Source organism: Sphingopyxis lindanitolerans, from assembly GCF_002993885.1.
In the GTDB taxonomy this organism is placed as follows: domain Bacteria; phylum Pseudomonadota; class Alphaproteobacteria; order Sphingomonadales; family Sphingomonadaceae; genus Sphingopyxis; species Sphingopyxis lindanitolerans.
The window spans coordinates 4,048,218-4,105,742 of the sequence record NZ_CM009578.1 but is presented as its reverse complement, the minus strand read 5'-3'; the positions used below and the strand labels follow the sequence as shown (position 1 = coordinate 4,105,742).

Below are 57,525 nucleotides of genomic sequence, written 5' to 3'. Positions count from 1 at the left end.
TCACGCTTGATCCCGCTCTAATTCTGAAAGCGGTGGATACTTTCGAGGTCGGCGCGGTCGAGCGGTTGGGTCAGCCACAGGCCGCCACGCGTCCCGCGCGACCAGCGCACGATCGCCTTGCGGCGGATTCCGCTCGCCAGCACGAGGTCGAGTTCCTTGCCGACCTCCAGATGGCCGTCGTGGACGAAACCCGCGCCGCTTTGCGACAGGTCGACGAGTTCGATCTCGCTCGTTCCTTCGTCGGTCACCGCCTGCGCGCTGGTGTGCACCGGCAAACGCGGCTGGCGATAGCCACTCGCGCGCTGCTCGGCCGCGAGCCGCTTGAGCACGTCGGCAACATCGACCTCCTCGTCGAACGCGACGCCGCAGCGACCGCCTTCGGACCACACGACCTTGCCGCGTACGGCCACCGCATCCGAAAGCGCGATTTCGAGCTTTTCGCCGACCGCGATCGGCACATCGGCGGCGAGCATCATGCCATTGTCCGACATGTTGCGCACGCGCCACAGGCCGACGTCGCCATCGCGCTTGACCTTCGCGATGCGCCACACGGTGCGATAGCGGTCGGCGCCGCGGCGGTCGGTTTCGCTCGCTGTTTGCGGTTGGGGCGTCGCGTTGGAGAGGAGCGATTTCTTCATGCCATCCTCGTTGAAAGCAGCACCGGTAGAGCGGGACAATGTCATAACATACTCAACATACATCGGTACTGGCGCCGAATATTAGCGAAATTTCGCAAAATATTCAATGGCGCTGCGAACCATAGTTAACACATATTCAACGAACTGGCCTTCGCATGGACAACCATGACAGGCGATTATGAATAAAATCCCCATTTTGCAGAATTTAACGGCACCATCGTGGCAGTATTAAGCACCCGCCGCCGGAACCGCCTCAGCCCCGATATATCTTCGGATCGATGCCGTGACGCGCGATCTTGTCGTAGAGCGTCTTGCGCGGGATACGCAGGAACGCCAGCGTCGCCGCGATATCGCCCCCCGCACTCGCCAGCGCGTCGCGGATCGCGTGCGCCTCGAATTGCGCCACCCGTTCGGGAAGCGCCGGAGGGATTTCGCCATCGCCCAGCGCCGGGGTGTCGAGCCCCAACACCTCGCTATAGGCGAAGTTGCGAAGCTCGCGGACATTGCCCGGCCAGTCATGTTCGATCAGATGCCGACGCGCGGCGTCGCCGAGGGTGAAGTCGGGTGCGCCCATCCGGCCGGTCGCTTCCTCGACGAAGGACGCAAAAAGTTGCGGGATGTCGGCCTTGCGCTCGCGAAGCGGCGGTATCCGCAGCCGCACGACGTTGAGGCGATAGAAAAGATCCTCGCGAAACTCGCCGGCGCGCACCGCTTGCTGGAGGTCGCGGCGCGATGATGCGACGATACGCAGGTCGACCGCACGCGGTTCGGCCGCGCCGATCGGCCGGATCTTGCGCTCCTCGACGACGCGAAGCAGCATCGACTGGATCGCGAGCGGCATATTGTCGATGCCGTCGAGGAACAGGGTGCCGCGATGGCTCTGCTCGATCCGCCCCTCGCGCGCGATCGGACCATAGCCGACGGCGCCGCGATCATGGCCGAACAGTTCGACCTCGGCGAGCCCTTCGGGAAGCGCGCCGCAATCGACCGCGATGAACGGGCGGCCCGACCGCGGCCCCTTGCGATGGAGGAGCAGCGCCGCAAGTTCCTTGCCCGTCCCCGTCTCGCCTTCGACGAGGACGTCGATGTCGGCGCGCGCGATCTGGACGATCGTCGCGCGCAGTTGCGCCATCACCGGGCTGTCGCCGATCAGCGGGCTGTCGACGCTGGTTTCGGCGGCGGCGCGCAGCATCCGGTTGTCGAGGATCAGGCGCCGCGATTCGAGCGCCTTGCGAACCGCCGCGATCAGGTGATCGGTTGCATAGGGCTTCGCCAGGAAATCGAATGCCCCGTCCTTCAGCGCGCCGATCGCCATCGGCACGTCGGCGTGCCCGGTGATCAGGATAACCGGGATTTCGGGGTCGATCGCCCGGATGCGCGCGAAGAATTCGAGCCCGTCGAGACGCGGCATGCGGATATCGGTGACCACCGCACCGCTGAAGGCGTCGTCGATGGCGGCAAGCGCCGTCTCGGCATCGGCGAAGGCGCGGACCTCGATATCGGCGAGTTCGAGCGACTGCACCGTCGCCGCGCGCAAGGCGTCGTCGTCATCGACGAAAATGACCTGCTGGCGAGTCACGAATTCACTCATGCGCGGCGGACCTCCAGCCGGAAAGCCGCGCCGCCGAGCGGCGACGCGACGCTGTCGAGCGCGCCGCCAAATTCGCGTGCGATGTCGCGCGCGATGCCAAGCCCCAGCCCGAGCCCATCAGCCTTGCCGGTGACGAAAGGGGTGAAAAGATTGTCGGCGACGTCGGGGGCGACCCCCGGTCCATTGTCGGCGACGGTGATGACGATCCCGTCTTCCGCCCGCGTTTCGATGCGGATGCACGGATCGGGATGGCCGGTCAGCGCGTCGAGCGCATTTTGGAGCAGATTGACCAGAATTTGTTCGAGCCGCACGCGGTCGGCGATGCAGCGCATCCCCGGCGCTTCGCCGACGCGTTCGACCATGACGCCATGTTCGCGGATGCGATCGCCGACGAGCAGCAGCGCGCCATCGATCACCCGCGCGATCTCGACCGGGCCGAGCGCGGGCGTGCTGCGCCGCGCGAAACTGCGCAGTTCGGCGATGATCGCGGCGATCCGCTCGGTCAGCGCGACGATCGTCCCGATATTGTCGCGCGCCCTGCCCGGCTCGCCGCGGTCGAGGAAAGTGCCGGCATTTTCGGCAAAACCGCGGATCGCCGCGACCGGCTGATTGATCTCGTGCGCGACGCCCGCCGTAATCTGCCCGATCGTCCCCAGGCGGCTCGCCTGCGACAATTCCTCGCGCGCCGCGCGGAATCGCCGGTTGGCCTCGACCAGGTCGGCGGTGCGCGCCGCCACCTCGACCTCCAGCATGTGCCGCGACTCCTCCTGCAATCGCTGTTTCTCGCGCGCGCGGAACACCCAGGTCAAAAGCGCGGCGAGCAGGATGAAGGCGATCAGGATCGCGGTGCGCGCTGTCGCGTTGGCGCTCGCCTCGGCAGGCGCCAACGGCTGAAAGGCATGCAGCCGTGCTCCGGCCATCGGCACCCGAACCGCCGCCTCGCGGTAACGGGCGTCGCCGTTCGCCCAGGTTGCGCCGTCCCTTGTCAGGGGGAGCGGAGTAAGCGGCAGATTGCCGAATTGCAGCACCGCGCGAATAGCGGCTCGCGTCTGCTCGTCGATCGGTGCGAGCGTGCGGAAACGCCAGTCGGGGCGGCTGGTGATGATGATCACGCCGTGGTCGTCGGTGACGAAAGTGGCGAGCGGCTGGCGCGCCCATTCGGCTTCGAGCCGGTCGAACTCGACCTTGACGACGATCACGCCCAGCGTCCGGCCGCCTTCCTCGACCCGGCGCGCGATGAACAGACCGGGCCGACCGCTGACGGTGCCGAGCGCGAACAATTCGGCGCCGCCCTTTGCCATGGCGTCGCGGAAATAGGGACGAAAGCCATAATTCTGGCCGACGAAGCTCTGCGGGCGGCGCCAGTTGCTCGCCGCGATCGTCCGGCCGTCGCGCGCGATCAGATAGATCACCGCGGCATCGGTTCGATCGGCGAGCAGTTCGAGCTTGTCGTTCATCCGCCGCGCCGCCGCGGCATCGCCGCTGCCCAGCACGGTCCGCACATCGGGATATTCGGTGAGCACCAGCGGGAGCAGGCGAAATTTCTGAAGCTCTCCGGCCAGCCGGCGCGACGCGCTTCGCGCCTGCTGTTCGGCGGCGGCATCGGACGCGACGCGCGCATGGCCCGCCGCCCAGCCGAAGGCGGCAGCCGCGATCATCGCCAGCAGCAGCAGCGCGAGCAACGCCGCCCAGACCAGGCGCCGACCAGCACCCGGCGCGCGCGAATCATCAAAGGAAGCGGAGGAGGCCATATGTGCGGATTATCGCACATATGAAGAGATGATAAGCGAAAAATCGCACAGACAAAATGAGAAACTATCACCTGCCCGCCCACAACGGCTTTATTTTCCGTCCTTTTTCGGATGATGCGAAGGTCGTGGACCGACGCTGGGGTCGGCCATAATTTTGAGGAAGCAGCGGCGAAAGGCCGCGCTCGGGAGGATGAACGCGTGGCAGCCATCATAATCGACGGGACCGGACAGGCGCGGGCGGGAGCGACACCGCTCTACCGTCACCTCTATGTCCAGGTTCTCGCCGCCATTTTCCTGGGCGCGATCATCGGCCATTTCTGGCCCGCGTGGGGCGAAGCGCTGAAACCGCTCGGCGATGGATTCATCAAGCTGGTGAAGATGATCATCAGCCCGGTGATCTTCCTCACCGTCGTGACCGGCATCGCGGGCATGAAGGAAATCGCCTCGGTCGGTCGCGTCGCAGGCAAGGCTTTTGCCTATTTCCTCGTCTTCTCGACGCTGGCGCTGATCGTCGGGCTGTGCATCGCGAATCTGATCCAGCCGGGCGCGGGGATGAACATCGATCCCGCGACCCTCAACGCCGGCGCGATCGCCGACTTCGACAAGAAAGCGCATGAAGCGAGCCTGACGGGCTTCCTGCTCGAGATTATTCCGACGACCTTTCTGTCCGCCTTCACCGAAGGCTCGATCCTCCAGACGCTGTTCGTCGCGATCCTGTTCGGCCTGTCGCTGTCGATGGTCGGCAAGCCCGGCGAGCCGGTACTCGACCTGCTCGAACGCATCGGCGTCGTCGTCTTCCGCCTCGTCGGCCTGTTGATGCGCGCCGCGCCCATCGGGGCGTTCGGCGCGATCGCGTTCACGATCGGCAAATATGGCGTCGGCTCGCTCGTCAACCTGGGGCAACTCGTCGCGACTTTCTACCTGACCTCGCTGATCTTCGTTCTCGGCGTGCTCGGCACGGTCGCGCGGCTCAACGGCTTTTCGATCCTGAAGCTCTGCCGCTATCTCAAGGCCGAACTGCTGCTCGTGCTCGGCACCTCCTCGTCCGAAGCCGCGCTGCCGAGCCTGATCGAAAAGATGGAGCGCGCGGGCTGTGAGAAATCGGTCGTCGGGCTCGTCATCCCGACCGGCTACAGCTTCAATCTCGACGGCACCAACATCTATATGACGCTCGCCGCGCTGTTCATCGCGCAGGCCTGCAACGTCGACCTGTCGCTCGGCGACCAGATCGCGCTGCTGCTCGTCGCGATGATCAGTTCGAAGGGCGCCGCGGGGGTCACCGGCGCGGGCTTCATCACGCTCGCCGCGACACTGTCGATCGTGCCGTCGGTTCCGGTGGCGGGCATGGCGCTGATCCTCGGCATCGACCGCTTCATGTCGGAATGCCGAAGCCTCACCAATTTCATCGGCAATGCGGTCGCGACGGTCGTCGTCGCCCGCTGGGACAATGCGCTCGACCGCGATCAGTTGCGGTTGGCGCTGGACGGCGGCGCGGCGTCTCCACTGGCCGCGCCGCCCGTCGAACAGGACATGGATTGAAGGCCCAAGGGTCATGCGAAAGCAAGAGGGAGAAGGACAATGAGGGGTTCGACATCGGCACTGTTGCTCGCGAGCACGGCGATCTGCCTGTTCGCCGGCTTACCCGCCCATGCGCAGGACAAGGCGCCCACGGCCCAGGGCGACGCGGCCGATAGCGACGGCCCGGACGGCGACATCCTGTCGTCCGACATCGTCGTCGTCGGCACGCGCATCGAAGGCGCGCGCGTCACCGAGGCACTGCCGGTCGTCGTCCTCGATCAGGACCGGATCGACGCCATTGGTGCGGTCAGCGGCGACGAACTGATCCGCAGCATCCCGCAGATGGGCGACGTCAGCTTCAATCCCGGCAACAACGCGCAGACGAGCAATGCGGCGCGCGGCGACGTCGGCTCGGTCAATTTGCGCTCGCTGGGCGTCGGCAACACGCTCGTGCTTCTAAACGGACGCCGCATCGTCACCCATCCGGCGAGCCAGGGGCTGTCCGACACCGGCACGGTGCCGGTGCTGAGCTATAATTCCAACGCGATCCCGACGACCGGGCTCCAGCGGTTCGAGGTGTTGCTCGACGGCGCGGCGGCGCTCTATGGTTCGGACGCGGTCGCGGGCGTCGTCAATACGGTGCTCAAGGACAATTATGACGGGCTGAGACTCCAGGCCCAATATGGCGGCGCCGAGGGCACCCATTTGCGCGAATTCCAGGGCAATATCCTGGCGGGCAAGAGTTTCGATCGCGGCAATTTCACCGTCTCGTTCGAATATACCAACCGCTCGGCGTTGCGCGCCGAGGATCAGGATTTCACCGCTTCGGCCGACCTGCGCCCGCTGTTCGCCGATTATCCCGATTTCGCGGACTCGACGACGCCCGACGGGCGCGCGACGCGCGGCACCTGGCCCGCGTTGCAGGTCGCCGTCACCGGCGGCCGACCGCGCCTCGGCTCGACCAACATGACGACCGCGGCAGGCGCCTTCACCGTCCGTCCGCCCAGCTTCGGCGGCTGCACCTATCAGCTTTCGCCCGACCTCTGCCTGGTGAACACCTCGCTCGCCACCAACAACAGTTTCCGCGACCTGCGCTACGACACCGCGGTCGGCACCACCGTCATGCCGCAGGTCAAGCGCTACAATGGCTTCGCCAACGGGCATTATGACCTGACCGACACACTGACGCTGTTCGGCGAGTTCGGCTATTATTATTCGGATACGCTGCGCGGCCAGCCGCCGGTCATCAACCTCAACCAGATCTGGATCCCGGCGAGCAACTATTACAATCCGTTCGGACCGGTCGGCAGCCCCAACCGCATCCCCGGGCTGACCAACGTGCCCGACGAGGGCCTGCCGGTGCGGATGACCAACTATCGCTTCGTCGATGCCGGGCCGCAGACCGTGCATGTCACCGGCGAACAGCTCCGCGCGCTGCTCGGCATTCGCGGCGAGGCCGCGGGCTTCAAATGGGACAGCGCCTTCACTTACTCGGAAGCGAGCGCGCACGACAGCAGCTTCGCGGTTCGCAGTTCGGCGCTCCAGCAGAGTCTCGCGCTATCGACGCCCGACGCCTATAATCCGTTCAACGGCGGCTGTGCGACGACGACGACCTATGGCGACTGCACGCCGAGTTCGCAGGTCGCGATCGATGCCATCGGCTTCCAGCTTCAGCGCCGGTCGAAGACGACACTGACGATGGGCGATTTCCGCGCCTCGCGCCCCGACCTCTTCAAGCTGCCCGGTGGCGATGTCGGCATGGCATTCGGCGTCGAGGTGCGCCGCGAGACGCAGCGCGACGACCGCGACGCCGCAGTCGACGGGTCGGACCCCTTTGTCGATATGGTATCGGGCGCGATCACGATCAGCGACGCCGCCGCGGTCAGCGACAATCCCGACACCTATGGCAAGCGCACCGTCGCCGCCGGCTATGCCGAACTGGCCGTGCCTTTGGTGTCAGAGGATATGAACGTGCCGCTGATGCGGCGCTTCGACCTCCAACTCGCCGGACGCTATGAACATTACAGCGATTTCGGCAGCGTCGCGCGGCCAAAGATCGCCGCGGCGTGGGACGTCTTCGACGGGCTGCGCTTCCGCGGCTCCTATTCGCAGGGCTTCCGCGCGCCGAACCTCGAGCAGGTCAATGCGGTCGAATATGCCCGCCTTGCGACAAGCCAGGACTTCCTGCGCTGCGAGGTCGATCTGCGCGCCGGCCGGATCGACAGCTTCACCGCCTGCGGCAACAATGTCGGCTATTCGCGCCGCGTGTCGGGCAACCCCGATCTCAAGCCCGAAAAGAGCACCAACTACAACCTCGGCGCGGTGTTCGAGCCGACCTTCCTTCCCGCCGACCTCGGACATCTGACCTTCACGGTCGATTACTGGTCGATCCGGCAAAAGGGCATCGTCGGCATCCTTGGCAACGACACCGCGATCGCGCTCGACTATCTGCTTCGTCTGCAGGGATCGTCGAACCCCAATGTCGTCCGCGACGCCGCCAACGCCGACGATATCGCGGCCTTCGCGGGAACGGGCATCGCGCCGGTCGGGAGCATCCTGACGGTGCGCGACCAGTTCATCAACCTGTTGCCCCAGACGGTGCGCGGGCTCGATTTCGCGGTCTATTGGCGGTCGCCGAAGACGAGCATCGGCAAGTTCGACCTTGCGGTGAACGCGACGCGGCTGCTCAAATTCTCGCGCGCTCCGGGTGATGCGGTCGACATGCTGGTCGCCGCGCGCGCGGCGGGCGACATCAACGCCGCGACGCCGCTGCCCGAAACGGAGGATCTGATCGAGGCCAACGGTCGCCCGAAATGGCGCGGCTCGGCGTCGCTGACCTGGTCGCTGGGGCAGTTCCAGATCGGCGCCTTTGCGCGCTACACCGGCGCGGTCGACGAAACGGGCTTTGTCGATGCCGACGGCAATCCGTGGCGGGTCAAGTCGCAGCTTACCGCCAACCTTTATGCCCAGGTCCGTATCCGCGACCAGGCCGGGATCGGCGGCGACATGCGCTGGCGCGTCGGCGTCCGCAACATCGTCAACAAGAAGCCGCCGCTCTCGTCCGAAGGCTATCTGGGGTCGCTCTACAGCCCCTATGGCCGCTATTGGTACACCTCGATCACTACGGAGTTCTGATGATGAAATACGGGTCCGGTATCTGGCTTTTGATCGGCTGCGCCGGGCTCGCCGTCGCGCCGGCGGCAACGGCAAAGGAGAGCGCGCCCGCGCCGACCGCCGCCGGCGCGACCTCCCTCGCCGCTGCCCCTGCTCTCGCGCCGAAAGCGGCGCCGCGAACGATCCTGTTCATCGGCAACAGCTTCACCCAGGGCGCCCATTCGGCAGCGCGCAACTGGCACGCCGGCACAGTCACCGACCTCAACGGCGCGGGCTATGGCGGGGTTCCGGCGCTGTTCAAGGCTTTTTGCGAACAGGCCGGACTCGATTATGCCGTCAGCCTCGAAACACAGGGCGGCAAGTCGCTCGGCTTTCATTATGACGAGCGGCGCGCGCTGTTCGACAAGCCGTGGGACGTGGTTGTCCTTCAGGAATATAGCGTTCTCGACCGCGCCAGCCCCGGCGATCCGGCTGCCTATATCCGCGATGTCGCGCGGATGACCGCGCTGTTCGAAAAGCGCAACCCGGCGGTCGATATCCGGCTCGTCGCCGCCTGGACGCGTGCCGACCAGACCTACACGCCCAAAGGCCATTGGTATGGCAAGCCGGTGGCCGCGATGGCCGACGACCTGCGCGCCGCCGCCGAACGCGCCCGCGCCGCGACCCCCGCCGTCAAGGGCATAGTACCCGTGGGCGAGGCGTGGACCCGGGCGATGGCAACCGGCGTCGCCGACCCCGATCCCTATGACGGCATCGCCTATGACCAGCTCGACCTTTGGACCTACGACCATTATCACGCAAGCGTCGCGGGCTATTATCTGTCGGCGCTGGTGACCTTTGGCGCGATCACCGGGGTCGATCCGACCAGCCTCGGCGCGCACGAAAAGAGCGCCGACGCGCTTGGTCTGTCGGATGCGCAGGCGGCCGCGTTGCAGACGGTCGCGCGCGACGAGCTGGCACGGCTGAAAGCCGGGCGCTGATCCTACCGCCGCCGCGCTGTTTCGAGCTCCACCGCCAGCACACCGACAAGCTCCGCCGCCGGCATCGACCGCGCCAGCGGAGCGCCCTGCCCCGCCCATTGCGCCCCATATCCATGCTCTCCCTGCGCCTTGGCGGCAGCATGGAGGGCTTTGCCGAGGTCATAGGCGATCGGATAAGCCGGGATGTCGGTCGGATTGGTCGTCGCGTCGAGCGCGGCGAAGCGGTTGGCCAAGATGCGCGCGGGCCGTCCTGACACCGCGCGCACCATGGCGGTATGTCGCGCGGCGTCGCTGGTCAGCGCGGCGCGGTAACCAGCGTCCGCCAGGCTCTCGTCGCAGGCGATGAAAGCGGTGCCGAGTTGCGCGGCCGATGCCCCCAGGTCCAGCGCCGCGGCAATCCCCGCGCCGTCCATGATCCCGCCCGCCGCGATCACCGGCCGGTCGAGCGAGCCAGCCAGCAGGCGGGTCAGCGCCATGGTCCCGAGCCGGTCGTCGCGCGCGTCGGGGTCGAACATCCCGCGATGGCCGCCCGCTTCCCACCCCTGCGCGACGATGGCGTCGATCCCGGCCGCTTCCGCAACTTGAGCTTCCGCGAGGCTGGTCGCGGTCGCGAGCAACACGATCCCGGCCGCGTGCAACGCCGCGATGGCCTCGGCCGTCGGCAGGCCAAAGTGGAAGCTGACGACCGCCGGGCGCTCAGCGATCAGCATATCGAGCATCGCGGCGTGGCCGACGAAGCTGCGATAGATTTCGCCGAGCGCATTCGGCGGTGCGGCATCGAATTCGGCGAACAACGGACGGAAGCGCTCGATCCACCGGCGCTCGCACTCGGCATCCGCCGTCGCGGGCTGGTGACAGAATAAATTGACCTGAAACGGCCGCGCGGTGCGCGCGCGCACCGCGGCGATCATTCGCCGCGCCCCCTCGACATCGGTCGCGCCAACACCGATCGAACCCAGCGCCCCCGCCTCGCTGACCGCCGCCGCCATGTCAGGCGAAGACACCCCCGCCATCGGCGCCTGGACGATCGGCAGATCGATGCCGAGAAGCGAGAGAAGGTCACGGTTGGCCATGATCGCAGCCTTATAGGCGTTCTGTTCAGGCTCCAACCACGATTCCCGTTGGGTAGAAGCTCGCAGCTTCGCCGGTCGAAACAGGGAAGATCGTTCAAAAACCGTGGGTCACATCATCGGCGAAGAGCAATGGAATGCCGAACCGAGTGTCCTCAACCCCGATCCGCTGGAGCCGCAGCGTTGTTTCGACGCCATAGGCGCTGAGGAACAATCCGGTCCCTATTGCCCGCCCGGACATCAGCCTCACTCCCGGCGGGCAATGGGGACCGGTGGCGCTTCGTTCCCCATCCGCCTGGGCAAGCTGGCCGAGTTTTTCGGCGAGCGTCATGCGCGCAAGCAATGCATCGATATCGACCGGCGCGCGGTGCAACCGCGGCTTTCCCGCCTGGGCTCGTAACCACCGCTCCGGCGAGCCCGCTCGTACGAACGAAATCGCGGCGGGCTAGGCGGATCCCCTCGGCGCATCCTCCTCGCCCACGCAACGCTAGCGAACCGCTTCGACCGCCGGCCGCTTTCCGGTTTCGACCCAGCCTCGCAGCGCCTCCCACGCCGCCGCCGATTGTTCGGGGCTGAAGCCGCAATGGGTATAGCCCTCCACCCCGCCCACCGGGAGCGGCGCTTTGGTTCCCGGCACAGTATATTGGACGAGCCGCTTTCCATTGCCTGCTGCCGCAACGATCCGCCCGAGCGCCTCCGATTGGGCATAGGGCACCAGCGAATCGATGCGATTGTGGATCGTCACCAGCGGGACGGTGAAGCGCCCGGTCGCCTGATGCCAGCGGCGGGCATTGGCGACCGCCTGCGGGTCTGCGGTGATGCGTTGGATCTTCGCATTGAAGGCCGCCGCTTCCTCTGCCGTCATTTCTGCGCTCGCGTATACCTTGCCGTCATTGCCGTAGATGCTGCCGCCGAGCGTGCGGTTCAAGTCATCCATTCCCAGCGTCGCTGTCACGAGCGGAAAGGCGATCGATGCGGGTTCGGGCTCGAAGCCGCCGATCGAGGCGACTTGCTTCAGAATGCGGGCCTCGCGTCCCGTCGGGTTGGCCTGCGCCGCCTGGGCGAGCGAAAGGATCGGCATCGCGATCTGGCCGATCCGGCCCCAGCGGAACGCCTCGCTCGTCGCGGCCTCGCCCGCGGGCGAGTCCATCGGCAAGGCCGAACGGGTCAGGTCGTGCTCGCCGGGGAGCGCGTAGGGCGTGCCTTCGGTGAGCAGATTATAGGCCGCGCGCATATCGATGAGCTGCCCAAACAGGCTTTCCCAGCCGTCGGTGACGCCGCACGACGACAGCGCGCCGGCGAAAGCCTTGGGATATTGCTCGATCAGCGACAGGGTGATGTTGCCCCCCATCGACGTGCCCGAAATCAGGAATCGCGTCGCTCCGAGTTTCGCGAGGAAATTGCGCAGGCGGAGCGTATTTTCGGTCGCGGTCTGAACCCCCATTCCGGCCTTGTCATAGGCGCTGTGGCCGGCGGCATAGCCGTCGCGATACGCCTCGAGCAGTACGCCGTTCGCGCCGGTTCCGTTGGAGAGCGGATCGTCGGGGACGGCGACCGGCGTTCCGGGGGTCGAATAGCCGTGGACATAAAGCAGCGCACTGTGGTTCCACTTCGCGGGAAAGGCGACCGAGAACTGGTCGCCTTCGAGCTTGCCAGCAAGGATAAAGCCTCCGTCTGGAGCGGCGAACGAACGAACGTCGGTGGCGCCGAGCTTTTGCGCGCTTGTCACGAGGGTCGATTGCGCCGCGGTCAGCGCGGCGGGCTGAATATCCTCGGCATATGACGCTACCGGTGCAGCCATGGCGAGAAGCGCCGAAACCATTGCCGCGACATACCGGCCATTCTTTCTGTTACCCATTGCTGCCTCCTGTTGATGTCACCCAAGGGTTCCCGCCTCGTCCTGTGTCGCGAGAAGCTCAAGCGTTACGCCATTGGTCCACCCAAAGCCTGTTTCCGTCACATATTCGCCGCCTGATCCGGCGGCGCAGGCGACGACATCATATTTCTCGAAAAGCTGGCCACTCGCCTCGTAATGCGCTTCGACCATCGCCAGCCAGCGACCGGCGATGCTATCTGCCAATCCTGTTTCGCCATAACGCCGCAGCCCGCTGATCGCGATCCATTGCAAGGGGGCCCAGCCATTGGGTGCGTCCCATTGCTGGCCGCTGTCGCACAATGTCGTCATCAGCCCACCCGGGCGCAGCAGCCGTTCGAGCGCCAAAGCCGCGCGGCGCGCCTGGTCCGCCGAGGCCACCCCCATGAAGAGAGGGAAGGCGGCAGCCGCGGTCAGCCTGCCCGACACCCGCGCGCTGTCGAGATCGAAGTCGGCGTAATGGCCGGTCTCACCATTCCAGAGATGGTCGGAGATCGCCCGCGCCCGACGTTCGGCGCGCGCGGCGAAATCGTCGGCCCGACTGGTCTCGCCAAGGCCACGCGCGGCCTCGGCGATCGCCTGTTCGAGGCCGAAGAGCAGCGCGTTGAGATCGACAGGAACCAGCCGGGTGGTGCGGATAGTGGCGAGATTTAGTGGGTCGGCGAGCCAGCGCGAACTGAAGTCCCATCCGCTCTCGGCCGCGGCGCGAATGTCGCGCCAGAGTTCCCGCGCATCGCGCGCCGGGGCCTCGGCCGCGAGCGCGATATCCTCGCGCCAACTCTCGTCGCGCGGGCAGTCGCTGTCGTCCCAATAGCGATTGAGCAACGCACCATCGGCCAGCCGGACCACGCGCCGCACCTCGCCGCCGGGCGCGAGGCCACCCTCGCCCGCCATCCAGAAGCCATGCTCCCTGATCATCCATGCCAGCCGGCGGCGGCGGCCCCCAACGCTGTCGTCGCGCGACAGCGCCGCCATCAGATAAAAGAAGGGCGGATGCGAGCGGCTGGCGTAATAGCTGCGGGTGCCGTTCGGGATATGACCGATCCGGTCGAGCAGGCTCCCGAAATTACCGATCATATTCTCGACCAGATCCTGTCGTCCCGAGCGCGCGAGCCCGAGCATGGTGAAATAGCTGTCCCAATAATAAAGCTCGCGAAAGCGACCGCCGGGGACGACATAGCTGTGCGGCAACCACAGTTCCGATGATCCGGGCGCGGGTTCGCCCGACACGCGCGTCAGGAGCGGCCACAGCGCCGATATATGGGCGGCGAGTTTGAGGCCGTCGGGCGACGGCGCCGGCTGGGCTCGCGGAACATCGAAATTGGCGAATATGAAACGCCGCAGCGTCTCGCCCGGCGCCGGGCGCTGGCTTTGCCAGTCGGCAAGGATCGCCGCCGGCTCGCGGCGCGGGCGCGCATCGGCAAAGGTCTTGGAATCGGGAAAGAGGCCGCTCTCCTGCACCGCGGCGAACAGTGGGCCAAACAGTCCGGCGGGCGTGTCGGCCACAATCATCGGGCCATGCTCGCGACCCGGCGGCGCACAAGCGGCAAGGCAAGCGCGACGAGCGCCATCGGCGCCAGCAGAAAATAGAAAGCGGTGGTGCCGGGCACCGACTGAAAAAGCAGCCCGACCAGAAACGAACCGATCGTGCCGCCGAGCGCGGAGAAGATCACGATCAATCCGATCATCGCGGCGTGGCGATGCTGCGGCAGCGCGCTCAGCGCGACCGAGCATATGGTCGGATAGACGGGAGCGAGGAACAGGCCGATCAACGGAAAGAGATAGGCCGCAAAGGGTGCGTTCGCCCATCCGGTGTCCGCACGCGGTCGCACGCCTTCGGCCAGCGGCAACGCCAGGACCACCAGCGCCGCCAGCGCGGCAAGGCAGGTCAGCAGCACCGGCAGCCATGCGATCCGGCGCAGCAGGAGTCCCGACAGCAGGCGTCCGAGCGCGAGCGAGGCGATGAAGATGCTCGACATCTGGACGCTCATCGCTGCCGGCAGATGGAGTATCTCGCGGTTGAACGTCGGAAGCCAGGTTCCGACGCCCTGTTCGATCAGGACGTAGAGGAACAGGGTCGCGAGCACCGCGACCGTCGCGGGCAAGGCGGCAAGCGCCAGCATCTCTTTCCAGCCGGCCGACGCCGAAGCGCCGTCGCCTCTGGTCGACGCCGCGCTTTCATCGAGCCGGATACCGATCCAGGCGAAAGACGCCAGCGCGCAGAATGCGGCGAGCAGCCAATAGACGCGCAACCAGTCGCCGCTGTCGATAAACCAGCCGAAGATCCAGGCGCCCGCCAATACGCCGACCATGAATACGCCCTCGACAAGACCGGTGATGCTTGCGTGATCCGCGGGATCGCGCGCGACCAGTCCGATCGCCGAATAGGTCGCGATCTTGGTGATGCCGAACGCGAGGCCGGTCATCACGAACAACGCCTGCATCGCCGGGAAACCCGTGGCGAAGGAGGCGAGCAGGCAGACGAACGCCATCACCGCAAGTATCGCGATCAGCGAGCGGCGATAGCCGAAAGCGGGCACCGCGCCGACCAGCAGGAACGAGGCGACGACGACCGACAGATCCTTGCACGCCTCAAGCGTCGATCCCATCAGCTTGCTTGCGCCGAAATGGACGATCGACTGCAGGATGACGATACCCACACTGTTCATAAGCAGGCCGAGCAGCGCATAGGTCAGGGCGAGGGTTATGATGGTGCGTGCCCGCATCAGCGCGCGCGACGCCCCAGATGCCGGTCGAAGAAGGAGGCGATGAGCCGATAGGCTTCGGTCGATTCGGGCATGTCGGGCCAGACGAAGAAGGCGTGCGGCAGACCGTCGAAGAGATACAGTTCGCTCTCCACCCCCGCCGCGGCGAGGCGGCGATGCGCGAGCGTCAGCGCGCTCGTGGCGAAATCCCGTCCCCCCGCGAGCAACAGTGTCGGCGGCATCGCCTTCACCGCCGTCTCGGAAACGAGCGGATAGGCAGTGGTGTCGCTCGCCTCGATCCCCTGCATATAGGGAAGCGGCAGCACATCGGGCAGCGCCGGGACGGGAAGCGCCGCGCCGCCGGTGATAAGCCCGGCCAGATACGGACTGTCGCCCGAATAAGGCGCGCCGGTGCCGCAGAAGGTGCCGATGGCGCCCGGGCGCGCGAGGCCTTCGCGGCGGATCCAGGCAGTCGCTTGCGCGGTGATGACGCCGCCCGCCGAACAACCGTAAATGCCGATGTTGGCGGCCGGATATTGCTTGAGCAGCGCCTTGTAGACTGCGGTCACGTCTGCCGAGGCGGCCGGATAGCGATGTTCGGGCGACAGCCGGTAATCGACGGTCACCACCTTGACCCCCATCGTCGCGGCGATCGGGATCGCCTCGACCAGCGCGCCGCTGCCCGAACCCCACATGAAGGCACCGCCGTGGACATTGATGACAACGCGCTCTTGGTTGCCCTTGGCGATGCCGTCGGCAGGCTCGACGATATCCACGGTGACGCCGTTCAGCGTCTCGCGCCGCTCGCTGGTGCGGAAATGGCGGCGCATCTCGGCCAGCCGGTCGTCATTGTAACGACCATAGAAGGCCCGCTGCTTCGCGACGTCGCCGGCGATCTCGGCGGGCGCCGTGGCCTCTTTCATCCGTTCGAGTATCTTCAGCGCCTCATCGCTGAGCTGGTTCGACGCCGGCAGGGTGAAGGCGGGAACCGAGATTTGCGCCACGGCCGGTGAGGCGGTCGCGAGCGCCGCCAGGATCAATATCGTCCTCATTTTCCGTCTCCCAGGCGCGCGGCGAAAAAGCGCGCCATCGCGGCGAAGGCCGCATCGGTTTCGGGCGCGTCGATATAGCTCCAGAAGGCGTGCGGCAGCCCGTCGAACAGCATGAGCTGTGCGGGCACTCCTGCCGCATCGAGCGCGCGGCAGAAATCGGCGGTCGCGCTCAGCAGGAAATCGCGGCCGCTGGTCAGGCACAATGTCGCGGGCCAGCCCGCGAGATCGCCGCGCTGCGGCGACAGCAACGGATCGTCGGCCGCTCGCGCGCCGGCATAAAGCTGCACCAGCATCGTCGCCGCGGAGGGATCGGCGAACAGCGTGACACTGTCTGCCTGTCGCGACAGGTCGGCGGTGCCCGAGAAGAAGCCGAGCGCGGCTGGCTGCGGCAGTTTGTCGGCGCGAAGCCGCGCGACGAGTTCGGCCGACAGGATCGCGCCCGCGGAAGTGCCGTAAAGCCCGATCCGTTTCGGCTCATGGTCGCTCAAAAGCGCGCGATAGACCGCAACGGCATCGTCGACGGCGGCGGGAAAGGGATTTTCCGGCGCGAGGCGATAGCGCACCGCAACAACCGGATAGCCAGTGAGCGCGGCCACCGCGGCGTTCTCGCTGATCGATCCTGCATCGACGAGGAAACCTCCGCCGTGCAGGTTGAGAAGAACGCGCCCCTTCGCGGCACCCTTTGCCGGCGTAAAAAGACGCACCGGAACGCCCGCGATCACATCGTCCTTCATCGTCACGCCGTACCGCGCGAGACGCGGCGCGCCGATTTCCCGCTGGATCGCCTCGGCGCGATCGCGGCGCCCCTCGATCGTCGCAGGCTCGGGCGGGCGGGCGTCGTTCGCCGCCAGCCCCTCGCGCGCCTCAGCCGAGAGCGAAGCGGGCCACGGCGCCTTGACGAGTTGGGCCGACGCGGCGGGGGCCAACACCAGCGCGGCAAAAAGAATCAGCCAGCTTCGCGTCATGATCTTCCCCTCACCAGATCAGCGTAGAGACGCGCGCTCGGTTTCGGCGTGCGACGAAAAGTCTTGCGGTCGACCGCGACGAGACCGAATTTGGGGCCATAGCCCGACAGCCACTCGAAATTGTCGAGCAGCGACCAGTGGATATAGCCCAGCACCGGCACGCCATCTTTTTGCGCCGCCTGGACCGAAGCGATCGCTTCGGGAATGAAGCGTTCGCGCTCCGCATCGTCTGCCGCGTCGATGCCGTTTTCAGTAACCATAACCGGCAGGCCGGTCGCCTGATGGGCATAACGCACGACATTGCCCACCGCCGCGGGATACCATTCACCACCGCCCGGCCGGCGCGCGACGCCGACGGGAATATCGACATCGCGCTCGGCGCCGACATAGGCACGGCCATAGGTCTGAACCCCGATGAAATCATCCTTGTCCATTACCGCGAAGAAGGGGCCGTAGACGTCGGCGCGCTTGCGTTCGATTGCGCTGTTCTCGACGACCGCGACATTGTCGGGGATGGCGAGGCTCATTCCGATCGGCAGGTCGCCGCGCACCGCACGGATCGCTTCGCGGGCCTTGACGTGGGCGGCGGTGACGCCGGGGATCATCGGTGCCGGATCGCCGGCGTTGAGTAGCGAGAAACGGTCGGACCCGCTGGCCTTCGCCGCCGCCGCGACGCAGGCGATGACGCGGTTCATGAAGGCGGGTGGCGGCGGACTGGCCGACCAGCCGCCGCCGAGCGCCAGATTCGGCTCGTTGAAGGTCAGCGCATGGCTCATCCCCGCCGCCATCGCGCGCGCGACCCTGTCGCAATAGCGCGCGAACAGGTCGGGCGCGTCCATGTTCTCCCAGCCCCCCGCCGCTGCGAACCAGCGCGGCGTGGTGAAATGGTTGAAGGTGACCACCGGCGCCAGTCCCTGCTCACGGCAATGGTCGACGATGCGCGCATAATGGTCGAGATAGGCTTGGCTGAATTGCCCCTGAGCGGGCTCGATGCGCGACCATTCAACCGAGAAGCGATAGGCGTTGAGTCCCAACGCCTTGACGATGGCAATATCCTCGCGCCAGCGGTTCAGGCTGTCGCATGCATCGCCCGACGGCTCGGCGAAGATCGTCGGCTTTACCTGTTCAAGCAGCCAGATGTCGGCATTGATATTGTTGCCCTCGACCTGATGCCCCGCGGTCGCGGCGCCCCAGAGGAAAGGCTGTGCCTCCTTCACTGCCGCGCGCAGCGGCCCGGATGCGGCCGCCGCAACCGCGGCGGCACCCAAGCCAAGCATCCGGCGGCGATCCAGCGGCGGCAGCGCGCCTGTCACTTGACCGCATCCGGTCCCGGACGCCGACCCGTCCGCACCCAGGTCCGCATCGCATCGAAGGCGTTGGCGTTCTGCTTCGGCGAAAAGCCGCAATGGGTATAGCCCTCGAGGCCATCGGGTAGCGGCATCTTCGTCGGCGGCACGGCGTATTGCGCGATCCGCGCGCCGTTGCCCGCCGCCGCGACGATCCGCCCCAGCCCTTCGGATTGAGAGAAAGGCACCAGCGAGTCGGTCGTCTGATGCACAGTGACAAGCGGCACCCGGAACTTGCCCGTCGGCTCGTGCCATTGCCGGGCAAAAGCGACGGCGCGGGGGTTGGCGTGATAGCGCGGCATACGGCGATTGAAATCGGCAGACTCTTCGGCGCTCATCTCTGGCGGCGCGTAAACCCGTTCGCTGTTGTCGATCGGCAGCCCGCCCATCGTCGCGACGATATCGTCCATGCCGAGCACCGCCGCATAGACCGGCGCACCGATCGCTGCGGGGTCGGGTGCGAAGCCTCCGACCGCCGCGACTTGGCGGATGATCCGCGCCTCGCGTCCGTCGAGGTTCGCTTTTGCCGCCTGGAACAGCGCGAAGATCGGCATCAGGACCCGCATCCTCTGCTGATCGCGAAAGGCATCGCCGGGGGTCGAATCTCCCGCGGACGGCTCGGTCGGCAGCCCCGAGCGCGTGAGATCGTGCGCGCCGGGCAATGCATAGGGCGTCCCTTCGGTCAGCAAGTCATAGGCGCCGCGCATGTCGGCGAGCTGCTGGATCAAAGGCCGCCAGCCCTCGGTCACGCCGCACATGGACACCGCGCCGGCAAAAGCCTTTGGGTAGAGTTCGATCAGCGCCAACACGACGCTACCGCCCATCGATCCGCCGACGGCATAATGCCGCTTGGCGCCCAGCCGGGTCGTCAACGCATGCAACCGCATCGCGTTCTTCGCGCCGCTCTCGGTCGCAACCCCCGATTTATCGAACGCCGCGACACCGACCGCGAGACCTTCGTCATAGATGTGCCGCAACGCACCCCCGCTTTCCGATGGCGCGGTCGGATCGGCGGGCACCGCGGGCGTCGAACCGGGTGCCGCATAGCCCTGCCCGATCAACACTGCTTCGCGGTTCCAGTTCGCCGGAATCGCAAGCACGAAGATATGGCCGTCGAGCTTGCCGTTTACGATCATCCCGCCGCCTGGCGCGGGACGGGTCGTCAGATCGGTCGCACCGGCCCGGCGCGCCTTGTCGAGAAGCGTTTCCTGCGCGCGGTCGGGGGTGAAGGCAGCGGCCGGAACGGCCGAGTCGGACGCCTGCCTCGCCGCCACCGGTCCCGAAAGGCCGATCGCTGCGGCGAGGACGAGCGAGAGAGTGGAACGCTTCATCGCGCTGCGCTCAGAAGCGGTAGCGAAGCTGCACGCCATATTGCCCCGGCTCCCCATAGATCGAGTTGATGAAACCCGAATTATTATAGCCGGGGTTGGCGGTAACCCGATATTCCTTGTCGAAGATATTGGTGCCGTAGATCGCCGCGTCGATGGGCGCCCCGAACATATTGTTCCACTCGAGCCGCAGATTGACGAGGCTGTAGCCCGCGATGGTGTCGAACGGCTGCGCCTCGGGCGTCACGCGCTGGCTCGACTGATAGGTCCAGTTCGCGTTAAACGCCATCTCGCCCACCCCTTCGACGGCCGGCAGGTCGATGCGCGCGTTGAGGCTGAACTTATGTTTCGGAACGAAAGAGAAAGGCGTGCCCGACAGGTCGCGGCTCGGCTGCGCCGCGGTCAGCGCCTGCGGGATCGCGGGAATCGCGATCGAGTCATATTTCAGATACTTCGCGGAATTGTACGAATAAACCGCGCTCAGCGTCAGCCCACGTACAGGGACGAGTTGCCCCTCGAACTCGAGCCCCATCACCCGCGCCTTTTCGGCGTTGGTCAAAATGTCGGAACCCGCGATCGACGCGCGTTGGATGACCTGAATATCATTGTACCAGGTATAGAAGGCTGAGATGTTCGTGCGCGCCTTGGCATCGCCGCCCAGATCCCAATCCTTCTTCACGCCAAGCTCGACGTCGGTGACCTGTTCGGGTCGGACCGCGAACAGCGGGTGCTCCTGGCCGAGAAATAGCGACACGATCGGGTTGGTCGCGCCCGATTTGTAGCCACGCCGCGACACCACATACAGTAGCGTATCAGGGTTAACCTGCCAGTCGAGCCCCACCTGCCAGGTCGGCCCGTTGCTCTTGCCGTTGAAGGTCGGCGTCGTGCAGTTGGGATAATAGAGTGTCGGGAAGCCCCCGGCGGCCACTGCCTGGAAAGCATCATAGGTGCAAAGATTGGCGTTGAGGCCAATCACCTGCGCCGCCTGTGCGGGCGTGATTACGCCGAGCGCGGCAAGCTGGTTGAAGACCTGATAGCTTTGCGGATCCTGATAGGCCTGGATGTCACCGCCAAAGCGGTCCCAGGTCCAGCGGAAGCCGGCGGTCGCGGTAAGGTCGGGGGTCAGCTCATATTGCACCTGCGCATAAACCGCCTTGCTGCGTCCGTCGACGTGCGCGGTCGGCTGGAGGCTGAGCGCGGGGAGCAGTGGCGTATCGGCACCGAGCGCGGCCTGCAGCGCCGGCGGCAGGATGATCGGTCCGCCGCCGAGGATGCCAAGCTGCTGCATCGGATTGACCGTCTGGAAGGTCAGCGGCGACGGGGTCGTCTGGTCGAGGAAGAAGCCCCCGGCCTGCACGCGCAGCGTCCCATCGTCATAGCGAAGCTGCAATTCCTCGGTGATCGTGCGGAGGTTATTATTATAGCTCCCGGGATAGGCGCCGAGCAGGTCGGCGATCGGCAGCGGTGTCGAATCGCGGTCGGTCGCGCTCGTCGAACGCGTGCGGGCGTAGCTGATGACATTCTTCAGCGTCAGCGTGTCCGAAAGGTCGAATTCGGTATTGTTGAGCGCAAGGAACGCCTTCGCTATTTCGCGGGTGGGAACGCTGAGCGCCGTCTCGCGAACGCCGCGCGCCTGCTGCTCGAGCAAATAGGGCTGGAGCAAGGCCGCGTAGGGACGCGCAGGATTGACTGCGAGCAGGATGCTGCCACCGCCATGTTCCTTCACATCGACATAGCTGACGGCGGTATAGCTGCGGATCGCCTCGGTCGGGTTGAACTGCAAGCCGAAGCGCAGGCTGTAATTGTTGCGGTTGAGATAATCGCGGCCGGTGACGACGTCGCGAACATAGCCGTCGCGCTTGTCGAACTGCCCCGCGACGCGGATCGCCAGCACGTCATCGACCAGCGGAACGTTCAGCGCGCCCTGCCCGCTGCGGCGGTCGTAATTGCCGAGCGTCAGATCGGCATAGCCTTCGACGACGCCCATTTTGGGCCGCATCGGCTCCAGCAGCACCGCGCCGCCAGTGGTGTTGCGGCCGAACAGTGTGCCCTGCGGCCCCTTCAGAACCTGCAACGAGGCGAGATCATAGAAGCTGCCCGGACCGCTCACGCTGGTCGGCACTTCGGCGAAATAGCCGACCACGCCGGGGCCGCTCCCCGTACCGGGGCCGCCGTTGCCGCCCATGCCGCGGATCGAATAGGTTTCCTGATTTCGCGCGACGTCGCCGACCACCGACAGCGACGGCGTATAATTCTGAAGATCGGTGCCGTTATTGACCCCCTTCTCGCGCAAATTGTCCTGGCTGAACGCCGTGATCGCGATCGGCACCTGCTGCGCGCGCTCGTCGACGCGACGCGCGGTGACGATGATTTCATCCAGCCCGCCGCCAGTCGAATCGGTCTGCGGCGCATCCTGCGCCAGAACCGGCGACGGCGCGGCCATGAGTGCGAGCGGCGCGACGCCCCAGCAAAGCGACATCAGAAATTTGCGCGTGATTGCCATCGATCATCCTCCCCTTGACGAGCCGTGTCGCCCGTTCGCGCAATTTGATAAGTTTTTATGAAATGCATTTCAATAGAAAGTTTCATTGGCGGCGCGATGGGCGATTGCGCGCGGGCTTTCGGTGTCATATGAACGCGGAATGGAGGGCCGAAACAGCGATATGACCACGAAGCCGCGCACAGCCCGGCCGACGATGGAAGACGTGGCGCGCATTGCAAAAGTTTCAAAGCCGACGGTGTCGCGGGTGCTGAGCGGTAGCCCGCTGGTCAGTGCCGAAACGCGCGAGCGGGTACTCGCGGTGGCCCGCGAACAGGGCTACGCGCTCAACCGCCATGCCCAGAAGTTGCGGCGCGAGCGCGCCAACGCGATCGCGGTGGTGCTCGATTTCGGATCGCACCGGCAAGGCGCGATCGGCGACCCCTTTATTTTCGAACTCCTCGCCGGCATTTCCGAAGCCCTGTCGGTCCGCGACCTCGATCTGCTGCTGTCGCCGTCGGGGCTCGACACGGTCGAGGGTTTCGTCGATCTTTATCAATCGCGCGGCGCGGACGGCTTCGTCGTGCTCGGCCAGGGCGCGCGCGATGCCCTGCTGCAGAAGGTCGCGCGCAAGAATATCCCGATGGTCGTTTGGGGCGCGGTCAGCGATGCGAGCAGCTATTGCGCGGTCGGGAGCGACAATTATCTTGGCGGCCGCCTCGCGGGCGACCGCTTCCTGTCGCTCGGCCGCCGCCGCTGGCTGTTTATCGGCAATCGCCAGCACGAGGAAATCCGCCTGCGCTTCGAAGGACTGCAAGCCGCCGCCCGAACCGACAAGGCGGTTGAGATCGAGGTCCTGTCGATTGAATCGATGGCCTTTTCGGCGATTCATGACCAGGCGAACGCCTATCTGAAGACATGCGTCCAAAGGCCCGATGCGGTCTTTGCCTTTTCGGACACTGCGGCGATGGCGGTGATCGGGGCGTTCAGCAGGGAAGGTCATCTGACCCCGCGCGATTATTCACTCATCGGCTATAACGACATCCCACCGGCAGCGCATTTCACCCCGTCGATCACCACCATCGCCCAGCAGACGGGCGTCGCAGGCGCGCTACTCGTCGAGAAACTGATGCAGACGCTGGACGGTAGCCGACCCCGATCCGCAATGCTGCCAACTCAACTTGTCGTTCGGCAAACCTAGCTACCTCGTCGCCGATACGGCAGTTTTGAAGCAATGGTCCAAATAGGATAAACGACCGAGTGCGGGCGTATTATCGCCGGGCCGCTCTTCGGTCCAAACTGGCCGGTTACGGTCGGCTTTCTGGCGTCGATCGGCAAAGGCGGACGCCTGCGCTCGAAGTTTCACCAAGGACGACTGCCGAAATTGGGAGCCGTCGCTAGCGATTGAGCTAAATTGCTCTTGTCCGGGTGGAACCATATGAGCGGACAATGAGGCCCCCTCCGGGGCTTGTGGTGCCGAATTCGCCCTGGGACTTCCTTTGTCGGATGCCTATAAAACCTGGTTGCGAATATTGGCTCTGGCCTGCGCCAGCCTGATGTCGAGCGCGGCTTTCGCCGACGCGCCCGTCTCGCCGGCCCCAGCCGGTTACGGCCCGCCGATCGGCGCGAACGACGCCCTTGCCCTGGCCCAGCGTGCAGGCGAGCGCTCGGCCTCAAAATGGCCACTGCCGCGGTGGAGCCGTCGGGTGAACTGGGTCGGCAACGATGTTATCGCGCGCCCGGATCAGCGCGGCCTCTGCGGGGGCGGCATGCTGTCATAGGCGAGCGCTTGCGGCAGGTGGTCATGCCTGTCGTTCTGCTTTCAGGCGGGCCGAAATCCATTGTCCGGCCTCGGCGATGGCGGCGTTGCCGGCCACTGGCAAAACATGGTGGAACAGCAGCCATGCATGGATCATCTCGGGCCAAATACGGAGCGTCATATCATTGCCGGCCAGGGCTGCGCGATGAGCCAGTCGGGTGGAATCGCCGAGCAGAACCTCGTCCGTTCCGACCTGGACCAGCATCGGCGGAAGATCCGTCATATCGCCGTTGAGCGGCGAAAGAAGCGGGTCTTCGGGCACCGCATGGGCGCAGTACATATCCGCCATTCCCTGCAAGATATCACGCGAAACCATGGGGTCATGCGGGCCGCGAATATCGTATGCATCGCCGCTTTGCGTCAGGTCCAGCCAGGGACTGAGCAGATAGGCACCGCCCGGCAAGGCGCGGCCCATTTCGCGTAATTTCAGGACGAGGGCGAGGGTCAGGTTGCCGCCAGCGGATTCGCCGCCCACGACGATGTCGCGAGGCTGGAACCCCTCATCGATGACGAATTGCCAGGCGTTGACGGCATCATCGAGCCCAGCTGGATAGGGCGCTTCCGGCGCCAGCGCATAATCCATATTATAGGCGACAACCCCCGCCGCGCTCGCCAGTCGCGAAACCAGATGGCGATGGCTTAGCGACGAACCAAAGACATGGCCGCCGCCATGGTGATAGAGCAGCGCCTTGTCGGTGTCGGCGCCGGTCGGGACGATGCGTTCGCCGCGCACGCCGTCCCGACCGATCGACGTTATCATGCAATTTTCGGCCGGGGGCACCGCGCCATGTTCGGCGTCAAAAGCTGCGCGCTGCTGTTCGATGGTCGGCGGCGGGCCGCCGGCCATCGCCGCCATCTGTTCGATCCAACCGCACTTGAAGGCGGCGATTTCGGATTCGGACATATTGTATCTCCGTCCATTGAGCAAACTGAGTTCAGGCGCGAACAAGGCCCATGCCCTTGAAGGCAACGGACGCCGATTCCACCATATCCTGAACCGCGCGCGAATCCTTTCGCAAAGGCCGTGGAACGATATCCCGCGCCGCCCCTGACCGGGCGGCGCGGTGCCCCTTTAGAAATTGGAACGCAGTTCGATCCCATATTGGCGCGGGGTGTTCCACGAAATGAAGCGCGCGCCGAAATTGTCGGATGAATCCATTCGCGCGATATAGGCCTTGTTGGTCAGGTTGTTGACGAACAGGCGGACGCGGAAACGCTCTTCGGGGCTGTCCCAGATGAGTCCGGCGTTGATCAGCGCAAAGGCGTTCTGGGTGTCGAGCGGACCGTTGAATTCGCGCAGATAATATTTGCTGCGATAGCTGACATCAGTGCGCAGGGTGAAGCGGCCATGACTGCTCGCCGCGGTGCGATAGGCGACGCCCAGGTTCCCCGAGAATTTCGGCGCTTCGTTGAGACGGTGACCGTCCAGAACCTGAACCCCGGCGGCGGGATCAAGTCCGTCGGTGTTCGAGAAGGAATCATAGCGCGCGTCGAGATAGGTGGCGTTGGCGTTGATCGACCAATGGTCGTCCGGCTGCCAGTCGGCCTCCAGTTCCGCACCCTTGATCGTCGCGGCCGCGGCGTTGTTGATGAAGCGGGCGAGCCCGATCACCTGGCTGATCTGAAGGTCGGTATAATCATAATAGAAAGCCGAGAGGTTGAGCGTGAGCGTCCGATCGAGCAACCGGGTCTTCAACCCGCCTTCATACGCCGTGAGCTTTTCGGGATTGAACCGATTGTCGCACGCATTGAGGTTATAGCCGCCCGCCTTATATCCCTTAGAGAAGGTGGCATAGGCGTTGACGTTGGACGAGAATTCATAGCGCGCGCCGAACCGTGGCGTGGTCGATGTGAACTTCGCCTCGTTCGTCGTCAGCGGACAGGTCAGGATCGTCGCGAAATTTCCGATCGAAATGCTGTTCTCCTGAACCTGCTTCTGCCGCTCTTCGGAATAGCGAACTCCGGCGATCAGGCTGAGATTGGCGACCGGGCGCACGGTGACGTCGGCAAAGGCGGCCTTGACGCTGGTGTCATAGTCGCGAACGTTGAACACGAGATCGCTCCCCGGCGGCAGGCCCGCCGGCGACAGCGGTGCGACGCCTTCGAGCAAGTCATAGTCGAGGATATGCTGGTAGCTGTCCTTCAGATAATAGAGGCCCGTCACCAGATCGACGGCATCGAGGCTTAGCGCGGCGTTGAGTTCCTGGGAAAAGCTCTTGGAATCATAGAAGCGGCGCACGGGGAAGATCGACACGTTGATGCCGTCGTCGTCCGCGAGGGAATCGTCGCGCAGCGTCGTATAGCCGCTGATCGATTTCAGCGTGACATCGCCCAGCGACCAGGTCGCCGTGGCCGCGGTCATCGACAGGCGGCGATCGGTGTTGACCGGATCATTGGCCGAGGTTTCCAAAGGCTTAAACGAATAGGTCGCCGCGGCCAGCGCGGGATTGACCGAGACGATGAGCGCGGTCGGCTGGTTGTGCAGCACGAAATATTGCGTCGGCCCCGATCCATCGAGGAATGTGGTCGACAGGCTGAGGTCGAAATTGGGGGCCAATTCCATGTCGAAGCGGACACGGCCCGAGAAGGTCTTGCCGCGATCGAGATCCTGTCCGCCGGGGATGACATTTTTAACGAAACCATCGCCGCGGCGATTCCAGTCGAGCACGACCCGCGCCTTCAGCCAGTCGTTGAACGGCACATTGACCATGCCCTGCACGCGCGCATCGTCATAATTGGCATAGCTGGCGAGCAGATAGCCTTCATATTCGTTGGTCGGCGCCTTGGTGATGAAATTCACCGCGCCGCCGTTGGCGTTGCGGCCGTACAACGTTCCCTGCGGCCCGCGCAGCACCTCGACCCGCTCGAGGTCGATCTGCAACAGGTCACCCATCGACGGGCGCGGCTGATAGACGCCGTCGACATGGATCGCGACGCCGGGAGCGCCCTGGTTGAGACCGACCCCGCGGATGGTGATCGAGGTTTGGCCAAGCAGGTTACCGATCTGGGTGCTGGGGACGCTGAATTGCAACCCCGCGGCGGTCGAAATTCCGCGCTCGTCGAGCAATTCGGAACTGAGCGCCGAAATGGCGATCGGCACCTGCTGGATCGACTGCGACCGTTTTTGGGCGGTGACGATGATCTCACCGTGGCCGGTGTCGCCATCATCCGTCGCGTCCTGCGCGAAGGCCGGCATGGGGGTGGCCATGGCCGCCACGGCGCACAGCAGGCTCTGACGCAAATTCAGCATGATATTATCTCCTCACCCGGTGAACCGGACTCCGCATCGCCGCGTTTCCGGATTTTTCATTTGAGGGCATGGATAGATCATAATGTAAAATGCGAGTCAATAAAATTTACAAATGAGTTCCATTGCAGCGATTGACGTTAGCTCTGGCCTATGGTGAAGGAACATATGACGAGCGAAAAAGCCAAAGCGAGAGGCGGCCGGGGTTCGAAACGGGCCCGTGTCATGGAAGAGGCGGCGCGGACGTTGAACAGCCATGGCGTGTCCAATGCGTCCTTGCCCGCGATCGCCGCCCGGCTGGGCGTGTCGCGCGCGGCGCTTTATTATTATTTCGAAGATCAGGAAGATCTGGTTTTCCAAAGCTATCGTCGATCGTGCGAACATATGGCGATGCACCTGAGCGAGGCGGAGGCGGCGGGCGGCGACGCGATGACCAAATTGCAGCGCTTCATCGACAATTTGCTGGCCGAGGACGCCCCTCAGCTCGCGGCGCTGAGCGATCTCGCTTACCTCCGCCTGGAGCAGCGCAATATCATCAACGGTCTGTTTCAGGCGATCAAGGCGAGCATCGCGGGGCTGCTCGCGTCGGGCGCGGCGCGCGGGGAACTGCGCGAATGCCGGGCCAGCATCGTCGCGCCCGCTATCCTTGGAATGGTGTCCTGGATCCCGATCGCGCAGCAGTGGCAGAGCAATGAAAGCCTGACGCACGGCGATCTCGTCGACGCCGTCAAGGCGATCCTGACCGAAGGCATCGCCACCGACCGCCGCTCGACGGTCGACTTCAAGCCGCTGGACGTGGCGCTTGCACACCATGCCGAAGTCAATTTGTTCGACGGGCACGCGGTCGCGGCCGCCAAGCAGGATGCGCTGCTCGGCGCGGCGTCCTGGCTGTTCAATCTCAAGGGGGTCGATGCGACGTCTCTCGACGAGATCGCGATGCGGGTCGGGGTCACCAAGAAGGTGATCTATCATAATCTGGGCGACAAGGAGACGCTGGTCGCCGAATGTTATCGCCGGTCGTTCCGGCATTATGAGGCGGTGGCGCGCGCCGCGCGCGATTATGACGGGCCGCGTATCGCGGCGATCATGGCCGCCAATCATGCCTTCGCGCGGGCCAGCCTGATGGAGGGCAGCGCGCCGCTGTCCCCCTTGACCGGTGTCGAAGCCTTGCCGCCGGCCGTGCGCGAGGAAATCGGCAACTCGACGGATTTCCTGATGGATATCTTCCTCGGCCTTCATGCCGAAGGGCAGGCGGAAAAGACCGTTCGCAAACTCAACGCCCGCGCGATCGTCGCGGCCAATCCGGGCGGTTTCGAATGGTTGCCCAAATGGTTCGAGACATTGAGCGACGCGGAGCGCGAGGCCGCGCCGCTCGAACTCGCCGAACTTTATCGCATCGGGCTGTTCCCCATTTAGAGCCGATGACATTGCTTTGAACCGTCACTGCGAGGGGCCGCAGGCGACGAAACGATCTTCAGCTATCGCACTGCCTTGCCGGTAGCTGGCGATTGCTTCGCTGCGCTCGCGATGGCGAGCCACCAATTCCGTGTCATGAAACCGCCGGTCGAAGCACCGGCACGGTCGCTGTCGCAGGGCAGCGCACTTTGTCGCGCGTCGCTCACCTTGACTCAAATGTTTTTCTAAGTGTATTTATGCACTCAATTGTTAAATTTTAGCGATGCCAAATGGCATCTCCGCTTGGGAGTGCAGACATGGAAAACGGCTTGAACGGGACGATCGAGGCAGGCGGAAACGCGGCACCGGACAAGTCCGACATCGATGCGATTCAGAACCGCTATCGCGCCGAACGGGATAAGCGACTCGCGGCCGCGAATGTCGGCCAATATGTCTCTCCCGACGGGGCGCTCGCGCGTTATGTCGATGATCCCTATGTCGAACGACGCTTCGATCGTGCGGCGGTCGCCGAAGAGGTCGAAGTCGCGATCATCGGCGCAGGTTTCGGCGGGCTCCAGGCGGCGGCCGAACTGATCAAGAGCGGCATTTCCGACTTTCGCATCATCGACAAGGCCGGGGACTTTGGCGGTGTCTGGTATTGGAACCGCTATCCCGGCGCGTCGTGCGACATCGAATCCTATATCTATATGCCGATGCTCGAGGACATGGGCTACACGCCGTCGCTGAAATACGCCCGAGGGCCCGAGATTTTCGACTATGCGCGTTCGATCGCGGAAAAGTTCGGCCTCTATGACAAGGCGCTGCTTCAGACGCAGGTCGAGCGGCTGAACTGGGTCGAGGCGGATCACCGCTGGCTGATCTCGACGCGCGAAGGCGACCGTATCCGGGCAAGGTTCGTCATGGTTGCGACCGGCGTCCTGCAAAGCGTTCGCCTGCCGGCCATTCCGGGCATCGAGACGTTTCGCGGTCATAGCTTTCACACCAGTCGCTGGGATTATGGCTATACCGGCGGCGATCCGGCCGGGAAACTCACCGGCCTGGCCGACAAGCGCGTCGGCATCATCGGGACGGGGGCGACCGCTGTGCAATGCATCCCGCATCTCGGCGCCAGCGCTGGACAGCTTTATGTATTCCAGCGGACCCCCGCTGCCGTTCCCGTCCGCGACAACCGGACGACCGATGACGGATGGGCGGCTGCGCTCAAACCCGGCTGGCAGCATGAGCGGATGAATAACTTCGACCATATCATCAATGGCCGACCGACGACGGTGGATTTGGTTCAGGATGGCTGGACCGAAGTATTGGGACAGATCGGGGTCGATCTGACCGGGATCAACGATGCCGACGAGCGCCGCCGGGTTGCGGATATCGCGTTCATGAACAATGTCCGGGCGCGCGTCGACGCCGTCGTCAAGGACCCCGCCACCGCCGAGGCGCTGAAGCCCTGGTTCAACATCATGTGCAAGCGCCCCTGCTTCCACGACGAATATCTGGACACGTTCAACCGACCCAATGTGACGCTGGTCGACACCAACGGCCAGGGCGTCGAGCGCATTTCGGAAAATGAAATATGGGTTGGCGGCAAAGCCTATGAACTCGATTGCCTGATCTATGCCAGCGGCTTCGATTTCCAGACGCCCGACATGGCGAAGCGTAACGGTTTCGATCTATTCGGCCGCGGCGGCATCAGCCTCACCGAAAAATGGCAGGGCGGGATGAAGACCTATTTCGGCCATTTCAATGCGGGCTTCCCTAACCTGTTCGTGCAGACCGCGACGCAAGGGGGGCTGACATCGAACGTGACGCACGGCCTCGGCGAACTGGCGCGGCATTTCGTTCATATGGTGACATATTGCCATGAGCATGGCGTCCGCAGCTTCGATGCCACGCCGCAAGCCGAGGACATGTGGCAGGAAAAACTGCGCGCGGCGGCCGGTGCCCGGCGCCAATATGATATCGAATGCACACCCGGCTATTATAACAATGACGGCAACCCCGACGCCGATACCGGCCTTCAGGCTTTTTATCAGGGCGGCTCGGTCGAGTTTTTCGAAATATTGGAGGCCTGGCGCAATGACGGCCGCTTCGAGGGTTTCGAGCTTGCTCACGGCTGACAGGCCGTCGGAACGGCTGAATCGGACCGGGACGACAGGTCTCTGCTTGCGTCGTGAACGGACGAAAGCGCGGCGCATAGCTCGGCCGACCCGTCGCGTGGCGGCTCCGGGTTTTCAGCAACAGCGACGAGGCATTGTCCTGCGCCCCCAATCTTGGCCCCGTACGAACAGATGGTTGACCGCGCGTCATTGACCCAAAACATTCCTCCGGTCTCGTGCGGGTCGAAACCGGAGAGATGCGGTCAAAAGCCGAAGGCCACGCCCACGCGGCCGCCGGTCGATCCCTTGACGGTAGAGCCTGCAATACCTCCGCTGGCATAGACACGTGGCGTCAGGCGAACGACGGCGGCGCCCGAAAAACCCTGTTTGCCGCGATAGGTCGCGAGGTTGAACGAGACGGAGACGGTGCTGTCGGGGACGATCATCGTTCCGCCCATCGCCATCGCCGTCGCGATCCCGCCGTTTGCCTGCCGCGCATGCCCTTCGAGCACGACCGTCCGCGCATGGAGCGCCGCCGATTGCTGTTCGAGCAGGTCGACCCGTCCGCCGAGCCCGCCCAGTTCCGCGATGTCGACCGATATTGCCCGCAGCATCGGTCGTCAGCAGATGCAGCGCCCCGCTCTGCACCGCGTTGCTGGCGGAGGAAGTGACCCCGGCGAGCGTATAGCTGCTCGCCGAATTGCCGAGCGCCACCTGGTTCCCGCGCTCCGCAACCGCCCCGTCACCGATCGCCACGGCGCCGTCGCCGGTCGCGTTGCTGCCGTTGCCAAGCGCAATCGCGCCATTGCCCGCAGCGACATTGAGATTGCCGATGGCGAGCGCGCCCGTTCCGGTCGCGCTGTTGTCGGCGCCCACCGCGACGGCGCCGGCGCCGGTCGCCAGATTGGGATCGCCGATCGCCACTGCACCATTGCCCGAGGCGACATTGCCCAGTCCGATGGCCACGGCCGCGCCGTCCACCGCCTGCGCGTCCGTGCCGATGGCAATCGCGTCGTCGCTCCCGGCGCTGGCGCCGGCGCCCAGCGAAATCGCATTCACGCCCGCAGCACCGCCCGTCCCGTCGAATCCCAGAACATCGACCCGGGCCATGGCCTGGTCGGCGGTCGTTTGCGCCGACGGCGCTTCGGTGCGTGCGGTGTCGGCGGTCTGCTGGGCCATCACCACCGCCGTGCCATTGCTCCGGCTGTTGGCGAGCGCCTGATCGGCGGTGTTCTGCGCCCCCGCCGCATCGGTAAGCGCCATATCCGCCGTGCCTTGCGCCGTTGCCGCATCGGCGAGCGCGGTGTCCGCCGTACCCTGCGCCGCCGCCGCCTCGGTGCGTGCCTTGTCGGCGATGTCTTGCGCCGTTGCTGCATTGGCCAGTGCCGTATCCGCTGTGCCTTGCGCCGTTGCCGCGTCGGAAAGCGCCGTATTGGCGGTATCCTGCGCCGTCTGGGCGTTCTGGATAGCGGTGTCGGCGATCGTCTGGGCGCCGCCAGCCACCATCAGCGCCTGGTCGGCGGTGCCCTGCGCACCGCCCGCCGCGGTCAGCGCCGTATCGGCGGTATTCTGCGCGGTTGCAGCATTGGCAAGCGCGGCGTCGGCGGCCGCGCGAACCACATCAAGCTGGCCCACGGTCACGGCGTCCGCCGCCTGCGTTCCGTCGGCGACGTTGACGATCCGCCGTTCGCTTCCGGCGGCGCCCACCGAAACGGTGTTCGCCTGAGTGGCGACCGATCCCTGCCCCAGCGCTACCGAGCCGTCGAAATTGGCTTGGGCGTTGGCGCCGAGCGCGGTGCCTCTGTTGGAATTGGCCTGGCTGTTGGCGCCGAACGCCACCGAATCGGATCGCACCGCCGCTCTCGGCGAAGAGTCCGGCACGCCGGCCTGGCTGCCGAAACCGACGGCGGTGTTCCGTTGGCCGACCGAGCCGACACGGCCATCCGCACTTGCCTCGATTGTGGGTATACTCGCAATCCCGCTCGCGGCGGTGCCATAGGTGACCCGCACATCGGTCACGGCACGGGGCCCGATAGCGACCGAGCCGACACCTAGGGTTATGGCGGTATCGCCGATCGCTACCCCGCCGTTCGCCACATCGGCACCTGTGTAGACGCCGCTGTGGCTGTTGTGGCCAAGCGCAATCGCGCCGATGCCGGTGGCACTGTTATTAAAGCCGGAAGCGATCGCCCCCTCGCCGATCGCGCCATTGAAACTCCCTTGGGCGACCGCGCCGGTGCGACTGGCGGTGTTGTTGTCGCCCATCGCGACCCCTCCCGCTTCGTCGGCGAAATTGCTGTTGCCGATCACAACCGTGCCAACCCCGGTCGCGGTGCCATCGATGCCCAGGGCTACCGCACCGGTGCCGGTCGCGACATTGGGATCGCCGATCGCGACCGCGCCATTGCCCGAGGCGACATTGCCGAGGCCGATCGCGACGGCAGCCCCATTTTGAGCCGTCGCGCCGGTGCCGATGGCGATGGCGTCGCCCGATGAGGACTCCGCGCCGCTGCCGAGCGCTATGGCGTTTTGGCCCGACGCGGTGGCGAGGGTGCCGTCCGACCCGATTTGCAACAGGTCGATGCGCTCCGCGACGGTGTTCAGCTGGTCAAGGTTGACCGCGTCATTCCCCTCCGTGCCCTTGGCGACATGGACGATCTGGCGCGGCGTGTCGGCCGATCCGACCGATACCGCATGGTCCCGGTCTCCAACCGCCTCGAAACCGATCGCCGTGGCGCCCTTTGCGATCGCAGCCGCACCCACGCCGAATGCGGCGCTATATTGGCCCGTCGCGATAACGCCGTTGCCGACCGCGACCGCCGACTCGCCCGTCGCAATCGTCGTTTCCCCGGGCTCGAAACCGGCAACCAGGTCGATCGGCGTGTTGTTCCGGTTGTCGTCATACCAGCCGCCGATGGCAAGGCTGCCATCGCCGGTCGCAGCAGCCCCAAAGCCCATCGCCGAGCTGTTCAACGCGGATGCCGCCGAACTAAATCCAAACGCGTTGCTTAAGGTTCCGCTCGCTATGTTCAGCCGCCCGAAGGCATTGCTGGCTTCGCCGCTTGCCGTATTCTGGTATCCGAACGCACTACCGCCATCGCTGAGGACATTGTTCCGGTAACCAACAGCAGAGCCCCCGACCCCGGTCACGAGGTTCTGGTAACCGATCGCACTGGCCAGTCCGCTCGTAATCTTGTTGTCCTTGCCAAACGCATTGGATGCACCCGAGATAAAGCTGCCTTCGATGACCTGATTATTGATCCCCACCGCGACGCTGCGTTCGACGGTGACCTTGTTGTTGACGCCGAATGACGAGCTGGCTTCGCCATCGACCATATTGCTCGATCCGACCGCAACAGCCAGGTCGCCGTTGGCCGAATTGCGTGTTCCGACCGCGGAACTATATTGGCCTGAGGCGGTGTTGCCTGTGCCGATGGCGGTGCTGTCATTGCCGGTGGCGGCGCTCGATGTGCCGATCGCGGTGGCGCGGAGCGCGGTGGCGGTGGTGGCGCCCGTTCCGCAGGCCAGCGAGTCATCGACGGTCGCGGAGCTGGCGGCGAACAGCTTCGGCGCAAAATCGAGGATGGGGCCGGGACCGCCGCCACCCGGCGGGGGTGTCGGCGTGGGCGTCGGTGTTGGGGCGGGTGTCGCAGCGGGCAACAGGATACGGCAATCTGCCGGATCGGTGCTGACGCTCGTCGGCGTTGGCGTCGGCGCCGGGCATATGTCGCCGACGACGAGGAGCTCACCGTTGCAGGTGGCGAAATCCTCGGGCCTGATATCGGGCACCTGCAAGTCACGCGCTGCACCTGCCGCATCCTCCGCCAGTTGCTTTTCCAGTTCCAACCCGCTTTGAGCTTGAGCGATCGAGGGCGCAGCCAGCAAGCCGACGGCAAGCGCGCTCGCCGCACATCTGCGAAGCAAGGTTGCGCGCGTGTCGGCCTTCAGCCCGGCCGACCGCTCGATTGCCGTTACCATGATGGTCATATCGCCCCCTCTTGTCCGCGCTCTCGCCTCAAGGCGCGCCTGGAACGACCCCATGCCATCACATGAAGCAAATGGGTTAGGCGGGCTGTCTCACCCTTTGGGCCGCGCGTCTCTCGATCGATTGACCCGCCCGGCGAACGACGTTAGCCTTCCGCACCAAAGGGATGGTAAGTGGGGGAAAGCCGCTCGCACTGGCACGGGACGCGCTTCATGCGCGTGACGACCGAAACTGCGCGGGCCGACGAACGCTTCGATTTCTGGCATTCCTTGTTTCCGCGCATCGAGATGCGGCACACCGCGCGCGATGACGGCTATGGCGCCGCGGCGCTGACCTGCGCGGGCGACGACGGCATCGCCTTCACCGACCTTGTCTGCGCGCCCACCGCGTCGCGCTTTTTCGATGGCCGGGTCGACGATATGCAGCTCTGCGCCGTCGTGGAGGGGCAGTTCGGCGTCGCCCACGGACAGGACGAACGCGAATGGCTCGGCCCTGGCTCGGGACTCCACCTGCTCGATTGCCATCGGCCCGCGCAGACCCACTCCGAAACCAGCTATCGCGCCTATCACATCACGCTGCCGCGTGCCGCGGTCTATCGCGCGATGGGCAGCGATCCGATCGCCGGGACCGGCGCGCTGCGCAGCCTGCCCGACACACCGCTCGCCTTGCTGCTCAAGGATCAACTCGGCGCGCTCGCCCGTCATGGCCCGAACGTGAATCCCGCCGAGGCGGCCGCGGCGATGACGCTGCTCAGCGGCCTCACCCTCACTTACCTCCAGGGCTTCAACACCGCCGCCCCACGCGCAGGAAAGCGCCTTGGCGAAACCCATTTCGCCAGCGCCTGTCGGCTGATCGAGGCGAGGCGCGACGATGCAGGTCTGACGGCCGACGCCGTCGCGCGGGCGATCGGCTGCTCGCGGGCCAGCCTCTATCGGCTGTTCGAACAGCGTGGTCTTTCGGTCGCGGAACATATTCGCGCCGTCCGACTCAATCACGGCCGTGTGCTGCTACGCGAGCCCCGGCTCGGCATTGGGGATATCGCTCTGCGCTGCGGCTACGACGATCTGTCTGCTTTCGGCAAGGCGTTCCGCCGCCGCTTCGGAATGTCTCCGCGGGATTGGCGGATGACGCTGAGTTAACGCGGGGGAAGAACGGACCGTACGGAACAGCGAACCAAATGGAATATGACGTCGTGCGGAAGCATGGTTCCGCCTTCTATGCTCGGTACTCAATCAGCTTGCGGATGAAGGCGTGAGCTGATTCAATGTTTCTACTGAAGCGGAGGCATCGCTCGGCATGGGGAGGGCCTTCATCCAAGGCGTCGGCACGTCGCGCGGCGGCCCCACCAGCAATGTCCACGGACTGACCGACGCGGCCGGACGCCCGCGTATCTTGATATATCGAACGGCAATACTTCCGACATGACGAGGGCGCCCGCACTGATCGAAGCCGCACGCGACCGACCACCCGAAAAAGCCCAGGTTTCCCAGGGCTTTTCGAGGTAATTCGAACGCACGTCCGCCTTCCGCGAGGTCGGTTCTTCGATCAGCCGTTTTCGGCGCTCGGGTGATAGCGTTTGACGCGGCGCAGGGTATTCCGGTCGGTATGGTGCATTTCCGCGCCCGTGGCGGCAAGCTTCAGCATCAAATCCGACGTATAGCTGAACGTGCCGTCGTCGTTGATCGTGAAACTGCTTTTGAAGTCGCGAATCTCGGCGCGTTCGAGCAGATATTTATTCTGCAATATGCCGTAACAGGGTTCGCCCGGCCTGGCATCGAAGGTCAGAATCTTGTCGTCCGGCCTGGCGCTGCTTCCCGCGAGGATCGCGATGCCGCGTCCGAACACCACCGTTCGCATGACTTCGCCATGGACCTTGTCCCACAGCAGGAAACCGATTTCGTCGTGGAAGGGGTCCATGGCTTCCTCGCCATGGCGCCATGCGGTCATGCTGTAGTTCAGACCCCACAAGGTCTGCTGGCCATTTTCCTGCATCGGGATCGGCTTGAACGACGCCTTTTCGAAATAGGTGGTCTCGGTCGTCCAGTCGTCCTTGTTGTGATAGGAAAGATCGACCCCGACATCCCCCTCCCATTCCCCGACAAGCGGCGTCAACGGGCCCAGTTTACGCGAATAGGCGATATCGTTCGGCACGGCGCTTTTCTCCCTGTCTCGTCTACGACAAGCAATGCTAACATCCGGGCGCGCGCGACAACCAACAAAAGATTTTCAACCCTGTAACCACTTTCTTGCATGGGTTACGAAGGCTGATCGCGCGTCCGGATGCCCGCCGTCAGGGCTGCAGCCGTGGCAGAAAAAGGCGGCCATCGATGCGCCGCCCCGATACGCGACCGGGGCGGCGGACGGTGCCTGTCAGCGGATGGTGACGAACGAGGGAGCGGCGACGGCCGCGACGACCGCGCCGATGACCAGGAACAGCAGGATCGCGACGATGATCACGACGACGGTATAGCCGAGCGCCTTGTCCTGCGGCGCCTTCATCAGGATCGGCAGGCCCAGGAAAAGAATATAGAGGCCATAGAGGGCGAAGAGCATCCCGATGAGCGCGAGCGCCGGGATCAACCCGAAGATGCCGCCCACCCAGCCGGCGGTTCCGGCATAGGCCGCGACCTTCAGCGCCTGGACCTGGTCCTTCTGCCCGCCGAAGCTGGGCGCCAGGCCGTCGATGACGAGCGCGAGAAGGAACACGCTTGCGAGCGTCAGGCCATAGGACAGCACCGCCGACACGAGCGCCCCGGCCAACGGTGGATGGTAGGTGACTCCAAGGATCGTGATCCCGAAGACCTGGCCGCCGATGAACCCCGCCAGCGGGCCGATCGCGGCCAGCAGCAGCACATAGGGCATATAGATGGATTGCGTCGTCGCCGGCTCGGCCGCGATGACGGGCCAGGTCTCCTTGGGTTTCAGAAGAATATCCTTCGCCCGCTGGAGAATGCCCGATGCGACGGGCGGAAGAGGGTTTGAAGGTGCGTCGGTCATGGCAATGCGTCTCCCTAGATCCAGGCGGCCCGCGTTTCCGTTCCGGTCACGAAAGGCCGAATGAGCATGCTAGCCCCGTTGGCCAGCGCATCTGTTACTTCGATCACAGCCCGGATTTGGCTTGCCGTGGTCGAGGGGGAGTGTAACGGACTTGAAACGGGCGTAAATAGCCATAGATTGAGAATATGACGTCAGAGAGCTTCCCCGAATTCCGTGACCGGGCCCTGCGCCACGGCGCCGCGCCGCTGATCGAACGCGCGCGCTTCGCGCCGGGCGATATCGTGCGTCACCGCATGTTCGACTTTCGCGGGGTCGTCTTCGACGTCGACCCGACCTTCGCGAACAGCGACGAATGGTATGAAGCGATTCCCGAGGCGATCCGCCCGGCCAAGGAACAGCCCTATTACCACCTGCTCGCCGAAAGCGAGGATTCGGCCTACATCGCCTATGTCAGCCAGCAGAATCTGGTGAACGACACCGAGCATGGGCCGGTCGATCATCCGCAGATCGAGGCGATGTTCGACGGGCTGGTGAAGGGGCGCTACCGCGTCCGCCCGATCCACCGTCACTAAAGTCGGTTTCCTTTACACGGAAACCGAGCGGCACCGGCCCGCTCTCCCACCCGGCCTCCCATAGGTTACTATCGTCAAGGAGGCCGGGTGGGGGAGCGGGCCGGTGCCGCTTCCACGTCAGTGAAACGAGAGTCCGGCTTCAGGCCTTCAGCTTCCACCCCGAAGCGAGCAGGCGATAGGTCAGCACGCCGAGCACGACATTGACCGCGATCAGGGCCAGCGCGGCGGTCAGCACCGGGTGGGCGATCGTCGAATCGACGGTGCCGATGAAGCCATAGCGAAACCCCATGATCGCGTAATAGACGGGGTTACCGTGCGCGACGCCCTGGAACCAGGGGGCGAGCCGGTCGACCGAATAGAAGGTGCCCGAAAGCAGCGCGAGCGGCGTCACGACGAAATTGGTGACCGCGGCGGCATGATCGAACTTTTCGGCCCAGATCGAGGTGATGAGGCCGAGGAAGCTCAGCATCATCGCGCCGAGCAGGCCGAACAGCACGACCGCCCACAGATGGTCGGGGCCGACATGGACGCCGGGCCACAACAGCATCGCGACCCACAGCGCCAGCCCGACGAGCACCGCGCGCGTGATCGCGGCGCCGATCAGTGCGATGATCAACTCGCCGACCGCCAGCGGCGGCATCAGATAATCGACGATCGTGCCCTGGATCTTGCCGACGAGCAGCGAAAAGCTGGAATTGGCGAAACTATTCTGCAGCATCGCCATCATGATCAGGCCGGGCGCGACGAAGTCGGCGAAGGGAACGCCGATGACCGTACGCCCCGCCCCGCCGAGCGCGACGGTGAAGATGACGAGAAACAGCAGCGTCGTGACCGCCGGGGCCCAGATTGTTTGAAGCTGGACCTTGAAAAAGCGCCGCACCTCCTTGACATATAGGGCCTGCATCGCCGGAACGTTGAGCGTCCGGATTTGCGGGACACCGGGTTCGGCGAAAGCCGGGACCGCGGCGGAATTGGCCGAGTCGGGATGCGAAATTTGGGGCTGGTCGTTCATGGCGTTCTCGCCTATCGCCTCCCCGATCTTACCGCAAGCTGGGCAGTGACGGCGCCGGTCCCTCGGGATCGCCGACTGGCGAGCAGCGTGGAATGAGCAAGGAACGAACGAATGTCATGGACCGATGAGCGCATCGAGCAACTGCGCAACATGTGGGAAAAGGGCCTGACCGCCAGTCAGATCGCCGACGAGCTGGGCGGCGTCAGCCGCAACGCGGTGATCGGCAAGGCGCATCGCCTGGGCCTGAAATCCCGCCCGTCGCCGGTAAAGGCGACCGAAAAGGTGGCGAAGGCTCCCAAACCGGTCGCGCCGAAACCGATCGCGCCCGCAGCCGCCCCGCGCGCGGCGGCGCCCGCTTTCTCGCGCCCGGCCGCCCCGCCGAGGACCGAGGCGAAGCCGGTGGCCGAACCGCGTCCCGCGACTGAAGCCGACGCCGCCGATGCGCCGCCGCCGAAGCCCGACACGCCGCGGATCGTGTCGATCGGCCCCGGCGGCTTTATCCGGCAAGGCCCGGGCGACCAGCAGGCGCCGATCCCGCCCGCGCCGCCGCGCCGGCTGGTGCCCGCGAAGCCCAGCCCCGAGATCGCCGGCAAGACGAGCCTGCTTGACCTCAACGACCGCATCTGCCGCTGGCCGATGGGGCATCCGGGCGAGCCCGACTTTCATTTTTGCGGCGTGGCGGTGAATCCGGGCTTTCCCTATTGCGTCGAGCATTGCGGCCGCGCCTATCAGGCGCAACTGCCGCGCGGCACGCGGCGTCCGCCCCCGCCCCCGCCCTTTGGTGGGCCGCGCGTCCGTTGAGAGGTTTTGAGCAGGATTTCCAGTTCGCGCGCGCGCTCGGCCTTCAGATGGTCGAGCGCGGCGACGGTCGCTGCGAGATGGCGATCGATATCGTTCGGGATCGTCATTTCAATCCGCAAGGCGCCGCTCATGGCGGGGTCGCCTATTCGCTTGCCGACACGGCGATGGGCGGCGCGCTGACCAGCCTGCTGCCCGACGATCAATGGTGCGCGACGCTGGAAATCAAGTTCAACTATCATGTCCGCATCACCGAAGGCCTGCTGACCTGCGAAGCCGAGGTTTTGCATCGGGGCAAGCGCGTCGCCAATATCGACGCACGCCTGTATCAGGAAGGGCGGCTCGTCGGCAGCGCGAACGGCAATTTCGCGATCATTCCGGCCGCCGGTCAGCGCCAAGCCTGAACGAAGAAAGGCGCCGGACCCTTCGGCCCGGCGCCTCCCTGCCCGCTTCCCAAGAGGTCAGAAGCGGAAGCTCAATGTTCCGCGCACGCTATGGGTGCGGAAATGCGGATCGCTGCGCTGGATGTCGGTCCCGCCGCCGTTCAACAGGAACGGATTGGTCGCGGGATTGGCGGTTCCCGCCCCGACGTTCACGACATAATCCTTGTCCTTGAGATCGGTGTAGAGATATTCGAGACCTACCCCGATCCTGTTGGTGACCATGATCTCGGCGCCGCCACCCGCGGCATAGCCCCAGCCGTTGGTCTTGCCATTGTCGGCGAAGCTGTTGGCGGTGTTGGTCGTGACGAAACGGTTGTCGAGCCGTGCATAGGCCGGACCGCCCGTCACATAAAAGAGCGCGCCGCCGCCGGGCGTATAACCCGCGCGCAGCCGTGCGCTCGCCTGCCAGTCGGCTTCGCGGCTCAGCGTGTAGGCGGCGGGCGTGGTCGAAAAGCCGCTGACGCTGTCGCGGGCCTCGCTGCGGCCGCCCTCGACCAGCGCGCCGATGACGATATTGCCCATGCGCCGGTCATAGCCGAGCCGCCCGAAATATTCGGGGCCGTCCTTGTCGTTGCGGCAGCCGACATTGGCCGTGCCGGTCGCGGCGCCGTTGCAGAAACCGGGCGCGAACGCATCGGTCCCGCCGACCGTCTTGACCGGGTCGCCATAGCTGCCGTCGCGATCGGTATCGAAGACGAGAGTCTCGCCGCGATCGCTGCCTTGCAAGGTGCCGCCGCCGCCGATCGAGACATAGGGGCCGTTGAAGTCCCGCGCCGTATCGCGGCCGCCGCCCGACGCATCTTGCGCCGCTGCGGGAACCGTGAACAGAGTGGCTGCCGAAGCAGCGAGGAGAGCTGCGAATTTCATGTTATTTCTCCACTTTTTGAACGACTTTACAGTCTGCGGACCAACCCGCTGGAGGAGCCGGGGTTTCGTCCTTGTGCCGAAAACGGGACGAGCCGAGCCGTGCTCTGTGCTGCCGCGTTGGCGCAAAGACCGCGCTTGCCAGCGGCCTTCGCTGCCTCCTATATCCAGGGCATGAGTCACGATTTGTTCGACAGCAAACAGTCCGCCACCGAAAGCTACGACGCCTCGCAGATCGAGGTGCTCGAAGGGCTGGAACCGGTGCGCCGCCGACCCGGCATGTATATCGGCGGCACCGATGAGCGCGCGCTCCACCACCTCGCCGCCGAGGTCATCGACAACAGCATGGATGAGGCGGTCGCGGGCCATGCGACACGGATCGAGATCGAACTCGACGTCGGCAATCGCCTGACCGTCATCGACAACGGGCGCGGCATGCCCGTCGATCCGCACCCGAAATTTCCTGGCAAGTCCGCGCTCGAAGTCATCATGACCATGCTCCATTCGGGGGGCAAGTTCGAGGGCAAGGCCTATGCGACCTCGGGCGGTCTCCACGGCGTCGGTGTCAGCGTCGTCAATGCCCTGTCGATTGAAACCGTCATCGAAGTTGCGCGCTCCAAGCAATTGTATCGGCAGATTTTTTCTCAAGGCGCGCCGCAGGGCCCGCTCGAAGAACTGGGCCCGACGCCGAACCGGCGCGGCACCAGCGTCGCCTTCATTCCTGATCCCGCGATTTTCGGCGAGCACGGCCGCTTTCGCCCACAGCGCCTCTATCGCATGGCGCGCTCGAAAGCTTATCTGTTCGCGGGGGTCGAAATCCGCTGGAAATGCGCCGCCGAACTGATCGGTGACGACACTCCGACCGAAGCGGTGTTCCAGTTTCCCGGCGGGCTGGCCGACCATCTGAAGGAACAGATCGGCACCCGCGAATGCGCGACGGCCGAGCCTTTTGTCGGGCGCCAGGATTTCCCCGGCGACCAGGGCCGCGCCGAATGGGCGATCGCCTGGCCCTTGTGGTCCGACGGCAGTTACAGCTGGTATTGCAACACCATCCCCACCCCTGCCGGCGGCACCCATGAGGCGGGGCTGCGCGCGGCGCTGACCAAGGGATTGCGGGCGTTCGGCGAACTGATCGGCCAGAAGAAGGCGACGCAGATCACCGCGGAAGACGTGTTCAACGGCGGCGAGATGATGCTGTCGGTCTTCATCCGCGACCCGCAGTTTCAGAGCCAGACCAAGGATCGCCTGTCGAGCCCGGAGGCCGCGCGCCTCGTCGAAAATGCGGTGCGCGACCATTTCGACCATTATCTGTCCGACAATATGGACCGCGGCCGCGCGCTGCTCGGCCTGATCCTCGAACGCATGGACGAACGGCTGAAACGCAAGGCCGAGCGCGAGGTCAAGCGCAAGACCGCGACCAGCGGACGCAAGCTTCGCCTGCCGGGAAAACTGACAGACTGTGCCAATGACGGCCCCGAAGGCACTGAATTATTTATTGTTGAAGGGGACAGCGCGGGCGGCAGCGCCAAACAGGCGCGCAACCGCAAGACGCAGGCGATCCTGCCGATCCGCGGCAAGATCCTCAATGTTGCGAGCGCCAGCGCCGACAAGATCCGCGCCAACCAGGAAATCGCCGACCTCGCGCTCGCGCTTGGCTGCGGGATGCGCAAGGATTGCGACGCCGATCGCCTGCGCTACGACAAGATCGTCATCATGACCGACGCCGACGTCGACGGGGCGCATATCGCGACCTTGCTGATGACTTTCTTCTTTCAGGAAATGCCCGATATCGTGCGGACCGGGCATGTCTATCTCGCCCAGCCGCCGCTTTACCGCCTCACCGCGGGCGCGACATCGGCCTATGCCCGCGATGACGCGCATCGCGCCGAACTGGAAGCCACGGTTTTCAAAGGCAAGAAGGTCGATGTCGGTCGCTTCAAGGGGCTCGGCGAGATGAACCCGAACCAGCTCAAGGAAACGACGATGGACCCGGCGACGCGCGCGCTGCTCAAGGTCACGCTGCCGCAGGAATATGAGGAGCGGCAAGGGGTCAAGGATCTGGTCGACCGGCTGATGGGCAAGCATCCCGAGCATCGCTTCCAGTTCATCCAGGCCAATGCCGCGACCCTCGACGAGGCAGCGATCGACGCCTGAGGATATATTTTCGCACCTCCGTCAGAAATTCGCGCCTGGTCCGACTAATCGATCATGCGACACGAAATTCCGGAGGTCGGAGTGACCGAAAGCGAACAGGACAGGCTTTTTTCCGAAGCAATGGCGCAATATGCTGGCGCGCTTGCCCGCCTCGCACGCGGTTATGAAGCCGACCCCGACCTTCGCCGCGACCTCGAACAGGAATTGCAGGTGGCGCTCTGGCAGAGCTTCGCCGGCTTCGACGGCCGCTGTTCGCTCAGCACCTGGGTGTGGCGCGTCTCGCACAATCGCGCGACGTCCTATGTCCTTGCGCGCAAGCGCCTCCGCGGCGGTGAGAGCATCGAGGCCATCGAACGGGCCGATGAGGCGCCATCGCCATCCGACCGCGCCGAACAGGATCAGGCCATGGCGCTGATCCTGTCGATCATCGACCGGCTCGATCCACCCGACCGCCAGATATTATTGCTCTATCTCGAAGGGGTCACGGGCGCCGAAATCGCCGACGTCACCGGCGTTTCGTCCGACGTCGCCGCCGCCAAGATCCACCGTTTCAAGGCCATGCTGACACGCCGCTTCGCGGCGGCAGGAGAAACCCGATGACCGATTTTCCCGACGATAAAGGCCTGCACGGCCTATGGCGGGGCGATGGCGCGACGCTTGCGCCGCTCCCACTCGACGAGGTCAAGCGCCGCGCCGCGCGGCTCGGCAACGCCGTCCGCCGCCGCAACCGGGTCGAATATATCGCCGCCGGTGTCGTCCTTCTCGCTTTTGCATTTTATGCCATCGTCCTGCCGGGAGCGCTGCTCAAGATCGGCAGCCTGCTGACCATCGCCGGTGTATTGGTCGTGGTCTGGCAACTCGCCCGCCGCACCTCACGCTCCAACCCCGGCGTCGAGGCGAGCGACGTTCGCGCCTTTTACCGCGCCCGCCTGGTTCGCGAGGAACATATGCTCGCCCGCGTCGGCCGCTGGTATCTTGCTCCGATGCTTCCCGGCCTGCTCGTTTTCATGGCGGGGCAAGCCGTCGCCGCCGGCAAGGCGACCCTGCCGGGTGTCCTGTCGTTCGCCGCCTTGCCGCTGCTGCTGTTTTTCGGCGTCTGGTTGCTCAACCAGCGCGCCGCCGTCAAACTCCGCGCCCAGATCGACCGGATCGACCGCGCGGCCGATTATCAAGGAGATCCCGAATGAAGATCGTGCGCACCGCCCTGCTCGCCGCGACGCTGGCCCTTCCCGCGCCGCTCGCGCTCGCCCACCAGCCGTCGCCCGAAACCGTTGCGCCGCAGGGCGCCACCGCTTTCGACCGCCGCGTGGCGCAGCTCGTCGATGTTATCAATGGCAACATGGCGTTCGACGCCTATTTTGCGCCCTCGTTCCAGGCCGCGGTGCCCGAAGCCCAGTTCAAGGCGATGACCGCGAGCATCACCGCCCAATATGGCCGCGCGATCACGGTCGAGGGGGCGCATTCGGCCGATGGGCGTTCGGGCAAGCTGCAACTGCGCTTTGAAAAGGGGGTTGCGACGGTGCTGCTCGATGCAGGGCCACCGCCCGACGAGCGTGTCGCGGGGCTTCGCATCACCGGCTTCACCATGGCGGACGACAGTTTTGCGCGGGTTTCGGGCGACATCGCGGCCCTGCCTGGCGTGACCGGCTTTCTGGTTGCCGAGGTCGATGGCGACGCCCTCCGCTCGATCGCCGCTTCTCATGCGGACAGGCAATTCGCGATCGGATCGGCCTTCAAACTCTATGTGCTCGACGAGCTGGCGGCGCAAATTGCCGCCGGCAAGCGCCGCTGGAACGACGTCGTCCCGCTTTCGCACCTCAGTTTCTCCTCGGCCGCGACCGCGAATTGGCCCAAGGATACGCCGGTGACGCTCCAGACGCTGGCGAACTGGATGATTTCGGTCAGCGACAATGGCGCCGCCGACACGTTGATCCACCTGCTCGGCCGCGACGCGATCGAGGCGCGGATGCGCGCGGCGGGAAACAGCGATCCGTCGCGTACCATCCCCTTTCTGACCACGGTCGAGGCTTTTGCGCTCAAGGGCAATAATTTCACCGATCTGCGCGGAAAATTCGTCGCAGGCGACGATGCGGCGCAGCGCAAGCTGATCGATGGTAACGCCGATCGGCTGGTTCTTTCCAATGTTGACGGCGTCAGCTTCACCGCGGGGCCGCGCTTTATCGACAGTCTTGAATGGTTTGCGTCGCCGGACGATATCGCGCGGCTGATGATCGACCTCAGGCAGCGCGGGTCGGAACCGGCGATGGCGGCGATGGCGATCAACAATGGCCTGGGGCCGGTGGCGGCCGAACCGTGGCGCTATCTCGGCTATAAGGGCGGGTCGGAAAATGGGGTGCTGTCGATGAGCCTGCTCGGTCAGCGCAAGGCCGATGGCAAGTGGTTCGTCGTCACCGCAAGCTGGAACAATGCCGACGCCAATGTCGACACGGTGGTGTTTTCGGGCCTCGTGACCCGCCTGCTGGCGCTGGCGGCGAAATAATCACCCTGTTCCCTCGCGAAGGCGGGGGGCCATCTCCGAACGGCGCGAGATGGAACTGGTGGGAGATGGGCCCCCGCCTTCGCGGGGACACGCGGCTTGTTACTATGCCGCCGTCAGCGCGGCCACCAGCGCCTTGACCTTTGCCTGCCGCCATTGCGGCGTCGGGGCGACGAGCCAATAGCCGCGATTGACCGGAAACGCCTCGCGCACCAGCCGGACGCGGCCCGACGCGATATCGGCCTCGGCCAGCATTGCCGGGACATTGGCCTGGCCCAGCCCGTTGGCGGCGGCGTCGATCGCAAGCCCCGCGTCGCCGAGCCGCAGCGCGGGCTCGCCGTCGGCGACCGGGCAGCCGGGCCAGGCGATCCGCGTGTCGCTTCCGGTGCCGGGGCCGGCGACGGTCACCATCGCGGGTTCGGCGAGTTGAACGCCCTCATGCTCGCCCGCGCCGTCGGTCCAGAAAATCGCGAGGTCGAGGTTCGCTTCGGTGAAATCGATCCCGCCGTCGGCCGAAACCAGCGTGAAGCGCACGTCGGGCGCCTGCTGGCTATAGCGCGCGAGCCGTGGCGCGAGCCATTTGGCGGTCAGGTCGCGCGGCGCCGCGATCGTCAGCGACTGTGACGATTGCCCCGCCTGCATCGCGCGCACCGATTCCTCGAACTGGAGGAAACCCTGTCGCAGCGCGTCGAGCCCGGCATCGGCTTCGCCGGTCAGTTCGAGGCCCTTGGGGGTGCGGCGGAACAGGACGACGCCGAGCATATCCTCGAGCGCGCGAATCTGCTGCCCTACCGCGGCGGGGGTCACCGCCAGTTCGTCGGCGGCGCGCGTGAAGCTCAGGTGCCGGGCAGCGGCATCGAAAACGCGCAGAGCGTTCAGGGGTAGATGGGTGCGCTTCATGACGCGGTCGCAGGCGCCTGGAGCGGGAATTGCGGGATCGCGATCAGCATCTGCGATCCGTCGCCCATTTCCATCGTATAGCTGCCGACCATCGATCCTTCGGGGGTCGGGAGCGGGCAGCCCGAAACATAATCGAACGCGCCGCCCGGCGAAATCAGCGGTTGTTCGCCAACGACACCCTCGCCCTCGATCTCGCTCACCTGCCCGCGGCCGTCGCTGATCCGCCAGTGGCGCGTCAGCAGCTGCGCCGCGACGTCGCCGTGATTCTCGACCCGGACATGATAGGCCCAGAACCAGCGCCCGAGCGCCGGATGCGACTGTTCGGGCAGATAGCTGACCGAGACACGCACGGTGATCGGCCCGGTGGTCGCCGCAAATGGGAAGAAGGAGTCGATCATGTCCACCTTAGCGTCGCTCAAAGCCCGACGCGGGTCAATGCCTGGTCCAGGTCGGCGATCACGTCGCGCGGGTCTTCGAGCCCGATGTTGATGCGGAGCATGCCTTCGTCGACCCCCATGTCCAGCCGCGCTTCGGGGCTGACCCCATAGTGCGTCGTCGTCCACGGATGGCAGCAGAGGCTGCGCGCGTCGCCGATATTATTGCTGATATCGACGAGTTCGAGCGCATTCAGAAACGCCATCGCCTGCGCGGCACCGCCGGCTAGGACGAAGGAAAAGATCGGCCCGCAATCGTCCATCTGGCTCTTCGCCAGATTGTGCTGCGGATGGCTCGCCAGTCCGGGGTGGAGCATGCGGGCGACGCGGCCCTCGATCGCCTTTCCGACCGCGAGGGCGTTCTCCGACTGGCGCCGCGCGCGCAGGTCGAGCGTCTCGAGCCCCTTCAGCACCACCCAGGCGTTGAAAGGCGACAGGTTCGGCCCGGTGTTGCGCTGGAACGGCAGTAGTATGTCGTTGATGAATTTTTCGGTCCCGCAGACGGCGCCGGCGAGGACGCGCCCCTGCCCTTCCATCAGCTTGGTCGCCGAATAGGCGACGACATCGGCGCCGAATTCCATCGGGCGCTGGAGCACCGCGGTCGCGAAGGCGTTGTCGACGACGCTGGTGATGCCATGCGCTCTTGCCAGCCCGCAGACATGCTTCATGTCGACGATGTCCATCGTTGGGTTCGCAGGCGTTTCGAAGAAGAAGACCTTGGTATTGGGCTTGATTGCCTTTTCCCAGGCCTCGTTATCGCGTCCATCGACGACGGTGGTCTCGATCCCGAAACGCGGGCAAAGGCTGTCGACCAGCCAGCGGCACGACCCGAAGGCGGCCTTCGCCGCGACAATATGGTCGCCCGCCGAAAGCTGGCAAAGCAAAGCGGTCGTCATCGCCGCCATGCCGGTCGCCTGGACACGGCACGCCTCGGCGCCCTCCATCAGCGCGATGCGCTCTTCGAGCATCGCGACGGTCGGGTTCTGGAGGCGCGAATAGGTCATGCCTTGTCCGTCGCCCGAAAAACGCGCCGCGACTTCCTCGGCGCTTTCATAAGTGTAGCCCGAGGTCAGGAAGAGCGCTTCGGACGTCTCGCCGTGTTCGGTGCGCCAGGTGCCGCCGCGCACCGCCTGCGTCGCGGGGTGCCAGTGGCGCGTCGTGTTGCGATCAAAACCGGTTTTCTTCTTCATCTTCTATCGTTCCGTTCCTGCCCCGATTCCCCGAGCGAAGCCGAGGGGCTCCTGCGAGCGTAGCGAGAAGATCGACCCTGCCGCCTCGGCTTCGCTCGGCATAGCCCCTCGTCTTCGCTCGGGGATGCGGAGATGGGGAGAGCGAGCGAGATCATATCTTTCAGCCATTCAGCGCCGCAACGACCGCGTCGCCAAGCGCCGCCGTGCCCATCGTTCCGCCCAGGTCGGCGCCGCGCGCACCGTCGGCCAGCACCTTCGCGACCGCGGCCTCGATCCGCGCCGCGCTCGCCTCATCGTCCCCCGAATGGCGCAGCAGCATCGCGAGCGAGAGGATCATCGCCAGCGGGTTGGCAATGCCCTTCCCCGCGATGTCAGGCGCGCTGCCGTGGATCGGTTCATACAGCCCCAGCCGGCCTTCGCTCAGCGACGCCGACGCGAGCAGCCCGATCGAGCCAACGCACATCGACGCCTGATCGGAGAGAATGTCGCCGAACAAATTGCCGGTGACGACGACGTCGAACTGGCCGGGGTTACGCACAAGCTGCATCGCGGCATTATCGACATACATGTGCGACAACGCGACGTCGGGATAGTCGGCGGCGACTTCGATCACCACGTCGCGCCACAATTGCGAGGTTTCGAGCACATTGGCCTTGTCGACCGAGCACAGGCGTTTCGCGCGGCCTTGCGCGGCGCGGAAGGCGACATGGGCGATGCGCCGCACCTCGCTTTCGCTATACGCCATGATGTCATAGCCCTCGCGCTCGCCGTTCGCGGTGGTGCGTGTGCCCTTTTCGCCGAAATAGACGTCGCCGTTGAGTTCGCGGACGATCAGCAGGTCGATCGCCGCCGCGACTTCGGGGCGAAGCGCCGAGGCGTCCTCCAGCCCCGGAAACAGTTTCGCCGGGCGCAGATTGGCGAACAGGCCGAGTTCGGACCGCAGGCCCAGGATCGCCTGCTCGGGGCGCAAATGACGTTCGACATGGTCGAAACGCGGGTCGCCAACCGCGCCGAACAGGATCGCGTCGGCCGCCCTGGCCTTGGCGAGCGTCTCGGGCGGGAGCGGATGGCCGGTGGCTTCATAGGCCGCCCCGCCGACCAGCGCGCGGTCGAGCGTCACCGGCAGCGCCAGCGCGGCAAGCAGCTTCTCGGCCTCCGTCATGATCTCGGGGCCGATACCGTCGCCAGCCAGCAGCAGGATGTTCAATTCTAGACCCCTTCGCGCATATCGTCTCGGCCGATGCGTCCGCATGGCGAGAAGATCATGTGCCCCCGCGAAGGCAGGGGCCCATCACCTACCGGCTCCGCATAAAGCCCACCGGAGATGGACTCCCGCCTTCGCGGGAGCACAGAGCTTGTCGCTCAAGGACGGGGACGCTCTAGGCAGGCCCGCCGCATCACGCAACCGCCCTCTTGAGCCGGTCGACCAATCTTTCCCTTACGATCAGCAAGTCATGGTTGCGCCCGTCGAGGACGTCGCGGTCGAGAAAATGGCCGGTCAGCGCCAGAAAATCGAGGATGTCGGTCAGGGCGGGGTCGGCCGCCGCTTCGCCCGATTTGCCGTCGCGCAGGAAGGGTGGCAGGCGGAGAAGGCGATTTTCATAACCGGCGGCCGCGGCGGCGCTGACCGCCCCGCCCGATTTCGGGCTGACATGGGTCAGGTCGCCGGACACTCCCGTCACGACGCATTCGCCAAGGTCCAGCCCAAAGCCGAGCTCGGCGAGCAGCAACAGCTCATAGCGCCCCAGCGCGAGCGCCCATTGCCGTGCCGAAGGCGCCACGCCGATCGCCTCCAGCACTGCGGCCAACGCGACATAGAGCGCCGGATAGGGCTGCGCCTCGGGCAGCGTCGCGGCGGTCAGGCTGGTCACCCAGTCGATCGCCGCGGCCGCCAGCGGCTCGGCCAGCAGCGGGGCGCGGCTCGTCAGCAGTTCGGCCGTCGCGCCGCCGAGTTGCTCCTCGGTGCGCGCGCGCAGTTCGAGCGCGATCGCATTGCCTGGCACCAGGATCGGCCGCAGCCGCCGCGAGCGGCCGCCGCGCACATAGCCCGCGACCAACCCCGCCTGCTCGGTCAGCGCGCGCAATATCGCGCCATGCTCGCCATGCGCTCGCACCGCGCAGACGATCGCATCGGCGGTCAGGACGGCCAAAGCACCATCTGCGTCTGCGTCACCAGCGCGACCTCGGCGCCCGCCTCGGTGCGGATGCGCGTCTGCCACACCGACAGCCGTTTGCCGATCTTCACCGGGGTCGCTTCTCCGACCAGCACCGATCCGACCGGACCGGCGCCGAGGAAATTGGTCTTGCTCTCGATCGTCGTCGTGCCGGTGGCTCCCTCGGGCAGCGTCAGAAAGGCGCCAACCGCGCCAAGGCAATCGGCAAACGCCATGATCGCGCCGCCATGGACGATGTTGCCCGCGGTGCAGATGTCAGCGCGCACCGGCAGCTTGCCCGCGACGCGATCCTTCGTTCCTTCATGGATGGTGACTCCCAATGTCCCAGCCAGCGGCATCATGGCGGTGAAATCCATAGTCTATCCTTCCCTTAACCCTCTCCTCTTCAGAGGAGGGGCAGCGAGACTTACGAGCTTGCTCGTTAGTCGCAGCGGGGTGGTGTTACTGCACCGGCGTCCACCACCCCAACCCCTCCTCTAAAGAGGAGGGGCTTTAAAGATCATCCCCCTGGATTGTAGAAATCATAGACCGCCTGCGCCACGCCCGCGCTCACCCCCGGCGCCATTTGCAAATCCTGCAAGCTCGCACTCCTGATCGCGCGCGCCGTTCCGAAATGCATCAGCAGCGCCTTCTTGCGCGCGGGGCCGATCCCCGGCACTTCGTCGAGCGGCGACGATCCCATCGCCTTCGCGCGCTTCGCCCGATGCGCGCCGATTGCAAAGCGGTGCGCCTCGTCGCGCAGACGCTGGATGTAAAACAGCACCGCATTGTTGGGCGGCAAGGTGAATTCGCGGCCATCGGGCAGATAGAAGGTCTCTCTCCCCGCGTTGCGATCGGGGCCCTTGGCGACCCCCACATAGGGCAAATCGTCGATGCCGAGTTCGGCGAACACCGCCGACACCGCCGACACCTGCCCCTTGCCGCCGTCGATCAGCACAAGGTCGGGCCATTCGCCCTTCGTCCGCTCGGGGTCTTCCTCGATCGCACGCGCGAAGCGGCGCTGGAACACTTCGCGCATCATCGCGAAATCGTCACCCGGCTGCGTCTCGGCGCGCTTGATGTTGAATTTGCGATACGCGCCCTTGATCCAGCCCTCCGGTCCCGCGACGACCATCGCGCCGAGCGCGTTGGTGCCCTGGATGTGGCTGTTGTCATAGATTTCGATGCGCTGCGGCGCCTCATCCAGGTCGAACAGGTCGGTCAGTTCGCGCCCCAGTTTCGCCTGGCTGCTGCTTTCGGCGAGCCGCCGATCGAGTTCCTCGCCCGCGTTGCGCACAGCCTGTTCGAGCAGGCGCTTGCGGTTGCCGCGCTGCGGCACGCTGATCTCGATCTTGCGGCCCGCCGCGCCGCCGAGCGCTTCGGCGAGCAGCGCGCATTCGTCGGGTTCGCGATCGACGAGGATCAGCTTCGGCGGCGGCACGCCTTCGTAGAATTGCATGAGGAAGCTCGCCATCACCTCCGCCTCGGGCACCCCCGCGACATGCGCGGGGAAAAAGCTGCGGTGCCCCCAATTCTGCCCGCCGCGGATGAAGAAGCCCGCGACGCAAAGCTGCCCGCCCTTTGCCGCAAGCGCGAAGACGTCGGCGTCGCCGAGCCCGTCGGCGTGGACCGACTGGCTGCCCTGGATGAAGGTCAGCGCCTTCAGTCGGTCACGCAGTACCGCCGCCTGCTCATAATCCATCGCTTCAGCCGATTTCGTCATCGCATCGCCAAGCCGCTTCTGGACGGCGGTCGAGCGGCCTTCGAGGAAATCCTGCGCATCGCTCACCAGCGCCGCATAATCTTCCTTGCCGATGCGATCGACGCACGGCGCCGAGCAACGGCGGATCTGGTAGAGCAGGCACGGACGCGAGCGGTTGGCGAAGAAACTGTCGGTGCAGCTTCGCAGCAAAAAGGTCTTCTGCAAGGCGTTGAGCGTGCGATGCACCGCCCCAGCGCTCGCGAACGGCCCATAATAGCGCCCCTTCGCACGCCGCGCGCCGCGATGCTTCTGCACCCGCGGAAAATCATGATCCATGCGCAGCAGGATGAAGGGGAAGCTTTTATCGTCGCGCAGCAGGACATTATACGGCGGGCGATAGCGCTTGATGAGTTGCGCTTCGAGCAGCAGCGCCTCGGCCTCGCTCGTCGTCGTGACGATCTCCATCGCGCGCGTCTGCGCGACCATGCGCTGGAGCCGCTGCGGCAGCCGCGCGACCTGGGTGTAATTGGTAACGCGGTTCTTGAGCGCGCGCGCCTTGCCCACATAAAGCACGTCGCCGCGCGCATCGAGCATGCGATAGACGCCGGGCCGCCCCGGCAATTTGCGCACGATGCCGCGGATCACGTCGGCGCCGCGGTCCAGATCGGGCTTGTCGGCGCCATCGCCCTCGCCGCGAACGACATAGGTGGCTTTTTCTTCGTTGAATCTGTCGGGGGCGTTGGGGCGAGCCATGAATTTGCATGTAGGCGAAGGCGATGCACGCCGCCATAGTAAGCGAGGGAAAACATGGGAGGGCCTTTATGGATGTTCGCGGAAAGCTCGCGCTGGTAACCGGCGGCAGCGACGGGATCGGGCGCGAAATCGCGCTGCAATTGCAGGGCGCGGGCGCCGAGGTGATCGTCACGGGACGCTCGGCGGACAAGTTGCAGGCGATGGCGGGGCTCGGTTTCGGGACGATCGCGGGCGATCTTTCGACTCCGGAAGGCGTCGACGCGGTCGTGAACGGCGTCGCGGGCAAGCCGCTCGCGCTGCTCGTCAACAACGCCGGGGTCGGCAGCGACTATGATCTCGACCAGCCCGAGACGTTGGAGAGCGCCGCGCGCTGTATCCGGACCAATCTCGACGCGCCGATCGCGCTCTGCACGCGGCTGCTGGCGGTGCTGCGCGCGCAGCCCGAAGCGGCGATCGTCAATGTCACGTCGGGCCTTGCCATCGCGCCGCGCGCGGGCGGATCGGTCTATTGCGCCACCAAGGCGGGCTTGCGCAGCTACACCCAGGCGATCCGCCATCTCCTCAAGGACAGCAATGTCCGCGTCATCGAGGCGCTGCCGCCCGTCGTCGAAACCAACATGACCGCAGGCCGCGCGGGCAAGAAGATGAGCGCGCACGATTGCGCCGCCGAAATCGTCCACGGCATCCGCACCGGCAAGCGCGAGGTCAATGCGGGAATGGTCAAGCTGCTGCAATTTGCGCACAGCCTGTCCCCAGCCCTCGCCCGGCGGATTATGATCCAATATTGAACGGCGGCCGAAGCCCGTTTTGGGGTGGGATGCCGTCTTTCAACTCATCATCCCGGGCTTGACCCGGAATCCCGCTTTCCCGCCGTATCGGCCCAAGCGGGCCCCCGGATCACGTCCGGGGCGACGGGGAAGCGGTGTCGCCTTTCACCCCACCACGGCACCCCCGACAGCAAAACGCCCGCGGAAATCCGCGGGCGCCTTGTTTCGGCAAAGTCCGAAGGGTCAGCCCTTGGCGACCGCCGCGATGGCCTGATCGACCAGCGTCTTGTCGGCCTTGGCGTCATGCTTGTCGGCGATCAGCTTCGCCGCGGCCTCGGTCGCCGCCTTGGTGGCGGCGGCGCGGACTTCGGCGAGGGCATGGGCTTCGGCCGCGGCAATGCGGTCTTCGGCCATCCGCTTGCGGCGCCCGATCAGCGCGGTGGCGTCGGCCTTTGCCTTGGCGACCAGCGCTTCGGCCTCGGTTTCGGCGCGCGCGCGCATCTCGTCGGCCTCTTTCGCCGCGCGGGCGAGCTTGGCCTCATATTCCGCCTTGAGCGATTCGGCGTCGAGCCGAAGCCGTTCGGCTTCGCTAAGCTGCTTCGCGATCGCGGCGATCTTGCCGTCGAGCATCGCGCCGATCGCGGCGGGGGCCTTTTTCCAGATCAGCACTGCGAAGAAGATCGTCATCGCGAGCGCGACCCACCAGCTCGGCGAGGACCAGAGCGCGCCCGCGGGTTCGGCGCCGTGCGCCGCTTCGGACAGGATCAGTTCAACCATGGAGCACCGCCTTCACCGCAGCCTTGGCATCCGCCGCCGCGACCGTCACACCCGACAGCTTGGCGACCAGATCGGCGGAGGCTTCGGCCGCAACCGACTCGATTTCAGCCATCGCCGATTTACGCGCCGCCGCGATGTCGGCCTCGGCGGCCGTCATCTTGTCGGAAAGCTCGACATCGACCTTGGCGAGACGCTTTTCGGCGTCACGCGCGGCCTTGTCCTTCGCGTCCTGCACCGCCCTCTGCGCCGCGACGCGCGCGGCGTCGCTCTGCTGGCGATACTGGCCTTCCAGATCGTCGGCCGACGCATGCGCCGCCTTGGCGGCCGCGAGGTCGTCGGCAACCTTGCGGTCCCGCGCATCGACCGTGGCCTCGATCTTCGGATACATGCCGAGACCGACCACCACGAAGACCGCGCCAAAAATCAGTGCGAGCCAGAAGAGCTGCGAGGCGAGATACCAATTTTCCGCCAGCTGGTTGATCTGTGGCATTCTTCTTCTTCCGATTGACGACAAACCGATGCGCGCCCGGAGGTCCAGGCGGCCGAGCGCATCCGGTTAGGGCCGGACGCGCTCGGCGCCGGTGTCAGGCCGCCTTCAGATAGAGAAGGATGGCGATCAGGAACGACAGCAGGCCAAGAAGTTCGGCGGCGGCGAAGCCGATGAACAGGCGGCCCTGCTGGCCGTCGGCGGCTGCCGGATTGCGCAGGGCGCTTTCCAGGAAGCTACCGAAAACATTGCCCACGCCGATCGCGGCCATGCCGGCGCCGATCGCGGCGAGACCGGCACCGATGAGCGTCGCTGCTTGTGCGTCCATGAAATTAACTCCTTGTTATAAGTGTCTGGATTGAAACGATTAGTGAAGGTTGACCGCGTCGTTGATATAAAGCGAGGTCAACAGAGCGAAAACATAGGCCTGGATCGCCGCGACGAGCAGTTCGAGCGCGCTGATGCCGATCATCAGCGCCAGGCTGGCCAGGCCGACCGGCAGGCCGATCGCGACGCCGGCGTCCGAGCTTTGGACGATGAAGTTGGCAAACACCTCGAGCAGCACATGCCCCGCGGTCATCGCGACGAACAGTCGCAGGCCGAGGCTGAACGGCCGCACCATGAACGACACGAACTCGATCGGCGCGATGAACGGGATCATGGGCCACGGGGTGCCCTGCGGCACGAAGAGCGAAAAGAAGTGCAGGCCATGACGCCAGAAGCCGACGACGAGTACGATCGCGAACGACAGGACCGCGAGCACGCCGGTGATGGTGAAGTGGCTCGTGACCGTCAGCGGGTGCAGACCGCCGAGCGCAAAAGGCACCATTCCCAGGATGTTACAGAACAGAATGAACATGAAGAGTGAAAAGACATAGGGCGTATATTTGCGCCCCTCGGACCCGATGTTCGTCGACATCATCGACGCGATGAATCCGGTGAAGCCCTCGACCGCCATCTGCCAGCGCCCGGGCACGAGCTGCCGCTTCATGCCGCCGAGCATGAACAGCCACAGGATGATCGCCGCGGCCGCCATCCAGACGGCGCTGGTGGTCAGCCACACCTCCCGTCCGTCGATCGCGAACAGTTTCGCGATCGGTTCGACGGTGAACTGGTGCATCGGGTCGAATTTACCGGCCTCAGCGGACACGCGCGTCACTCCAAAATGCGTCCCGGCGCCTCGCGCCGCCGGGCTGAATCTGACCTATTCCGAACCGCCACTGCCGCGCGAGGCCGCATTGGCGATCCGAAAGATGTTCCTGAAGGCAACGACGACCCCAAGGGCCAGCATCCCCAACAATCCCCAGGGAGACGTGTCGGCGAAGCGGTCGATCAGCCATCCGATCAACGCTCCGCCAAGCAGACCGCCCAGCAATTCGGCCAGCACCCGATTGCCGAGCCGGTAATTGGCGTCGGCTTCGGGTGGCTTGACCCCGCTCCGTTTCGCTTCTGCGGCTTCGGCCCGGTCCAATCGCTCTTCGAGCGAGACCAGGCGCGAATCCTCCGAAGCGTGTTTCGGATCGCTGCCATTCTCCGTCATCTTGCGCCATCCTCCTGAAACAAAACCGGAATGCTCCGATTCCGCCCGCGAAAAAAGGCCCGAAAATTCGGGAGACCCCTAAGGCGCGGCCCGTTTAGGAACGCTGCCTTATGAAGTCAATGCTTCTGCTGCGGTGCGCAAAAATGCCGCCGCGTTTAGGGGCGCGGCGGCATATGCGGCCCGGAAGCCGCCTTGCAAGGCTATTTGGTTACGGGCAGCGCGAATCGCGCACCGGCGGGCTCGCGTCGCGGGTCAGCCAGCGGCCGTCGGGTGCCTTGTATTTCTCGCCCGGCTTGGCCTTGGCGATCAGGTTGCAGCCGGTGACGAAGGCGAATTGTTCGACCGTGCTGCCCGCGGGCGCGCCGCTGGTATAGGCCGCCTTGCGCTTGATATTGATGTCGTTGACCATGTCGCGCACCGCCGGTGTCGGGCTCGAAACGAAACCCAGATAGCCGTCGGGCTGCTCGCCGATCTGCCCCGCCGAACGGGCGGCCGCATAGGCCGGATCGCGCTGC

Annotated in this window: 49 protein-coding genes (1 of these 49 cut by a window edge); 17 read left to right on the top strand and 32 right to left on the bottom strand. The window is 65.2% G+C overall.

The features are described 5' to 3' along the window. Positions 1–17: 17 nt before the first annotated feature. From CVO77_RS19395 to CVO77_RS19385, 3 genes are all read right to left on the bottom strand, one after another. A complete protein-coding gene (locus tag CVO77_RS19395) occupies positions 18–638 on the bottom strand; it encodes a PilZ domain-containing protein (protein WP_106000481.1) in 621 nt (206 codons plus the stop codon). Positions 639–891: 253 nt separating this feature from the next. Then, positions 892–2,229 (bottom strand): sigma-54-dependent transcriptional regulator, encoded by a 1,338-nt coding sequence (locus tag CVO77_RS19390; RefSeq protein WP_106000480.1) that lies wholly within the window; start codon positions 2,227–2,229, stop codon positions 892–894. Next, on the bottom strand, positions 2,226–3,980 hold the full coding sequence (locus CVO77_RS19385; protein ID WP_106000479.1) for a sensor histidine kinase: 1,755 nt from the start codon (positions 3,978–3,980) through the stop codon (positions 2,226–2,228). Before CVO77_RS19385 ends, CVO77_RS19390 begins: the two co-directional genes overlap by 4 nt. 207 nt (positions 3,981–4,187) lie before the next feature. Between CVO77_RS19385 and CVO77_RS19380 the strand changes: the two genes are divergently transcribed. Genes CVO77_RS19380 through CVO77_RS19370 form a run of 3 tightly spaced genes read left to right on the top strand, consistent with a single transcriptional unit; the run spans position 4,188 to position 9,592 of the window. Then, positions 4,188–5,519 carry a dicarboxylate/amino acid:cation symporter gene (locus CVO77_RS19380; RefSeq protein WP_242446204.1) on the top strand — a complete coding sequence of 444 codons (1,332 nt, stop codon included), beginning with the start codon at positions 4,188–4,190 and terminating at the stop codon, positions 5,517–5,519. A 39-nt stretch (positions 5,520–5,558) separates the two neighbouring features. Beyond that, positions 5,559–8,633 (top strand): TonB-dependent receptor plug domain-containing protein, encoded by a 3,075-nt coding sequence (locus tag CVO77_RS19375; protein ID WP_106000478.1) that lies wholly within the window; start codon positions 5,559–5,561, stop codon positions 8,631–8,633. Beyond that, entirely contained in the window at positions 8,633–9,592 is a 960-nt protein-coding gene (locus CVO77_RS19370) for a DUF4886 domain-containing protein (protein ID WP_106000477.1), read from the top strand. Before CVO77_RS19375 ends, CVO77_RS19370 begins: the two co-directional genes overlap by 1 nt. A gap of 2 nt (positions 9,593–9,594) precedes the next feature. On the opposite strand, the gene CVO77_RS19365 is transcribed toward CVO77_RS19370, so the two are convergent. Next, positions 9,595–10,665, bottom strand: coding sequence for an NAD(P)H-dependent flavin oxidoreductase (locus CVO77_RS19365; protein WP_106000961.1), 1,071 nt, complete (start codon positions 10,663–10,665; stop codon positions 9,595–9,597). A 103-nt stretch (positions 10,666–10,768) separates the two neighbouring features. Here CVO77_RS19365 and CVO77_RS21365 point away from each other — a divergent pair, with 103 nt between their 5' ends. After that, on the top strand, positions 10,769–11,062 hold the full coding sequence (locus tag CVO77_RS21365) for a hypothetical protein (RefSeq protein ID WP_158258139.1): 294 nt from the start codon (positions 10,769–10,771) through the stop codon (positions 11,060–11,062). 87 nt (positions 11,063–11,149) lie between these two features. On the opposite strand, the gene CVO77_RS19360 is transcribed toward CVO77_RS21365, so the two are convergent. From CVO77_RS19360 to CVO77_RS19325, 8 genes are read right to left on the bottom strand one after another with little or no spacing between them, the layout of a single operon-like run. Then, a complete protein-coding gene (locus CVO77_RS19360; protein ID WP_146130915.1) occupies positions 11,150–12,520 on the bottom strand; it encodes an alpha/beta hydrolase family protein in 1,371 nt (456 codons plus the stop codon). Positions 12,521–12,538: 18 nt separating this feature from the next. Beyond that, positions 12,539–14,047 (bottom strand): alpha,alpha-trehalase TreA, encoded by a 1,509-nt coding sequence (gene treA / locus CVO77_RS19355; RefSeq protein WP_106000475.1) that lies wholly within the window; start codon positions 14,045–14,047, stop codon positions 12,539–12,541. Further along, positions 14,044–15,261, bottom strand: a complete 1,218-nt coding sequence (locus CVO77_RS19350) for an MFS transporter (RefSeq protein WP_242446024.1) — start codon at positions 15,259–15,261, stop codon at positions 14,044–14,046. The genes treA and CVO77_RS19350 overlap by 4 nt, the downstream gene beginning before the upstream one ends. Continuing rightward, entirely contained in the window at positions 15,261–16,292 is a 1,032-nt protein-coding gene (locus CVO77_RS19345) for an alpha/beta hydrolase (RefSeq protein ID WP_106000474.1), read from the bottom strand. The genes CVO77_RS19350 and CVO77_RS19345 overlap by 1 nt, the downstream gene beginning before the upstream one ends. Beyond that, positions 16,289–17,257: an alpha/beta hydrolase fold domain-containing protein gene (locus tag CVO77_RS19340; RefSeq protein WP_106000473.1), complete on the bottom strand. Its 969-nt coding sequence runs from the start codon at positions 17,255–17,257 to the stop codon at positions 16,289–16,291. Before CVO77_RS19340 ends, CVO77_RS19345 begins: the two co-directional genes overlap by 4 nt. Continuing rightward, positions 17,254–18,570 (bottom strand): glycoside hydrolase family 1 protein, encoded by a 1,317-nt coding sequence (locus CVO77_RS19335; protein ID WP_338061527.1) that lies wholly within the window; start codon positions 18,568–18,570, stop codon positions 17,254–17,256. Before CVO77_RS19335 ends, CVO77_RS19340 begins: the two co-directional genes overlap by 4 nt. Next, positions 18,567–19,934, bottom strand: coding sequence for an alpha/beta hydrolase family protein (locus CVO77_RS19330; RefSeq protein WP_146130914.1), 1,368 nt, complete (start codon positions 19,932–19,934; stop codon positions 18,567–18,569). Before CVO77_RS19330 ends, CVO77_RS19335 begins: the two co-directional genes overlap by 4 nt. A gap of 10 nt (positions 19,935–19,944) precedes the next feature. Further along, positions 19,945–22,434 (bottom strand): TonB-dependent receptor, encoded by a 2,490-nt coding sequence (locus tag CVO77_RS19325; protein WP_106000471.1) that lies wholly within the window; start codon positions 22,432–22,434, stop codon positions 19,945–19,947. 160 nt (positions 22,435–22,594) lie between these two features. Between CVO77_RS19325 and CVO77_RS19320 the strand changes: the two genes are divergently transcribed. Beyond that, positions 22,595–23,611 (top strand): LacI family DNA-binding transcriptional regulator, encoded by a 1,017-nt coding sequence (locus tag CVO77_RS19320; protein WP_192878847.1) that lies wholly within the window; start codon positions 22,595–22,597, stop codon positions 23,609–23,611. 298 nt (positions 23,612–23,909) lie between these two features. After that, positions 23,910–24,191 carry a hypothetical protein gene (locus CVO77_RS19315; RefSeq protein WP_146130913.1) on the top strand — a complete coding sequence of 94 codons (282 nt, stop codon included), beginning with the start codon at positions 23,910–23,912 and terminating at the stop codon, positions 24,189–24,191. 21 nt (positions 24,192–24,212) lie between these two features. Here CVO77_RS19315 and CVO77_RS19310 read toward each other — a convergent pair whose 3' ends face one another. Both CVO77_RS19310 and CVO77_RS19305 read right to left on the bottom strand, forming a co-directional pair. Then, positions 24,213–25,178 carry an alpha/beta hydrolase gene (locus tag CVO77_RS19310; RefSeq protein WP_158258138.1) on the bottom strand — a complete coding sequence of 322 codons (966 nt, stop codon included), beginning with the start codon at positions 25,176–25,178 and terminating at the stop codon, positions 24,213–24,215. 123 nt (positions 25,179–25,301) lie between these two features. Continuing rightward, entirely contained in the window at positions 25,302–27,479 is a 2,178-nt protein-coding gene (locus tag CVO77_RS19305) for a TonB-dependent receptor (protein WP_106000468.1), read from the bottom strand. A gap of 165 nt (positions 27,480–27,644) precedes the next feature. On the opposite strand from CVO77_RS19305, the gene CVO77_RS19300 reads away from it, so the two are divergent. Together CVO77_RS19300 and CVO77_RS19295 are read left to right on the top strand one after the other, a co-directional pair. Then, entirely contained in the window at positions 27,645–28,892 is a 1,248-nt protein-coding gene (locus tag CVO77_RS19300) for a TetR/AcrR family transcriptional regulator (protein ID WP_158258137.1), read from the top strand. Between the two features lie 296 nt (positions 28,893–29,188). Beyond that, positions 29,189–31,006, top strand: coding sequence for a flavin-containing monooxygenase (locus CVO77_RS19295; protein ID WP_106000466.1), 1,818 nt, complete (start codon positions 29,189–29,191; stop codon positions 31,004–31,006). 186 nt (positions 31,007–31,192) lie between these two features. Here CVO77_RS19295 and CVO77_RS21360 read toward each other — a convergent pair whose 3' ends face one another. Next, a complete protein-coding gene (locus tag CVO77_RS21360) occupies positions 31,193–34,972 on the bottom strand; it encodes a hypothetical protein (protein ID WP_158258136.1) in 3,780 nt (1,259 codons plus the stop codon). A 171-nt stretch (positions 34,973–35,143) separates the two neighbouring features. Here CVO77_RS21360 and CVO77_RS19255 point away from each other — a divergent pair, with 171 nt between their 5' ends. Then, a complete protein-coding gene (locus CVO77_RS19255; RefSeq protein WP_146130912.1) occupies positions 35,144–36,109 on the top strand; it encodes a helix-turn-helix domain-containing protein in 966 nt (321 codons plus the stop codon). Positions 36,110–36,515: 406 nt separating this feature from the next. Here CVO77_RS19255 and CVO77_RS19250 read toward each other — a convergent pair whose 3' ends face one another. Together CVO77_RS19250 and CVO77_RS19245 are read right to left on the bottom strand one after the other, a co-directional pair. Further along, on the bottom strand, positions 36,516–37,121 hold the full coding sequence (locus CVO77_RS19250) for a heme-binding beta-barrel domain-containing protein (protein ID WP_106000458.1): 606 nt from the start codon (positions 37,119–37,121) through the stop codon (positions 36,516–36,518). Positions 37,122–37,340: 219 nt separating this feature from the next. Further along, on the bottom strand, positions 37,341–37,967 hold the full coding sequence (locus tag CVO77_RS19245) for a Yip1 family protein (protein ID WP_106000457.1): 627 nt from the start codon (positions 37,965–37,967) through the stop codon (positions 37,341–37,343). Between the two features lie 185 nt (positions 37,968–38,152). On the opposite strand from CVO77_RS19245, the gene hspQ reads away from it, so the two are divergent. After that, positions 38,153–38,539, top strand: a complete 387-nt coding sequence (gene hspQ, locus CVO77_RS19240) for a heat shock protein HspQ (protein WP_106000456.1) — start codon at positions 38,153–38,155, stop codon at positions 38,537–38,539. Between the two features lie 139 nt (positions 38,540–38,678). Here hspQ and CVO77_RS19235 read toward each other — a convergent pair whose 3' ends face one another. Next, positions 38,679–39,551 (bottom strand): ABC transporter permease, encoded by an 873-nt coding sequence (locus CVO77_RS19235; protein ID WP_106000455.1) that lies wholly within the window; start codon positions 39,549–39,551, stop codon positions 38,679–38,681. A 111-nt stretch (positions 39,552–39,662) separates the two neighbouring features. Between CVO77_RS19235 and CVO77_RS19230 the strand changes: the two genes are divergently transcribed. Both CVO77_RS19230 and CVO77_RS19225 read left to right on the top strand, forming a co-directional pair. Beyond that, positions 39,663–40,352, top strand: a complete 690-nt coding sequence (locus CVO77_RS19230) for a GcrA family cell cycle regulator (RefSeq protein WP_106000454.1) — start codon at positions 39,663–39,665, stop codon at positions 40,350–40,352. Continuing rightward, on the top strand, positions 40,349–40,753 hold the full coding sequence (locus CVO77_RS19225; protein ID WP_106000453.1) for a PaaI family thioesterase: 405 nt from the start codon (positions 40,349–40,351) through the stop codon (positions 40,751–40,753). The genes CVO77_RS19230 and CVO77_RS19225 overlap by 4 nt, the downstream gene beginning before the upstream one ends. A gap of 57 nt (positions 40,754–40,810) precedes the next feature. Here the strand turns inward: CVO77_RS19225 and CVO77_RS19220 are convergent, their stop codons facing one another. Then, positions 40,811–41,659: an outer membrane protein gene (locus CVO77_RS19220; protein WP_106000452.1), complete on the bottom strand. Its 849-nt coding sequence runs from the start codon at positions 41,657–41,659 to the stop codon at positions 40,811–40,813. A gap of 171 nt (positions 41,660–41,830) precedes the next feature. Between CVO77_RS19220 and parE the strand changes: the two genes are divergently transcribed. From parE to CVO77_RS19200, 4 genes are all read left to right on the top strand, one after another. Further along, complete coding sequence (gene parE / locus CVO77_RS19215) at positions 41,831–43,810, top strand: DNA topoisomerase IV subunit B (protein ID WP_106000957.1); 1,980 nt, start codon at positions 41,831–41,833, stop codon at positions 43,808–43,810. Between the two features lie 81 nt (positions 43,811–43,891). Then, positions 43,892–44,410 carry an RNA polymerase sigma factor gene (locus CVO77_RS19210; protein ID WP_158258135.1) on the top strand — a complete coding sequence of 173 codons (519 nt, stop codon included), beginning with the start codon at positions 43,892–43,894 and terminating at the stop codon, positions 44,408–44,410. Further along, the gene (locus CVO77_RS19205; protein ID WP_106000450.1) at positions 44,407–44,997 is read left to right on the top strand and encodes a hypothetical protein; all 591 of its coding nucleotides are present in this window, start codon (positions 44,407–44,409) and stop codon (positions 44,995–44,997) included. The genes CVO77_RS19210 and CVO77_RS19205 overlap by 4 nt, the downstream gene beginning before the upstream one ends. Next, positions 44,994–46,310, top strand: a complete 1,317-nt coding sequence (locus CVO77_RS19200) for a serine hydrolase (protein ID WP_106000449.1) — start codon at positions 44,994–44,996, stop codon at positions 46,308–46,310. The genes CVO77_RS19205 and CVO77_RS19200 overlap by 4 nt, the downstream gene beginning before the upstream one ends. Positions 46,311–46,412: 102 nt before the next feature. Here the strand turns inward: CVO77_RS19200 and CVO77_RS19195 are convergent, their stop codons facing one another. The 7 genes from CVO77_RS19195 to uvrC all read right to left on the bottom strand — a co-directional run bounded on the left by CVO77_RS19195 (position 46,413) and on the right by uvrC (position 53,439). Then, the gene (locus CVO77_RS19195; protein WP_106000448.1) at positions 46,413–47,207 is read right to left on the bottom strand and encodes a LysR family transcriptional regulator; all 795 of its coding nucleotides are present in this window, start codon (positions 47,205–47,207) and stop codon (positions 46,413–46,415) included. Next, a complete protein-coding gene (apaG, locus tag CVO77_RS19190) occupies positions 47,204–47,605 on the bottom strand; it encodes a Co2+/Mg2+ efflux protein ApaG (RefSeq protein WP_106000447.1) in 402 nt (133 codons plus the stop codon). Before apaG ends, CVO77_RS19195 begins: the two co-directional genes overlap by 4 nt. A 17-nt stretch (positions 47,606–47,622) precedes the next feature. After that, a complete protein-coding gene (locus CVO77_RS19185; RefSeq protein WP_106000446.1) occupies positions 47,623–48,831 on the bottom strand; it encodes a trans-sulfuration enzyme family protein in 1,209 nt (402 codons plus the stop codon). Between the two features lie 160 nt (positions 48,832–48,991). Continuing rightward, on the bottom strand, positions 48,992–50,083 hold the full coding sequence (gene leuB, locus CVO77_RS19180; RefSeq protein ID WP_420822522.1) for a 3-isopropylmalate dehydrogenase: 1,092 nt from the start codon (positions 50,081–50,083) through the stop codon (positions 48,992–48,994). 145 nt (positions 50,084–50,228) lie between these two features. Beyond that, on the bottom strand, positions 50,229–50,981 hold the full coding sequence (recO, locus tag CVO77_RS19175) for a DNA repair protein RecO (protein WP_106000444.1): 753 nt from the start codon (positions 50,979–50,981) through the stop codon (positions 50,229–50,231). After that, positions 50,969–51,361, bottom strand: a complete 393-nt coding sequence (locus CVO77_RS19170; protein WP_106000443.1) for a PaaI family thioesterase — start codon at positions 51,359–51,361, stop codon at positions 50,969–50,971. Before CVO77_RS19170 ends, recO begins: the two co-directional genes overlap by 13 nt. 143 nt (positions 51,362–51,504) lie before the next feature. Further along, complete coding sequence (gene uvrC / locus CVO77_RS19165) at positions 51,505–53,439, bottom strand: excinuclease ABC subunit UvrC (protein WP_106000442.1); 1,935 nt, start codon at positions 53,437–53,439, stop codon at positions 51,505–51,507. Between the two features lie 68 nt (positions 53,440–53,507). Between uvrC and CVO77_RS19160 the strand changes: the two genes are divergently transcribed. Beyond that, positions 53,508–54,227 carry an SDR family oxidoreductase gene (locus CVO77_RS19160; RefSeq protein WP_106000441.1) on the top strand — a complete coding sequence of 240 codons (720 nt, stop codon included), beginning with the start codon at positions 53,508–53,510 and terminating at the stop codon, positions 54,225–54,227. Between the two features lie 222 nt (positions 54,228–54,449). Here the strand turns inward: CVO77_RS19160 and CVO77_RS19155 are convergent, their stop codons facing one another. The 6 genes from CVO77_RS19155 to CVO77_RS19130 form a co-directional block, all read right to left on the bottom strand. Beyond that, positions 54,450–54,983 carry a F0F1 ATP synthase subunit B family protein gene (locus tag CVO77_RS19155; RefSeq protein WP_106000440.1) on the bottom strand — a complete coding sequence of 178 codons (534 nt, stop codon included), beginning with the start codon at positions 54,981–54,983 and terminating at the stop codon, positions 54,450–54,452. Further along, on the bottom strand, positions 54,976–55,473 hold the full coding sequence (locus CVO77_RS19150; RefSeq protein WP_106000439.1) for a F0F1 ATP synthase subunit B family protein: 498 nt from the start codon (positions 55,471–55,473) through the stop codon (positions 54,976–54,978). Before CVO77_RS19150 ends, CVO77_RS19155 begins: the two co-directional genes overlap by 8 nt. A gap of 94 nt (positions 55,474–55,567) precedes the next feature. Beyond that, positions 55,568–55,798 (bottom strand): F0F1 ATP synthase subunit C, encoded by a 231-nt coding sequence (locus CVO77_RS19145; protein ID WP_067108963.1) that lies wholly within the window; start codon positions 55,796–55,798, stop codon positions 55,568–55,570. 39 nt (positions 55,799–55,837) lie between these two features. Further along, positions 55,838–56,620 (bottom strand): F0F1 ATP synthase subunit A, encoded by a 783-nt coding sequence (locus CVO77_RS19140; protein WP_106000956.1) that lies wholly within the window; start codon positions 56,618–56,620, stop codon positions 55,838–55,840. Positions 56,621–56,674: 54 nt separating this feature from the next. Further along, a complete protein-coding gene (locus tag CVO77_RS19135; protein WP_106000438.1) occupies positions 56,675–57,010 on the bottom strand; it encodes an AtpZ/AtpI family protein in 336 nt (111 codons plus the stop codon). Between the two features lie 208 nt (positions 57,011–57,218). Continuing rightward, on the bottom strand, positions 57,219–57,525 hold the 3' portion of the coding sequence (locus CVO77_RS19130; protein WP_106000437.1) for a YdbL family probable chaperone protein. The gene runs 95 nt beyond the window's last position; only the last 307 of its 402 coding nucleotides appear in the window; its start codon lies beyond the right edge, outside the window — the gene reads right to left on this strand; the stop codon is at positions 57,219–57,221.

What these genes read in the sequence shown, in the direction of transcription:
- CVO77_RS19305 (WP_106000468.1), bottom strand. Translation starts at nt 27,479, where the DNA reads ATGCTGAATTTGCGTCAGAGCCTGCTGTGCGCCGTGGCGGCCATGGCC.
- CVO77_RS19345 (WP_106000474.1), bottom strand. Translation starts at nt 16,292, where the DNA reads ATGAGGACGATATTGATCCTGGCGGCGCTCGCGACCGCCTCACCGGCC.
- CVO77_RS19340 (WP_106000473.1), bottom strand. Translation starts at nt 17,257, where the DNA reads ATGACGCGAAGCTGGCTGATTCTTTTTGCCGCGCTGGTGTTGGCCCCC.
- CVO77_RS19230 (WP_106000454.1), top strand. Translation starts at nt 39,663, where the DNA reads ATGTCATGGACCGATGAGCGCATCGAGCAACTGCGCAACATGTGGGAA.
- CVO77_RS19145 (WP_067108963.1), bottom strand. Translation starts at nt 55,798, where the DNA reads ATGGACGCACAAGCAGCGACGCTCATCGGTGCCGGTCTCGCCGCGATC.
- CVO77_RS19205 (WP_106000450.1), top strand. Translation starts at nt 44,407, where the DNA reads ATGACCGATTTTCCCGACGATAAAGGCCTGCACGGCCTATGGCGGGGC.
- CVO77_RS19385 (WP_106000479.1), bottom strand. Translation starts at nt 3,980, where the DNA reads ATGGCCTCCTCCGCTTCCTTTGATGATTCGCGCGCGCCGGGTGCTGGT.
- CVO77_RS19155 (WP_106000440.1), bottom strand. Translation starts at nt 54,983, where the DNA reads ATGGTTGAACTGATCCTGTCCGAAGCGGCGCACGGCGCCGAACCCGCG.
- parE (WP_106000957.1), top strand. Translation starts at nt 41,831, where the DNA reads ATGAGTCACGATTTGTTCGACAGCAAACAGTCCGCCACCGAAAGCTAC.
- CVO77_RS19135 (WP_106000438.1), bottom strand. Translation starts at nt 57,010, where the DNA reads ATGACGGAGAATGGCAGCGATCCGAAACACGCTTCGGAGGATTCGCGC.
- CVO77_RS19160 (WP_106000441.1), top strand. Translation starts at nt 53,508, where the DNA reads ATGGATGTTCGCGGAAAGCTCGCGCTGGTAACCGGCGGCAGCGACGGG.
- treA (WP_106000475.1), bottom strand. Translation starts at nt 14,047, where the DNA reads ATGATTGTGGCCGACACGCCCGCCGGACTGTTTGGCCCACTGTTCGCC.
- CVO77_RS19200 (WP_106000449.1), top strand. Translation starts at nt 44,994, where the DNA reads ATGAAGATCGTGCGCACCGCCCTGCTCGCCGCGACGCTGGCCCTTCCC.
- CVO77_RS19375 (WP_106000478.1), top strand. Translation starts at nt 5,559, where the DNA reads ATGAGGGGTTCGACATCGGCACTGTTGCTCGCGAGCACGGCGATCTGC.
- CVO77_RS19235 (WP_106000455.1), bottom strand. Translation starts at nt 39,551, where the DNA reads ATGAACGACCAGCCCCAAATTTCGCATCCCGACTCGGCCAATTCCGCC.
- CVO77_RS19220 (WP_106000452.1), bottom strand. Translation starts at nt 41,659, where the DNA reads ATGAAATTCGCAGCTCTCCTCGCTGCTTCGGCAGCCACTCTGTTCACG.
- CVO77_RS19360 (WP_146130915.1), bottom strand. Translation starts at nt 12,520, where the DNA reads ATGGGTAACAGAAAGAATGGCCGGTATGTCGCGGCAATGGTTTCGGCG.
- uvrC (WP_106000442.1), bottom strand. Translation starts at nt 53,439, where the DNA reads ATGGCTCGCCCCAACGCCCCCGACAGATTCAACGAAGAAAAAGCCACC.
- CVO77_RS19390 (WP_106000480.1), bottom strand. Translation starts at nt 2,229, where the DNA reads ATGAGTGAATTCGTGACTCGCCAGCAGGTCATTTTCGTCGATGACGAC.
- CVO77_RS19350 (WP_242446024.1), bottom strand. Translation starts at nt 15,261, where the DNA reads ATGCGGGCACGCACCATCATAACCCTCGCCCTGACCTATGCGCTGCTC.
- CVO77_RS19365 (WP_106000961.1), bottom strand. Translation starts at nt 10,665, where the DNA reads ATGGCCAACCGTGACCTTCTCTCGCTTCTCGGCATCGATCTGCCGATC.
- CVO77_RS19295 (WP_106000466.1), top strand. Translation starts at nt 29,189, where the DNA reads ATGGAAAACGGCTTGAACGGGACGATCGAGGCAGGCGGAAACGCGGCA.
- CVO77_RS19300 (WP_158258137.1), top strand. Translation starts at nt 27,645, where the DNA reads ATGACGAGCGAAAAAGCCAAAGCGAGAGGCGGCCGGGGTTCGAAACGG.
- CVO77_RS19185 (WP_106000446.1), bottom strand. Translation starts at nt 48,831, where the DNA reads ATGAAGAAGAAAACCGGTTTTGATCGCAACACGACGCGCCACTGGCAC.
- CVO77_RS19170 (WP_106000443.1), bottom strand. Translation starts at nt 51,361, where the DNA reads ATGGATTTCACCGCCATGATGCCGCTGGCTGGGACATTGGGAGTCACC.
- CVO77_RS19370 (WP_106000477.1), top strand. Translation starts at nt 8,633, where the DNA reads ATGATGAAATACGGGTCCGGTATCTGGCTTTTGATCGGCTGCGCCGGG.
- hspQ (WP_106000456.1), top strand. Translation starts at nt 38,153, where the DNA reads ATGACGTCAGAGAGCTTCCCCGAATTCCGTGACCGGGCCCTGCGCCAC.
- leuB (WP_420822522.1), bottom strand. Translation starts at nt 50,083, where the DNA reads ATGCGGACGCATCGGCCGAGACGATATGCGCGAAGGGGTCTAGAATTG.
- apaG (WP_106000447.1), bottom strand. Translation starts at nt 47,605, where the DNA reads ATGATCGACTCCTTCTTCCCATTTGCGGCGACCACCGGGCCGATCACC.
- CVO77_RS19325 (WP_106000471.1), bottom strand. Translation starts at nt 22,434, where the DNA reads ATGGCAATCACGCGCAAATTTCTGATGTCGCTTTGCTGGGGCGTCGCG.
- CVO77_RS19395 (WP_106000481.1), bottom strand. Translation starts at nt 638, where the DNA reads ATGAAGAAATCGCTCCTCTCCAACGCGACGCCCCAACCGCAAACAGCG.
- CVO77_RS19330 (WP_146130914.1), bottom strand. Translation starts at nt 19,934, where the DNA reads ATGAAGCGTTCCACTCTCTCGCTCGTCCTCGCCGCAGCGATCGGCCTT.
- CVO77_RS21360 (WP_158258136.1), bottom strand. Translation starts at nt 34,972, where the DNA reads ATGACCATCATGGTAACGGCAATCGAGCGGTCGGCCGGGCTGAAGGCC.
- CVO77_RS19150 (WP_106000439.1), bottom strand. Translation starts at nt 55,473, where the DNA reads ATGCCACAGATCAACCAGCTGGCGGAAAATTGGTATCTCGCCTCGCAG.
- CVO77_RS19245 (WP_106000457.1), bottom strand. Translation starts at nt 37,967, where the DNA reads ATGACCGACGCACCTTCAAACCCTCTTCCGCCCGTCGCATCGGGCATT.
- CVO77_RS19320 (WP_192878847.1), top strand. Translation starts at nt 22,595, where the DNA reads ATGACCACGAAGCCGCGCACAGCCCGGCCGACGATGGAAGACGTGGCG.
- CVO77_RS19195 (WP_106000448.1), bottom strand. Translation starts at nt 47,207, where the DNA reads ATGAAGCGCACCCATCTACCCCTGAACGCTCTGCGCGTTTTCGATGCC.